A 57671-nucleotide genomic window follows, 5' to 3' on the forward strand; every position below is an offset into this window, starting at 1 on the left:
TAGTTCTGGGAGAGTAGGTTGACGAACTAGGCGTCCCCCCGACATTTTTATTAAAAAGTCCTTAGAGTAATCTAAGGGCTTTTTTGCGTTTAAGGAGTCTAGTTAGACGGACTAGGCGTTCCCCCCACATTTTTATTAAACCTCAATCTAACATGTTGGTTTTTTTAGGACCTATATACTGATTTAACTCCCAAATTGAGATAGGAATTAAGGACCAAGAGCAATCGATAAGAAGGAAGACCCAAGTGTTTTACGCATATATCTAACCGAAAAAGGAGATACTCCCAAAGAACTATTACACCTAAAATTACATTCAAAAGGCTTCTTTGATGAGATAACTATCAGAGACTTTCCGATTCGTAATTACAAAGTTTTCCTTCTTATTAAGCGTCGTAAATGGAAGGATTTAGAGAGGAATTAGAACGTAGCAAGGAATTGGGAATAGTGGCTAGCGGCACTCGAATGACAACAGAGTTTGCCGTTTTTTTAAAAGAATTCAATAAATACACAGGCCATTGACCTAGAAACCGTGGACAAACTTTTCGGTTTAAATGGGAAGGGAACTACGGTTTAAAAGTGTATCGTTTATTTGGGACTTGACAATGGAAACAACAAGTCTATACAAATATTTTAAATAATGATGCTATAGTATTATGTAAAATAATAAAGGAGAAAAGCTATTCAATCAACCCGAAAAACCTTGGTAACCAAAGTGATATTGCAGGCACATAAGTAATGATTAGAAGTACAAGCGTCATGGCTCCTAAAACAGGCATGAGTTTTTTTATTACTTTGGTAACTGGCACTTTTGCTACACCACTACCAACAAATAGAAGTGTACCAACTGGTGGGGTACAAACGCCAATGCAAAGGTTAAGGACCATCACCATTCCAAACTGAACGGGGTGCATTCCCAAAGCCATAACTACAGGTAAGAAGATAGGAGTAAATATAAGTACAGCAGGTGTCATGTCCATAAAAGTACCTACTAAGAGTAATGTGATATTGATAACTAAAAGTACCAGAAATGGATTTTTGACGGAGTCAATAAGAAAGTCGGTAAACATTTGTGGAATACTTTCAAATGAGAACAACCAGGACATTGCCATGGATGTGCAAATTAAAAACATCACAATAGCTGTTGTTTTCGCACTTTTAAGTAGAATACTTTTAAAGTCTTTTATTTTTAATTCTTTGTTTACAAACCCTAATAGAACCGCATAAACTACCGCGATGGCAGCAGCTTCTGTTGCAGTGAAAATTCCTCCTACAATACCGCCAACCACTATAAAAAGCAATGAAAGACTAAGGATGGAGTTTTTAAAGTCTATGAATAATTGTTTAAAACTAACACGCTCACCCATAGGTAAGCCTTTACGTTTACCATAAAGGTATATCATAAACATTATGACTGCACCTACAAATAAACCAGGAATATAGCCAGCAATAAAAAGGGCCGCTACAGAAGCGGTACCGCCACTGGCCAAAGCAAAAATTATGAAGACATTACTAGGTGGAATTAGCAAACCAGTGGTAGAAGAAGTAATGTTTACCGCAGCACTAAAATCTCGTGGATATCCGTCTTTTGCCATTTTGTCTGTAAGTGTACTTCCAATGGCTGATGCGGCCGCTATCGCCGAACCAGAAATAGCTCCAAAGAGCATAGCTGCAAGTGTGTTTACATAAAGCATTCCACCTGGTAGGCTTCCTATCAATGATTTTGCAAAAGCAATAAGCCTATTAGCAATACCGCCCCTATTCATCACTTCTCCGGCAAGGATAAAAAAGGGAATGGCTAGTAAAGCAAAATTATCAATACCTGTGGTCATGCGTTGGCAGGCCGTGGTAATGGCCGGCATAAATGCTATGTTTAACAGAAGTGTTAGTGTTGTAGAGATTCCAATTGAATACGCTACAGGAACGCCATAGGCTAGTAGTCCAAAAAACGTAAGAAATAATAAAATAATGCTAATAGCTTCAATACTCATAGTTTTGTTTCTTTTCAGTAAACTGTAATGGTGGGTCGTGGTGATTTGTGGAGTTTTACTCTTTAGTTTCTAATATTCTATGAATACAAAAGAATATAATTAGTAAACCACTGATAGGAACAATGGCATACACATAACCTAAAGGCACATGTAATGCTGGTGATGTTTGCCCCAGTTTTAAAGTAATATACACTAGATTTCCTCCACCGATAACCATAACAATTATGGCAAATAATATCATGAAGAGTTGGATGTTTTTCTTTCGTACCAATTGTTTTTTTGGAGGTAACTTAGTAACAAGAAAATCCATGGATAAATGTCCCTCTTTTTGGCCATTTATGTAGGCGGCTCCTAAAACAGCAAGCCATATCAGAGAAAAACGGGCAAATTCTTCCGTAAAAGAGCTTGACTGTCCTATGATATAGCGAGAGGCAACCTGCCAGACTACATCTATAACAAGTAAACCGAAAATTGCGGCTAGCATATTTTCGATAGATTTATTGAGAAAATTATAGGTTTTTTGCATTTTGAATGGTGAAATGTTTTTGATTATTGCTCGTCTGAACCAACAGCTCTTATACGCTCAATCATTTTCTTCTTATTAGGGTCTTGCATTAAGGTTTCCGTAAGTGCAGCTGCTTGATTGGAAAACAGAGTTTTATCAGGATAGATAAATTCAACATTAGCTTCTTTAAGCACTTTCATGTTTTCTTCTACTGTTTCTTTCCAGTATTGTTTTTCTTTAGCAACACTTTCATTCGCAGCTTCTTGTACCCATTTTTTTTCGGTTTCATCTAACGAATCCCAAAAAGTAGAACTCATTACTACTACGTCAGGTATCATACTGTGTTCATCAAATGTATAGTACTTACAGATTTCATAGTGGTTTGAAGTCACAAACGAAGGGATATTGTTTTCTGCTCCATCAACAACTTTTTGTTGGAGTGCTGTATATAACTCTCCGTAGGCCATTGGTGTGGCTGAGCCACCTAAGGTTTTCACCATATCCACTGACATTTTATCGTTCATTACCCTAATCTTCATACCATCCAGGTCTGCTGGTGTTTGAATGGGCTTTTCTTTCGCATAAAAGCTACGACTTCCTGCGTCATAAAAACATAAGCCCCTAAGAAGGTATTCACTTCCGGCAGCTAGCAGTTCTTTTCCTATTTCTCCTTCTAATACATTGAATAAATGTTCGGAGCTTTTGAATAAATATGGTATTCCTAAAACTTCATATTCCGGAGCGAAACTAGACATTGATGCCGCACTCACTTTGGTCATAGCTACACTACCAATTTGTAGTAGTTCTAGTGTTTCACGTTCGCTACCTAACTGGGCATCTGGGAATATCTTTAATTGGAGTTTACCTGCTGATTTTTCGTTCAATGATTCCTGAAAGGCAAGAATTCCTTTATGTACAGGATGCGTAATAGGTAATGAATGAGCAAAGTAAAGTACTTTTTTGTCCTTAATTTCAGAACAAGATGAGGTTCCAATCAGTAAGAGAATTGTTAGGAATGGTAATAATGCAGATCGGCGAAATTTGTATTTCGTCATAAATTTATTCTTAGGTATCATTTCAATAGATGCGAATTTATTCGGAAAGTATGAGCATTGCAAGCCTTATAACAAGCTACTTATTAAAATAGTCAAATAAGTACGCACTGACTATTAGCATAATATCAGAAATAGATTCTTCTGCATCCGTTTGAGTGTAGAAATTCAAAGGAGTATTAGTTTTTCCTTAGCTAAACCTAGTCTTTTTTGTTAAGAAAGAGGTGTAGAATCTGATGAAATTAGCCTATTATAATATCTACGATTGATGATGAGACAATCCCTGAGTGTGGTTTTCTTGATTCCTAATCGTCCTATTTTTTTGCACTAAAGTTTTTCCAAGAATTTAATAATGGCTCCCAATTTCAGTGCTTGAGTCCTTCAAACTTCTTCTAGAGCTTTCTGGTCTATGTTTTAAATGTGTTTTCTAAAAAGTGTACCTAGGGTCTTGTATGTAAGAGATGCGATACATCTGTGTAATTTCTATACTTAAAAAACCAAACTCATCTATTACCTTACCTTTTAATCTATAAATCCCTTGTCCACGGAAAGGGTATTTTGCTGCTACCGGCGGAAAGTGTACCGTGTCTATCCACTGACCATCTTTGTCTAGAAAGGTGCCAAAAAACATATTTTGTCCATTGGCTGTTGTTGTTCTTTTACGGGTGACTAAGTAACCATAAAGTGTCATTTCTGTATTTAGAAATGATTCCATGTGAGTGGCTAAATTGTCATTTGATGTTTTTTCAGCTAAAAGGAATGGATTACAAAGTGGATATCCTAATATTTCCATTTGGTCAAAGACGTCTTCTAGTTCGGTAGAGCTTAATTTAGGTATGGTAATTTCTTTTGGTTTGAGTTTGAACAATTGGTTTTGAGGCCTTCTTTGAGGTTCTTTGTTTAGCTTGTATAAAGCTTTCCACAGTAGTTCTCTCCTATTTATTCCTGTGAAATTGAACGCTCCAATTCTTAGTAGTATTTCTATTTGTTCTGTTCCTGTTTCTATTCGCTCTAAGAAATCCTCTAGGCTTTTGTAAGAACCATTTTTCTTCCTTTCTGAGAGTATGTTCTCAATGAAATTTGTGTCTAAATTGTGTAAAAAACCTAGACCAAGGAATATATGATTCCCTTTAATATGTGTTTGTTTCTGGCTTTGGTTTATATCAGGACTATGAATATGGGCTCCATGAAGCCTAGCTTCGTGCACATAGGTTTCAATTCTATAAAAACCTCCGCCATTATTAAGTACTGCCACCATGTATTCTAACGGATAATATGTTTTAAGGAAAAGGCTTTGATAACTTTCTACAGCATAAGAGGCTGAGTGCCCTTTGGCAAAGGCGTAACCAGCAAAACTCTCTGTTTGATGCCATACTTCTTTTATGGTGTCTTGAGGAATACCCTTTTCTCTACAGTTATTTATAAATTTCTTTTTGACTTTGACAAATTCATCTCTTGAGCGAAACTTCCCACTCATACCGCGTCTTAGTTGGTCAGCTTCTCCTAAATCAAGGCCGGCAAAATAGTGTGCTACCTTAATTACGTCTTCTTGATATACCATAATGCCATAAGTTTCTGGCATTATTTCTAACATAACAGGGTGGGCTAGTTTGATTCTTTCTGGGTCACGATGGCGTAATATATATTCTCTCATCATGCCACTTTTAGCAACGCCAGGACGAATGATAGAACTGGCGGCTACTAGCCCAAGATAAGTATTGACTCCTAACTTTTTTAAAAGCATTCGCATCGCTGGTGATTCCACATAGAAACAGCCAATGCATTTAGCTTCACTAATGTTTTTGTTAATCTTAGGGTCATGCATAAAGCGTTTTACGTCATGAATGTCTATGGCGGCTAGTTCGGGACGATTATCTTTAATAATGGAAAGAGTATCTTTTATTTTTCCTAGGCCTCGTTGACCTAGAATGTCATATTTAAAAAGTCCAACATCTTCAGCAATTTCCATATCAAACTGTACGGTGGGGAAGCCTTTTGGAGGAAGATTAGTAGCAGAAAAGTAGTGGATTGGTTTCTCTGAGATTATTATACCACTAGAATGGACGCTAAGGTGATTTGGAATACCGATTAGTAATTGAGAATATTTTACTACGAGTAATTGAAGTTCGTCAAGTTTATCAATCTCAAACTTGCCATCGCTTAGTATATCGAGTTCTGGTTTGGGTAGACCAAAGACTTTTCCTAATTCTCTTACTGCTCCGCTGTGTTGAAAGCAATTGTAGGTGGCTAATAGAGCTACTTGGTTATTTCCTTTAAAGTATTCAAAAATGAAGTTTGTGACATCATTTCTATCTTTTGAAGAAAAATCTATATCAAAGTCGGGTGGATTGGCTCGATAAAGATTCATAAAGCGTTCAAAATATAGATCTAGCTCTATGGGATCAACATCGGTAATGCCAAGGAGATAAGCTACTATACTATTGGCTCCGCTACCTCTACCTACGTGATAGTATCCCCTACTTTTTGCGTAGCGTATGATTTTCCAGTTGGATAGGAAAAAGGCTACGTAATCCATCTCTTTTATAGTTTTTAGCTCTTTCTCTACTCTGTTTTTGATGATTGGCGTTATTACATCATATCTTTTTTTTAATCCTTTCTGACATAAGAATTCAAGGAATTTATTATCACTGTCTCGATTGCCTAGAAAGCTTAGTAAGTTTTGATGTTTTCTGCTTGAACTAAAATCGAAATGAATGTTACACTTACTTAAAAGAGTTTTGGTGTTTTCTAAAATATCAGGATACTGTTCTTCAATTTTGTTTAATTCTTCTTGACTTAAGAAGCTGTCGGAAGGAAGGCCCTCTTCTGTTTTTGGAAGTTTACTGAGAAGAATATTGTTATCAATAGCTCGTAAAAGGCGATGTATATTAAAATCTCTTTTGTTTCTAAATGTTATTGGATGAAATAGGACCATCTTCTCTTGGTATTGGAAATATGGAGAGCGGTGTAAATATGGAAGGTCGTTTGGCCCTACACCTATATATTCATTTTTCTGAAAACTGACTTTTTCTAGAGCTATTACTTGAGATAATGGATAGATAATTTTGGCTGATATGAATTGTGGAGCTTCTTCAGGAATGGATGATTTAGAATGTGTATAGTATGATAGATAGCTATTGAGTTCTTGGAAGCCTTTATTGTTTTCGGCTAAGGCTACAAACAGCTGTTTAGCTCCATTTCTAAAGTCGATACCGATAACGGGTTTGATGTTAAATTCTGCCGCTTGTCTTACAAAAGACATGCAGGCGGAAGTGTTATTGATGTCTGTTAAGGCTAGTACATTTTGTCTGTGTTTTTGACCAAGCTCTAATAATTCTTTTTCAGAGAAAGTACCATAGCGGAGACTAAAATAGGAATGGCAGTTTAAATACATGGTTTAAGCGGTTCTATGTGCTAAAACAGTAGGGGGTTCGCCATTAAAAGGATTAGCTATTCCGCCAATAGAACGTGCTCCGAAAGTAGAAGCTCGCATAACACTTCTAGCTCCATAACGGTCTCTGATTTTATCCATGCCAGCATATAGATTGGCTGTTTTTCTGGCATCTTCAAAAATGCTTAACTGATAACTTCCACTGGTGATGTCGCTGTACTTAACACCAACAAGACGAACAAGGAGCCTTTTGTTATATAGACTTTCAAAAAGCTCCATTACTTTTGGAATCATAATATGGTCGGCAGAAGAATAGGCTATTCTACATTGCTTAGAATAGGTGTTGAAATCTGAATACCGGATTTTGACAGAAATACAGCCTGCTATTTTTCCGCCGGAGCGTAATTGATAAGTAAGCTGCTCTGCCATAGCTTCAATAGTTGTTTTAAGCTTAGATATGTCGGTAGTGTCTTTGCCGAACGTTCGCTCATTTGAGATTGATTTTCTCTCGTGGTATTCTACCACAGGACTGTTATCTAAAGCATTGGCTTTTTGCCAAAGAGAAAGACCGTTTTTACCCAGAACGGAGCTTATTACATCCATAGGTAATTCTTGTACATTTTTTACAATCTTAACTCCCAGGTTACAGAGGGTGTGAAATGTATTTTCGCCTACCATTGGTATTTTCCTAACAGAAAGAGGGGCTAGAAAACCTTTCTCGGTACCTGGCTGAATCCTTAGTTTATTATTAGGTTTGATTTCGTTGGTCGCTACTTTTGATACGGTTTTGTTTATTGACATACCTAGGGAGATGGGTAAGCCGGTTTCATTGATGATAGTATTTCTTAACTCAGATGCGTATTGGAAACAACCGTAATGTTTGTCCATGCCTGTTAAATCTGCATAAAATTCATCGACACTCGCTTTTTCTAAGACGGGAACGCGTTCTTTTAATATTTCTGTGACCATTCTAGAGTAGTCAGAATAAACGGATGCATTACCTTTAATAATGATGGCTTCTGGGCAGTAAAGGCGAGCCACTTTCATAGACATTCCTGAATGGACATTGAATTTTCTGGCTTCATAGCTTGCAGCAGAAACTACTCCTCTGTCTCCTGTACCGCCCACTAAAATGGGCAAATCATTAAGCCGGCTATCTAGTTTGCGTTCCACAGACACAAAAAAGGTATCTAGATCCATGTGTAGGATTGTTCTTTGCATTATTGTTATTGATTCGACCGCAGGTCACGGTTATAATCAAAGATAATGGGAAGTTAAATCTGGCTACAAATATTTGCTTTTATTGCTAAATATATTAGAGTTTGATTATTGTTAGTCCTGAAACGCAGCCAGCATAAATCAGCTAATGCTTAGGCTCAGTACGGCATCTTCCATCAGGAAGCCATTGCCAATGTCTATATTTTCATTTTTCACGAACTCAAAGCCCTGTTTAAGATAGAACTCATATGCCTTGTTGAACTTGTTGACATTTAGTGTAATGTCTGTTTGAAAATTTTCAATAGCTACCTTTTTTGCATGGCCAATTAATTGTTTTCCATAGCCTTTGCCCTGCGTAGTGGGTAGAAGATAGATTTTATGGATTTTGGTTTCTGACTTGTTTTTTGAATTGATTTCATAACTAAGGTAACCCACATCTATGTCAGCTTCAGAGGCGATAATAAAAACATGATTTAGTTCTGTTAACTGTTTCTCTAAAGAAGTCAGTGAATACATCATGTCTAACATATATTCTATTTGCTCTTGTGACAGGATTTGGCCGAAGGTAGCTGGCCAAATTTCCTTGGCTAAGGATTGGATAATTGGAAGCTCATTAATAGTGGCTTTGCGAAGTGAAATCATGCTGTAAAACTAAGAAAGCCAAACCAGAGTTTTTGTTCGCTGATTTGGCTTTTATATAGAAAATATGATGATAAATTATAGTTTGACTTTGGTCATTTTTGGTGCTAAGAAGTGCATACAGAGCCATGCTACCAAATAGGCCAGTCCACAGATAATAAAGATGATATTATAACCAGCTCCAATGTTGCCAGCTAATTCAAATTTATCAAGTATAAAACCTACTAACCAAGGAAACAAAACACCACCGATAGAACCAGCTAAGCCACCAATTCCTACTACAGAACTTACGGCTTTTTTAGGGAACATATCTGAAGCAGTGGTAAACATATTAGCACTCCATGCTTGATGTGCCGCACAGGCAATACTAATTAATGTAACTGCCCACCAGATACTTGGAGCGTATTTGGCAGCCATAATAGGCATTACGGCAAAGGCAACTAGGAGCATGGTTGCTTTTCTGGCTTTATATATTGGCCAGCCTTTCTTTATGAAATAGCCTGATAAATAACCACCACCAACAGACCCTATGGTAGCTATTACATATAAAACCGCGATATGGATAGAAGGTTTTTTTAAATCTAGGTCAAAAATGTCTGAGAAATAAGAAGGTATCCAGAATAAGAAAAACCACCAAATAGGGTCAGAGAAAAACTTGCCCAATATATAAGCCCAAGTTTGCCTTAAGCTAAATAGTTTGGCCCAGCTAACTCCTTCATCCGATTCTCCAGTATCATCTGATTCAACATCACTGTTTATATAAGCTAACTCTTCTTGACTAATACCTTTCTTCCTTTCCGGTCTTTCGTACATGATCCACCAGAAGACGAGCCACACAAAACCAACTGCACCTGTTAAAATAAAGGCCATTTCCCAGCCATAGACACCCAAAATCCAAGGAACACAAAGTGGGGCTACAACTGCCCCTATATTTGTTCCGGCATTGAATATTCCAGTAGCAAGAGCTCTATCTTTTTTAGGAAACCACTCTGCCACAGTTTTAATGGAGGCGGGAAAATTACCAGCTTCTCCAGCTCCTAAAATAACCCTCCAAAATGCAAAGCCGAATGTTGAGCTTGCTAGAGCATGTCCCATAGCTGCAATAGACCAAATAGAAATGGAAACGGCTAGGCCAATCTTAGTGCCTATCTTATCAATAATACGCCCGAATACTAAATAACCTAAGGCATAAGCGGCAGTAAAAGCCATTACTATATAGCTGTAGTCTTTTTCGGACCAACTGAAAGTTCTTTCTAAGGTAGGTTTAAGCAGTCCAATAACTTGCCTGTCGAGATAGTTAATAGTGGTGGCAGTGAATAAAAGTATCACCACGGTCCACCTAAATATTTTAGGCTTGCTGTTCATTATAGGGTCGATTAAGCGGTTGAATGCTTTATTAGAAATGAAATAGAATTAAAGGGGGAATATGATTATCCCCCCTTTTTTTGATTAACGAAGTGTTTTTATCAAAGCTAAAGCATCTTTTACTTTAGTTTTTAAACCTTCAAAATCTTTGTTATTTAGTATTTCTTTTGAAATAAGCTGAGAACCCATTCCAACGCAAGTTACACCTGCATCAAACCAACCTTTAAGGTTAGCTTCGTCTGGAGAAACACCGCCTGTAGGCATAATGCTAGTCCATGGCTGAGGTCCTTTAATTCCTTTTACGAATTTAGGTCCATATAAGTCACCAGGGAATAGTTTTACAATTTCGCAGCCTAGTTCTTCTGCTCTGCAAATCTCTGTTAGACTACCGCAACCAGGAGACCAAAGTACTTTGCGACGGTTACAAACCATGGCAATGTCTTCTCTAAGCACTGGCGTAACTATGAAGTTAGCTCCAAGTGCCATGTATAAAGAAGCCGATGCGGCATCTGTAACAGAGCCTACACCTAAAATCATACCTGGAAGTTCCTTTAGGGCGTATTTGTTCAATTCGCCAAATACTTCATGAGCGAAATCTCCTCTTGAAGTAAATTCCATCAATCTAGAACCTCCGTCATAACAAGCTTTTAAAACGTCTTTGCAAAGCTCAATGTCAGAATGGAAAAATAAGGGAACCATCCCATTATCTTTCATTACTGCTGCTACTTCTAATCTTGTATATTTTGCCATCTTATTTTTATAATTTATCTAGCTACACGACCCGATGCGTCGCCACTCATTAATTTTTCTACTTCTGGTACTGTTACCAAGTTGGCGTCTCCTTTGATAGTATGCTTAAGACAAGATGCCGCTACCGCAAAATTCAATGCGTTTTGGTCGTCTTCTGGGTATTTTAACAAACCATAAATTAAACCTCCCATAAATGAATCTCCACCACCTACACGATCCACAATGTCAGTGATTTGATACTGAGGCGATTCAAACATGTTTTTGCCATCATACATAACTCCAGCCCATGTATTATGGGATGCTGATATAGAACCTCTAAGCGTGGTAATTACTTTTTTCGCTTTAGGGAATTTTTCCATCATTTGCTTACAAACAGAAAGGAAAGCTGTAGCAGTAACATCGTGCCCCTGGGTAGTGATATCAAGACCTTCTGGCTTAATTCCGAAGTGCTTTTCTGCATCTTCTTCGTTTCCAAGAATAATGTCGCAATGCGATGTTAGCTCAGTCATGATAGCTTCTCTGTCTCCACCATAATTCCAAAGTTTAGCTCTGTAGTTAAGGTCTGTAGAGATAGTAATACCTTTAGCACTTGCAGCTTTTACGGCTTCTAAACAAGCGTCGGCAGCACTTTGAGAAATAGCAGGAGTAATACCTGTCCAGTGAAACCACTCTACTCCGTCAAAAACTTTATCCCAATCAACCATTCCTGGCTCAATCTCACTTACAGAAGAACCGGCTCTATCATAAACCACTTTACTTCCTCTTGAAACAGCTCCAGTTTCTAAGAAGTAGATTCCTAATCTATCTCCACCAAAAACTATGTTGTCAGTGTTGACACCACGTTTTCTCATTTCCATAAGAGCACACTCACCAATATCGTTTTTAGGTAAACGTGTTACAAAACTTACAGGAACTCCGTAATTAGCCAATGATACAGCCACGTTAGACTCACCACCACCATAAACCACATCAAAGCTGTTTGCTTGAGAAAATCTTAAAAAACCAGGAGGTGAAAGACGTAACATGATTTCACCGAAAGTGACTACTTTTTTCATTTTGTTATATTTTGACTTACTAAATGTCTTTTATTTTTTAAAAATTAAGAACGCTAAAGTTCCGATGTTTTTGACTTAAAACCCAAAGTATTCTTTGGTGTTATTATAACAGATGTCTTGAATGATTTTACCGGTCCAAGGAATATCGTTTGGAAGTTCACCATTTTCAATGTCCTTACCAAAAAGGTTACACAAAATTCTTCTGAAGTATTCGTGTCTTGGAAAAGAAAGGAAACTTCTAGAATCTGTTAGCATACCAATAAACTTACTAATCAATCCCATGTTAGATAAGATATTCATTTGATCAATCATGGCATCTTTTTGATCTAAAAACCACCACCCTGAGCCAAATTGAACTTTACCAGCTACTGAGCCATCGTTAAAGTTACCAATCATGGTGGCTATCATGGCATTGTCAGCAGGGTTAAGGTTATATAAAACCGTTTTGGCCAATTGGTTAGTATTGTCCAACTTATTTAAATAGCGTGAAATAGCTGCAGCTTGTGGCCAGTCTCCCATACTATCCCAACCTGTATCTGGTCCTAACTCTCTTAAACCTCTTTCATTGTTGTTTCTTAAGGCACCTAAGTGAAACTGCTGTACCCATCCTAAATCAGAATACATCACCCCTAAATAATGGAGAATGGCAGATTTAAATTCTAATGCTTCAGCTTCAGAAACGGTTTTACCGTTAAGAGCTTTTTTGAGAACCTTGTCGGCTCCTTCTTCTGTGAAGTCGGCAGAATAAATTTGCTCAAGGCCATGGTCAGAGATTCTACAACCGTTCTTCTTAAAGAAATCGGCTCTACTTCTTAAGGCTTTTTGAAGCCCATCAAGGTCTGAAATAGGAGCATTTACGATAGCACCTAGTCTTTCTATAAAAGAAGCGAAACCATCGTTTTCAATAAGAATGAACTTATCTGGTCTGAAAGCTGGGTACATATTTACACCAGAGTTGTCATATGCAATATGATGCTCTAGGGTATCAAGTGGGTCGTCTGTGGTACAAACCGTCTCAACTTTCATTTTACTTAATAGCCCTTGAACAGAGTATTCTTTAGTTTGTAATTTGGCAGAGGTGTCAGCATAAATGCTCTTTGCAGAGTCTCCATTTAAAATATCATGAATACCGAAGTACCTCTGTAGCTCTAAATGAGTCCAGTGATAAAGTGGGTTTCTTAAGGTGTAAGGAACTGTTTCTGCCCATTTTTGAAATTTTTCTTCGTCGGTCTTATTTCCAGTACAGTAGGCTTCATTTATGCCGTTTGAACGCATGGCTCTCCATTTGTAATGGTCTCCAGCTAGCCAAGCATGACTTATGTTATTGAAATTTATATCGTTCAATATTTGGTCAGGGGGCAAATGATTATGGTAATCTATAATGGGCATGTTTTTAGCATACTCATGATAAAGTTTCTCTGCAGTTTTTGTTTGAAGCAGGAAATTGTCGTCTAAGAAATTTTTCATTTTTATTCTATAGGTCACAGGGTTAATGACTCTTGAGGTTTTATTTCAAACTATTTAGTCAAATTTAGCATTGAAAAGGGCTGTTTGAACTTAATAAACTCAAGTCTTTAATTATTGTACTCTTTATTATTATAAACTCACACCTCTTTTCCAAGGAATGAAATCATCTTGCTGATTAATGACTGCTTTACATTGAATATCTCCACTGGCTACCGCAATTATATAATCTAGAATTCGTCTTCCAGTATCTTCAATGTTTTCTTCGCCTTCTATTATGGGGCCTGTATTTATGTCAATTATGTCAGGCATTTTTTCTGAAAGCTTGGTATTACTTGATACTTTAATAACTGGAGCAATTGGGTTACCAGTAGGTGTACCAAGACCTGTAGTAAATAGAACTACATTAGCTCCTGAGCCTACCATTCCTGTGGTAGATTCTACGTCATTTCCTGGTGTACAAAGTAGGTTTAAGCCTTTTTTGTTAACCATTTCTGGATAATCTAGTACATCAGTTACTGGAGATGTTCCTCCCTTTTTTGCTGCACCAGCAGATTTTATGGCGTCTGTAATTAAACCGTCTTTTATGTTTCCTGGAGAAGGGTTCATATCAAAACCAGAACCTGCTTTTACAGCACTAGCGGCATAGGCCGTCATGAGTGAGTTAAATTTCAGAGCTGTTTCTTCGTCTACACAGCGGTCGCTAAGTTCTTGCTCTACGCCACATAGTTCGGGAAATTCGGAAAGAATAGTGGTACCACCTAAGCTTACTAATAAATCACTTACATAACCTAATGAAGGATTGGCCGAAATGCCAGAGAAACCATCAGAACCACCACACTCAAGACCCAATACCAATTTTGATAGAGGAGCTGGTTGACGGCTTTTTTTATTGGCATCCATTAATCCTGCAAAGGTTTTCTTTATAGCTTCGGTAATTAATTTTTCTTCTGTGCCTTCTTCTTGCTGTTCAAGAAATACAAGGGGCTTATCTGTACATTCTCTTTTAAGTAATTCTTCCTGTAAAATGCTGTACTGAGCATTTTGACACCCTAAACTTAAAACGGTAGCTCCAGCTACATTAGGATGAGCAATATAGCCTGCTAATAATCCACAAAGACTTTGAGCATCTTGGCGGGTTCCGCCGCAGCCCATATCATGATTTAGGAATTTTACTCCGTCTATATTTTCAAATATACGTTTAGGATTTGATTTTTCTGCAACCGATTGCAATTCGCTTCCTAAGATATCTTGAACTTCGTCTCCTTTTTGATACTTTGAGATAAGTTCTTTAGCGAAATCTTTGTACTTATCGCTTTTTCCGTAACCTAGCTGAGTTACCAAAGCTTCTTTCATTACGTCAAGGTTTCTGTTTTCACAAAAAACCAATGGTAAAACTATCCAATAATTTGCTGTACCTACAGAGCCATTAGCTCTATGAAACCCTTGAAAGGTTTTGTCTTTGAAATTACCTTGTTCTGGTTTGTCCCAGTGTAGCTTTCTTTCTCCTAATTTAAATGGAGCCGCGGCGTGTTTCACGTTAAATGTGGTTATCATGCTGCCAGCAGGAATATCATATTCAGCTTTGCCTACCAAAACACCATACATGAAAAGCTCTTCACCTTTTTTTAAATCGCTTTCTGTAAACTTATGCTTGGGAGCAATGGCTTCAAGTAAGGTTACTTCTTTATTATTGTAGACTATGACTTCACCTTTTTCAAGGTGGTCAAGAGCTACTATAAGATTGTCTTGGGATTGTACTTTTAGTACACGCTTCTTCATGCGTTCTCTAATTTAGAAATTGTTTCTGATAGGGTTTTGCCTGTTCCTTGTTCCATGATTGTAGAAAAAGTATTATAAACTTGCTCTGCAAATCTATTCAGATTATTTAAATTTTCGCCCCAAAGTTCCTCGTTTTCAAGGATTTTTTTGATTTTTAATTCATTGGAACCCTCAGAAGACCAGATTTTATAGAAATAGTCGGCATTTGGATCATTAATAAGGTATTGCTCTCCATTTGCTTCACCGTAATATTTATCTTCAATAATAGAGACTGGTTTTAAAAAGGCAAGATGAGCAGTAAAGCCTAAGAGCATAAGTTCGGGTACTTCTTTTCCTTGCTCATAATATGATTTTATTAGTGGCAAGCACCTTGTGGTCATTTTGTAACTGTAGTTCATACAGATAGAAAGCCACTGATGTTCTAAGAAAGGGTTTCTAAACCTGTCTAGTACTTTTTGGGCAAAGTCGTTTTTTTCTAAGTCTGATACTTCGGAAGTCATAGCTTCTGAGATTTCGTTTGCCATGAGTATTTTCATGAAGGCGTAAAAATCTTCATCTCGCATGGCATCTTTCACCAGTTTATATTCAGAAAGAAAGGCTAAGCCCGAAGAGAAAGTATGGGCGGCATTTAGTATTCTGAGTTTTATCTCTTTATACTTTTCTATGCTTGGAGCTACAAAAGCACCATTTTCGGGCAAGCAGAAAGTTAGTTTGTCTTTTATAGAATCATCTCCTTCAATAGCCCATAGTGCGTATGGTTCCACTACAATGGCGTTCTTATCTTTATAAGGTAGTTTATCGTCCAGCGTGTCGTTTGCTTCTCCTGGTACTATTCGGTCTACCAGGGTGTTGCAAAATGTGTTTGCAGATTTTAACCAAGAAAGAAAAGCCAAGTCGTTATAGTTTTCTTCGGCCAATTGGAATACAATCCTTTTGAGTTCATCACCATTGTTTGAAATAAGCTCAGCAGGCAGGAATATTAATCCTTTTGAAAGGTCGCCGTTAAAATATTCAAATCTACTTTTTAAGAAGGCTACTACTTTTCCTGGAAATGAATTTGGGCATTCACCGGGTGTTATTTTTTCTGGTTCGTAGGTTATTCCTACTTCTGTGGTGTTAGAAAATACAAATTCAATTTCCTCTTTTTTAGATAAAGACAAGATGGATGCCCACTGCGTTTTGGCTATTAGAATACGGCTTACTGAGGCACATATGTCTTGTTTGTCAATTAGTCTTTTATCTTGAATACCTCTAGTAGCCACAGTATAAAGACAATCTTGACTATGCAAAGACTCTATGGATCCTCTAGTGTCTGTAGACTTAATCATTACTATTTTTCCTTCAAAGGCTCCGTTTTTATTAGCATGGTCAATTATGAAATCAGGAAGACCTTTGAGAAGAACCCCTGTGCCAAATTGGATGATTTTTTCAGGATAATATAATATCCTTCTTTCAAATCCTAAATCAGATTTTCGAGTGAGATAGTCTAAGGATAAGTTGTCCATTCGAGTTTTTTACGCGTTTTATATTGAATAGTGATTCTAAGCAATGACCATATTACCATTTTTTGCCAAATATCTTTTTGAATTTGAAGTCTTTTTCTGTCAAGTCGGTATTATCTTGATGCCAAGCGTAATCTCCTTGGTCTTTATGACAGTTTTTGTAGTAAATTCTATGCCCCCATTTTAATTCAGTTTTTGTGCTTTGATATATTTCAGCATCAGCCATTTCTTCACTGAAAGAGCAGTTTATAAGATACATTTGAGCCTCTTTATGATATCTCCCAAGTTTGAATCCTGGGTCTCCTTCAAATCGACAGTTTATTAATACCGATTTATCAGATTCGTTTCCTGAGCCATCATGCCAAATACCAGCAGTCATGTTATGACAAATGATTAGCGAATTTTCTATCAAAGCATTTCCTCTTGGACAGTATAAGTCTACGTGCCCTTCAATGATGCAGTCATTGAAATAAAACATACCACCGCCTACATCCCAAGGGCTTACAGTATCTCCACCACCAGACCTGAAAACACAGCTAAGAAATTTTATTCTGGTAGCTCCATTGAGTGACCTGAATGAAAACTGATGTCCATCTTTTCTAACTATCTTTTGACCGATAGGCTCTCCTTTCTCTCTTGGCAAGTAGTTCTTTTTAGCACTGTTTGCTTTTCCAGACTCATTCAAACAGTCAATGCTTACACTTCCTTCTACATCAAAACCGTAGGTATTTAGTACGGTGAGGTTTTCGAAAATAAGGTCATGTCCTAAAACATTGATGGTGGCGGCTCCAAAATCATCATCATTTTCGCATCGCCAGTAATCTCTAGACTGGCTATAGGTTACAATTACACCTTTAGTGCTTTCTCCTAATAATCTTAAATGATGCTTGGTGCTATCTATTAAAAGCTTCTCCTTATATGTTCCATTTTTGATGAAAATAGTTTGCATTTTGGAAGAGGACACCACAGCGTCAATAGCTTCTTGAATGCTTACATAATCACCAGTACCATCTTGTGCTACAATTATTTTCTTTGCGAAACTTTGAAAACAGAGGATAAAGAGTATTGAAAAAAGTAAGGTTACTTTAGAAGCCATTTTGCTAAATCTTTAGAGGCTTCAAAGTTTTGATATTTGGCAGGAAGTTTCCTTCCATCTACATATTCGTTATAAAGCCATGGGTCGCCTATTACCATTACACGTCCTTTTTTATAAGAAGTGGATACCATTACTTTATCACTGCCTTTTGAAAGAATAGTTTTGGCATTACTATCTGTGTTTAGCGTAACTAGCTCTTTAATGTAAACTTCAGAAGAGTTTTTAAAAATCTCATTTCTGGGAGCAATTTTTACGCTACCCATATCAAACTGTAGGCCTTTGACCATATTAATGTTTTTGTCAGAAAATGAAATGCCAAAAGCACTTGTCAGATCATTTACCTGAACCAAGTTACAGTGTTCTGCATCATTGGTCATGATTAATAATGTACCTCCTTTTTTTACCCATTTTTTGATATTTTTAATATCTGATGGAGCTATGTAATTTGGAGTGTCGGTTTCTTTTTTATCATCTGGGTCCACAATAATATAGACGTCTAAACCTTTCAAAGCCTCTTTTGACGCTTGCGACTTTACAGCTGTGATTTCTGCACCCATGTTAGTGAAGGCTTCGCCAAACCAGTTAAAACCTGAGTGAAGTTTATCTTCCCAGATGTAGTGGAATTGCTCTTGTTCACCATTATAACCTTCTCTGAATTCTTTATTGAAGTGATAATCTAAACCTACTTTTTTGCCTTTTCCAATAGAACCATCTTCCAGTAATTCCATTTCAATAGCAGCAAAAATAAATGGACCAACTCCTTTCAAATCGTTTAGTCTTATAGGCTCGCTTAAATAGTATTCGTAGGTACCATCTCTGTATGGGTTTCCGCCTAGGCCACCTACACTTACTGCTTTTTCTACATTAATGGTACCATCTGGATTGTTGCTAATAAATTCTTTGATAATGCCATTGAAAGCTTTTACACCAGCATTTTTAAAAGAATGGTCAATGTATCCCATTCTAGCCCCTTTTAGTAAAGTGTAGGCAAACATACAAGAGGAAGAAGATTCAAGATAATTCCCTTCTTTACCTGCTAAAGCGGTCATTTGATACCAAACACCACTTTCCGTATCTTGATATTTGGTTAGAACTGGAGCTAGCCTTTTTAAGTTGTTTATTAAAGTGATTCTTTCTGGATGATTTTCTGGGAAATAATCTAAAACATCAACTAACGCCATGGCGTACCAACCAATGGCTCTTCCCCAAAAGTGAGGTGAAAGTCCTGTTTTTTTATCAGCCCAGTCTTGCTCTCTACTTTCATCATAACCATGATATATTAAGCCAGTAGCAGGGTCAACGGCATATTTTTCAATTAGTGCAAATTGCTTTGCAATATGATCGAAATGTTCTGGGTGATTGAATACTTTGCTGTATTCTGCAGAAAAAGGTTCGGCCATAAAAAGACCGTCTAACCACATTTGATATGGGTAGCGTTTTTTGTGCCAATAGCCGCCTTCCTCTGTAAGTGGCTGGCCTTCTAACTGCTCCCAAAGGTGGTCGGCAGCTTTTCTATATTTTTCTTTATTTGGCAATGATTGCTGATAAAGAAGCATTAAAGCTCTCCCAGTAGCTATATTATCTAAGTTATAGTCTTTTAAAGGATATGTTCTAATAGAGCCATCTTCCCCTACGTATCTGTCAATATCATTTCGGATATAATTGAAATATTTAGGGTCGGCAGTACGTCGCCATACTTTTTCAATAGCCTTTAGCATCAGCCCTTGCTCATAATCCCATCTGGCGGGTTTGCCCTCTTTTACAGCAATGGAGTCTGCATGAACTTTCATAAAAGAAAGTGCCATTTTTTCAGACCAATTTTCTTGAGCAAAAGCGGCAAAGTTAATACCGCATAAGGTTAGTAGTAAGATTAATTTTTGTTTCATATTATTTCAAATAAAGTCTTCACGTTTAGGATTGAAAATGTCTACAAGTTCCCCTTCTTCTAAGCATAAAACACCATGCACAAGGTCAGGGTTAACAAAAAAGACATCACCAGCATTTAAAACTTTTTTTTCATCAGCTATGCTTACCTCGAATTTACCACGGCTCACGTAACTAGCCTGCGTATGTGGGTGATGGTGTAGGTCGCCAATACCGCCTTTTTCGAATCCAACTTTTAGTATCATTAAACCATCATTATAAGCCATGACTTTTCTTTTGATGCCTTTTCCAAGGTCTTCCCAAGGTATGTCTTGGTCTTCTACGAGTGCTTTGCTTTGTACTGTCATTATTGGTTGAATATTTTTATTAAAAATGTGTCTATAAGTTCTACGGTATCTTCAAACCACCTATCCATCATTGGAAATACATGTGGGGCTTTGAAAGTATGAATTTCAGAATAGATATCGTGTTTATCAAGTAATTTTATATAGTCCTCTCTTCCAGCATGCATTCTATTTACTGAACTGTTAATGAATAGGATAGGGGGCGAAAATTCATTGACATGCTTTAATGCACTGCCTTCAATCCATAGGTCTGGATTTTCTTCTTTACTATATCCAAAGTAGCTTGTAGCGGCTGATTTAGACCTTCTATCGTCACCTTCTCCAGATTCAGGATGTATGTAAGCTAGTATGCCGTCTACATCAATAACCGCATTTACTTCAGTGTCTTGGTTTATTTTGCATGCACCATTTTCGTATCTATCTAGACCTGAGGTGGTACCTATAAAAGCTGCCATTTGGCCTCCGGCTGAATAACCACCTAAGGCTATTCTTTCGGTATTTATTCCGAACTCTTTAGGATGCTCTTTAATCCATCTTATGGAGGTTTTGACATCTATGACTGCAGCTGGAAATAGTGCGAAGGTGGATAATCTATATGCCGGCGTAAATACGACATAGCCTTTTGAAGCTAATTCTTTTGCTAATTCGTGATGCTGTGATTTGTCGCCAGTACGCCAGCCTCCTCCATGAATGAAAATTATAGCAGGCAAACTGGCCTCTAACCTTTTTTTAGGGCTAAAAATGTCCACAGTCAGCGTATATTCATCTGTTTGACAATAAATTTTGTCAAATTCACTTTTTACTAAATGAGCATTTTTAGATTTGGCTATTTTAACATCATATCCATCTCTTTGTGCCGATTTTAAGGCACTGAGATTTGTGAAAGAGGTATCTTTTTTGTTTGTAATACCAGAAAAGTCCTGAGCTTTTGAACTGAGGATGGTTACAAGAAATAATAAGATGTTAAGTGTTTTTTTCATTGTTCTAAAACGAGTTTTTTTGGCCAAGTACCCAAGTAGGCATAACCTGTTCTTCGCTCAATTTCAAGGTCACTTAAGTTAGCTTTTCTTTCTTTATCTCTTCCCATAAATATGGGTTCATTGGTTTCTAAGTCATAAAAGCGAGCCCAAAGTGATTTGCCTTCCTCGTCAATAACCTCAATATCTCGGCCTTTAGGAGCATTTACATTTTTAAAATATCTGACAGCCTTATCTTTTATTTCAACACTTTTAAACCAGGCTATTCCAGCATTAATAGAATTTTGGATACGTTGGTCTGGGTTTTCAATAGCCATTAAGAATTTTAAAATACCGACAGATTCGTTGCCACTTAATGAAGCAGGCTCAAAGGCTCTGGCAGAGGCAGGTAAAAGGGTTTCTGAATCATGCTGAGCACACCAGGCTGTTAATTTGCCATTTTGAATATATTGGGTGTTTAAAATACATTCAATTCCTTTTTCTAAGCTTTTCTTGGCTCGTTCTTTCGTTTTTTGGCTGAGCAAAGTATAGGGCTCCTCCTTGTCTGAAATTCTTTTCATAATCCATAACACAGAAATCATAGCCTGATCATTATATGTGATATGCTTATGATATCCAGAAATGTCTGGATATTTCTGTGGCCATCCACCAGCCGAGTTTTGAGCCTCAAACAGGTACTGCATGCCTTTTTCTGCAGCGTCTAAATAGACTTCATTTTTTGTCTTGGCAGCTTGTTGAAGTAAATAGACTATTTCAAAAGTGGTAGACTTGTCGTCTATTGTAGCGTCTTTTTCTAATTTATCACCAATTAGTTTAGACTTGAATTCTTTTGACAAAGGCTTCTTATAATCTGTTGGGTCTCCACTATATTGAGGCCAGCCACCATTATCTCTTTGGTATAGTACTATTTTTTCCGCAATGTCATCTTTAACCTGAGAAATAGCCAAAGAATTTACCCCAATCATCAGTGAAAAAAGCAGTACTAAAGTCTGCTTCAGGTTAAAGTTCAAACTGTGTAAAATCGACAAAATTTTTATCATAGGATTCAAGGGACTAATGCTTAGGGCTCTTGGTGTTTCAAAGGAATATAATATTTAGAAAATAAAGGTGTGTTGTCTAGAATAAATTAATGGCATCGTTCCCGATAACGATTGCGTAAATAAAGTCCTGATAAATGTAGGTTAAGTACAATTTCAAGCCTTAAAATTGTACTTCTCTAAGACGATATATTACAAAAAATACGAAGCGGAGATTCGAACCTAAATTTTAATTAAACAAAAATCTATTCTGGAATTCTTCTAACTAAACTTAAAAAAATATGAGCTCAAAAATTTACAAGATGTGTAGGAAAGTATTTGGTGTAACGGCCATGCTGTTCTTTACACTTTTAGGTGTTGCGAGTTTTGCTCAAAGTAATGTTGCCGTAAGTGGGACGGTCTTTGAAGGCGAAACAGATTTAACCCTGCCGGGGGTCAATGTAGTTGAAAAAGGAACTACCAATGGTGCGGTGACTAACTCAGACGGGAAATTTAGTTTGAAAGTATCAGGTTCTAATTCGATTTTGGTACTAAGCTATATTGGATTTGAACCTCAAGAAATAACTGTAGGTCAAAAGACGCAGTTTGAAGTGAGGCTAAATAGTGATGAGAAATCGCTTCAAGAAGTAGTGGTAATTGGTTATGCTCAAATGAAGAAGTCTGATTTAACGGGTTCTGTAGGGAGCATTAGTAGTAAATCTATCACTGAACGTAATTTTACCAATGCCTTAGAAGCGGTTCAAGGTAATGTGGCCGGAGTTCAAATTTCTCCTTCTACAGGTCGAATAGGTGATGGCTTTAATATTACTATTAGAGGTAATAACTCATTAAATGATGATTCTAATCCGCTTTATGTGGTTGATGGAGTTCCTATTGATAACATAGATTTCTTAAACCCTCAAGATATTGCGAGAATCGATATTCTTAAAGATGCTTCTTCTACGGCTATTTATGGTTCTAGAGGTTCTAATGGTGTAGTGCTGGTTTCTACAAAAAATGGAGCAACGGCAAAATCAGGTTTAAATGTTTCTTTAGATACTTATTATGGCGTGAAAAAGGTAGCAAGATTGCCTCAAATGATGGATGGTGAAAAATGGTGGGAATATCATCAATCAGCTTACTTGGCTACCACAAATTTAGAAGATCCAATGGCTATTACTCCTGAGGCTCTTGCAAGAAACGTAGTAGGTACGGCAAACTCGGTTTTGAAAGCTAGAGCTGATGCAAATGAAACTTACGACTGGTATGACTTAGTACTTCAAGATGGGTTTCAGCAAAATACTTACTTGAATTTCTCTGGAAGAGGTGACGGTGGAGTTGGGTATAACCTTGGTCTTGGAGTTCAGAACGAAACTGGAAATATTCAAAATGAGGCTTTAGATAAGTATTCTATGAAAATAGGTATTAATCATAAGCTAAACCGTCAAATCTCTTATGGTTTAAATACTACCATCGCTTTTAAAGAAGATCAATATGGTAGTGGTGTAGCTATGCAAGAGGCTTTTAGACTAAATCCTTTCTTATCTCCTTATGGTGAAGATGGTGTTACGCTTTATCCGCAGCCGGGGAAATTGCAAGATGCAAACGGGAACTATTTAGTAAACAAAACGAGTACTTATAATCCATTATTGGAGATTGCAAATTCTTCTGATATTGCAAGAAGCTTTACAGGACTAGGTAATGTATTTTTACAATACGAACCTTTGGATTGGTTATCATTCAAAACTACTTTTTCTCCTAGTATCAGAAATAGAAGAAGGGGTAAGTCTTGGGGAGCACTTACTAATACGGGTGTAGGTAATAAGAATTTGCCATCAGCAGAAATGGACAATTTTCAGAACTTAACCTATACATGGGATAATCAATTCAATATTGAGAAAACGCTAAAGGAAGACCATAGAGTTAATTTCTTAGGTTTACAAAGTCTTTACTCATCACAGTCTGAGGGTTCTTCTTTGGCTGCAAGGTATTTACCATTTGATACGGATTTCTACAATCTAGGTTCAGGAGACCAGTCTACTTACAATATAGGGTCTTACTTCAGAAAGCAAACGCTAGCTTCTTTTGCGGGTCGTTTAAATTACTCTTACAAGGGTAAATATTTGCTGACAATATCTAACAGGTGGGATGGTTCTTCGTTATTATCTAAAGAGAATCGTTGGGATAGTTTCCCATCAGCAGCTCTAGCTTGGAATCTTTCTGAAGAAAGTTTTATAAAAGATGTAGCAGCTATTTCTTTCTTAAAGTTGCGTGCTAGTTATGGTTTTACGGGGAATAACATTATTGACCCATATTCTACTACAAACCTTTTAGATATTCAGACGTATTATGATTTCTTAGGTACTACAGCCAATGGTTGGAGAGCTGGCTCATTAGCTAATAATGCTTTAGGATGGGAAAAAACTAGGGAGAGTAACTTTGGTCTTGACTTTGGTTTATTTAACGATCGTATTTCTGGTACTATTGACGTTTATGATAGACTTTCTGATGATTTACTTCTTCAGCAAGACCTTCCTAAGGAGTCCGGTTTCTCCTCTATTAGTTCTAATATAGGCTCTGTAAGTAATAAGGGAGTAGAGTTAGGCTTAACTACTCGTAACATTCAGAAAAATAAATTGTCTTGGCAAACGAGCTTTACGTTTACTACCAACAAGAATCAGATAGTATCTATTTATGGACAAGACGAAATAGATGATGTAGGTAATGGGTGGTTTATAGGCGAGTCTATAAATTCTAGCTATAACTATGAGTTTGACGGTATTTGGCAAGCAAATGAAAGAGAAGAAGCCGCATCTTATAATCAGTTAGAAGGTCAGGCTAAAGTTGTTGACCAAAATAACGATGGTAAAATTACACCAAACGAAGACCGAATCATTCTTGGTTCGTCAGACCCTAAGTTTACAGGAAGCGTTTTCTCTACCTTGAGATATGGTAACCTTGATTTCTCTTTTTCTTTAATAGGAAGCCAAGGAGTCTTTTTAACAAGCCCTTTCCATGCAAACTTTACTGATACTAGAGATAGAGGACGTCAAAAACTAGATATAGGGTGGTATGTTCCTGAGAACGGAGCAGGTGTTCCAGCCCAGTTCTCTAATGAGTATCCTCAAGCTAGGAATCAGGGTACTTTCTGGAGAAATAGCAAGGTTGGATATTATAGAGACGCTTCTTTTATGAAAGTGAAGAACATCACACTTGGCTATAAATTACAAGAGTCTGTGTCAAATAGACTTGGGATTAAGTCTGTAAGAATTTACGGAAACGTACTTAATCCTTTTGTTTTCTCAGAGTATGATGGATATGACCCAGAATGGGCTGGAGCTAGCTTTGCTGTAGGTCGTGTGAGTTCTGTGACTTATCAATTAGGTCTTAATGTTAAATTTTAATCTTTCTGAAAAATGAAAATAAATTATATAAGTAAAATATTCGTATTGTCATTGGCCTGTTTTTCTCTCACCTCATGTGAGGATTTTTTGACCGAGGAGAATAAATCAAACGTAACGGCAGAGAGCTATTACATTACTAGTGCAGGTTTCGAATCTTTATTGAATGCCAATTATTCTCAATTGAGAGAAATTTATGGTGGAGATCCATGGTTATTTGCTGCCGGAACAGACCTATACGCAGAAGGTCGTTCTCAGGAACCTGTAGGTTTAAGTCAGTATCGTGATCTTAATCCCTCTTCTTCTGGCGTTGATCAGCTTTATAACACGTGTTACAGGGCTATTCAACTTGCCAACCAAGCAATACACTATTCAGGAATTACAGAGCAGTCTAGTTCAATATCTACCTCAGTGGGTGAGGTTAAATTTTTGAGAGCTCTTGCCTATTTCAATTTAGTACAAACATATGGTGGAGTAGCACTAGTGAAAGATTACATCAATGAGCCAGTTTTAGAGTTTGACAGAAATAGTGCGGAGGAGGTTTATTCTTTTATCATTAGCGATTTAGAAGAGGCTCTTAATTTAGTAAGTAGTGGTGCTTATAATGGACGTGTCAATAAGAGAGCAGTTCAGCATCTTTTAGGCAAAGTATACTTAACTAGAGGGTATGAAGACTATGGCTCTTCCTCTGATTTTAGTACTGCAGCGGCTATGTTAGACCAAGCCATAGGAGGCCAAGGTTTGGATATCCCTTACAGTGAATTATGGAGACCAGAGAATGATGGAAACGCCGAAACTATCTTTTCTGTACAGTATTCTGCAGGGTCAATTAGTGCAGACCCACTGAGACTAGGTAATAGCCAAGCTCGTTATTTTGGACCATATTTAGGAGGTTCGGAAGTGGCTGGTGATGCACCTCAGAGGTCATATAATTTATGTCCTACAGATTATGCCCTGGGACTATTTACACAGGATGACGCCCGTTGGGATGCGTCGTTTATGGTGACTGTGTATAATCGTTACTTTGACGAGTTTGATGTAGACGATAAAAGTGGCTTAGGGGTGTTTCATTACTATGCTCCAGCTTGGATTACTGAGGCAGACTCTATTGCTTTTGTAACAAAGTACCCAAATGCTACATACCACCCTTATGGAACTTATAGCTCTCAAACCGTGAGTTTAGATTATGAGACTATTCCTCTTAAGAAATTTGATGACCCAAAGGCATCTTTTGGAGGAAGATCAAGTACAAGAGATGTTGTATTAGCAAGATTAGGCGATACTTATCTATTGGCGGCAGAAGCATATCTTAAAAGTGGTGATGCAAGTACAGGATTGGCAAGATTAAATGTAGTAAGAAACCGTGCTGGAGTTAGCGATGCCACTCCGGGAGAGTTTGACATAGATTACATATTAGACGAAAGAGGGCGTGAGCTTTTAGGCGAGTACCATAGATGGTTTGACTTAAAAAGAACCGGTAAATTGGTAGAGCGAGCATCTGCTTATCATAGACTTGTTTCAGAGGCTGACTTTGCTGGAGCCAATGGAGAATTAAAAATCCTTAGACCAATTCCACAGTCGGCTATCGATTTAAATCAAAATAGGAGTTTCCAACAAAATCCCGCTTACGAATAGAACTAAGTATAATTGAATAATAGGTTGAATTTTAAAAGGTATGGTCATTGACCGTACCTTTTTTTGTTTCAAATATAAGAGCATGAATTGCGTCAAATATTACCGTCTCTTTTTTGACTCATTTAGTAGCGTTTGAACCTAGCTAAAATCCATTCATCTATTTCTACTGAAATCACACTATTCTTTAACGGCTTTTTACTTAGAACTGGCTTCCTAGCTATGGAAGTATGCAAAGGATTAAGCTTGTCGGATATTTAAGAATTTAGTGAATAAGCTAGCTTTCATCATCATTTGACATTTGACAGAACTTGTGGGAACGTTCCCGATAACGATTGCGTAAATAAAATCCAGTATTTTATTAGTTAAGTACCAAGACGACCTTAAACTTGCAATTAAAAATACTTTAACTATAACCTTCTTACAAAACATTTCTATGTGGCATTCTGCCACTACTCCCTATTTGAAACTTACACTAAACATGAAAAAATATGATTAAAAAACTACAGTTTAGGCTGCTTGGTATTTTTGGCTTTATGGCCATTTTATCCCCGGCTTATTCACAGAATCAAGTAAGCGGTAAAGTGACCGGTTCTGATGGAGAATCTCTACCTGGTGTTTCTGTTGTGGTATTAGGAACTACCACGGGTGTGTCTTCTGACGTAAATGGAAATTATAAACTAAGTGCATCTCCAAAGGGAACATTGGTTTTTACTTTTATTGGAATGGAAAAACAAGAAATTTCCATTGACGGGCAATCTATCATAAATGTAGAGATGAAAGACGATGCAAACGTCTTGAATGAAGTGGTGGTGGTAGATTACGGTTATGGAACTGTAAAGAAAACTGACATGACAGGTTCTGTAGCTTCTATTTCAGGAAGAGAACTGTCAAAAATTCCTTTGACCAGTGCAGCTCAAGCTATCACAGGTAGGCTGCCAGGTGTTAATGTATTGACTACAGATGGTTCTCCGGATGCAGAAGTAGTAATCAGAATACGAGGGGGAGGTTCTATTACGCAAGATAACTCTCCACTCTTTGTGGTAGATGGCTTTATAGTGAGTAGTATTAGAGATGTACCGCCTACAGATATTGAAAGCATCAATGTTTTAAAAGATGCTGCCGCTACAGCTATTTATGGTGCACAAGCTTCTAATGGTGTAGTGGTAATTACTACTAAAAAGGCTAAAGCAGGAAAGGCCAAGGTTTCTTATAATGCTTTCTATCAATTAAAGCAGATGCCGAAAGATAGAAAGTATGAGGTACTAGACCCTTATGAATTTGTACTTGCGAATTATGAGTTTGCAAAACTAAACTCCGACGCTGCTGTAAGAAATTTTGAACGTTTTTATGGTGTTTATGATGACTTAGAGCTTTATAAACAAAAAGCTCCAAGCGACTGGCAAGAAATTCTTTTTGGTGCACCGAGACCTTCACAATATCATAATGTTAGCTTGTCTGGAGGAACAGAAATGACCAAGTTAAGCTTGAGCTTGACGCACAATAATGATGCAGGTCTTTTGGTGAATAACGGTTTCAAGAGAAATGTTATCAATTTTAAATTAGACCAAACCATTTCTAAAAAGTTAACCTTTAACGCAAGTGCTAGATTGACAAATACAGTGGTAGATGGTGCTGGAACTTCAGGAAGAGCACAGTTAAGCATTAAAGATGCGGTTCAAACAAGACCTGTAAATGGTATTGCAGACGAATTAGATATTGATGTAAATACAGTTGACCCTAATGATGATTTTAATTCTTTCATTAAAAGCTTAGTAAGTCCTTTAGAGCTTACTAAACAAGATTGGCGTGAACGAACTACCAATGATTACATTATTAATGGCTCTCTAACCTATGATGTTTTAGATAATTTAATAGCGAAAACTACCTTTACTACCTCCAGACAGTTTGAGAATAATCTTAGGTATTATGGCCCTTTAACTGGTGAGTCATTTAATAATGGTGGTAGTCTTCCTTTAGGGCAAAAAACTAATTATGAGAGAACTTCGCTTCGTTGGTTAAATACCTTAAACTATAAGGTAGCTAATCTGTCAAATCAAAAATTAGACTTTTTAGTGGGGCATGAAATTTATACCACTGGCGGAAATTCAGCATTCATTCGTTCGGAAGATTTCAGAGCTTCTATTACGCCAGAAGAGCTTTTTGCCAACATGACCTTTGGTAGAACAGACAGACTGGAAACTTCAGTTTTTACAAAGTCAAATAGAGTTTCTGTGTTTGGTAGAGCAGATTATCAATTAAATAATAAATACCTAGCTACACTAACTGTTCGTGGAGATGCGTCTAGCAAGTTTGCAAAAAACAATAGAGTAGGTATTTTCCCTGCCATAGCTTTGGGCTGGAAACTATCTGAAGAAGCTTTTTTAGCAGATGTAAATTGGCTTGATGAATTAAAACTACGTGCCAGTTACGGTGAGACGGGTAATGATAGAATTGACCCAACTGCTACACAGTTTTTATTTGAAGGTTCCACTAATCGTGGTCCTGGTTTTGGGAATTTTGACAATGCCTACTATACACCTACTGGTTCTACACTATATAATCCTGATATCATTTGGGAAACCACAGTTAATAGAAACTTAGGCCTTGATTTTACGTTGTATAAATCTCGTATCACGGGTAGTTTAGATATTTACAAGAACACTACTAGAGATTTATTACTGCGTTCTGCCATTCCTTCTAACACTGGTTTTTCTACACAGTGGAATAATATAGGTAGTACTTCTAATCAAGGAATTGAGTTAGGAATTAATGCCTTCTTGATTGATAACGATGATTTCACCTTAAGTGCGAATTTTAATATTGGTAGGAATAATGCCAAGATTGAAAAACTAGATGGTACTGATTCTAGATTTTTCCAATCTAACTGGGCTAGCACAGACCTAAAAGACAGAGACGATTATTACATAGAAGTAGGTGGCCGCCTAGGTGATATTTACGGTTATGTGACAGACGGATTTTATGCTACTTCTGATTTTGCATCTTATGATGCTGTCTCTGGTTCATATATTCTAAAAGAGGGCGTGCCTAATGCTTCAGGAACAGTAGGTAATACTAATTTAAGACCAGGCTTTTTGAAGCTAAAAGATTTAAACGGTGATGGTATAATTAATAGCGAAGACCGTCAGGTCATCGGAAATGCTTTGCCAGCTGCTCAGGGTGGTTTTGGTTTAAGCAGTAGCTTCAAAGGTTTTGACGCCTCCGTTTTCTTTAACTGGTCTTTTGGTAACGATATCTATAACACTGGTAAAATTCAATACAATCAATTTAGACGTGTGACTTATGGTAACCTTTTAAGCACCATGAGCATTGATAATAGGTTTAGCTATTTAGATGTGGATGGTAGCATAACGGGTGTTGCTGGTGATTTAGTTACAGATTTAGACCAATTAGCTCAGTTAAATGCTGATAAAGAAATTTGGTCTCATGGTAGTTATGGAGTGGCTCAGGCAGTAATTCACTCCTGGGCAGTAGAAGATGGTTCTTTTTTAAGACTTAATAATTTGAATATAGGATACTCGCTTCCGCGAAACCTAATTTCTAAAGTCAAAATGAACCAAGTTAGAATTTATGCTACAGGTAATAACCTTAAACTGTGGACAAAGTATAGCGGCTATGACCCAGAGGTGAGTACTAGCAGAGGAGGAAGCTCTTATTCAGGGCTGACACCTGGTGTAGATTACTCTTCCTTCCCAAGAAGCCGTTCTTATACTTTTGGAGTGAACATAACTTTCTAATTCTGAATAATTTAAATAAAAACAGAAATGAAATTAAGATTATTAATATTGGCCTTTTCTCTCACAATATTTTCTTGTGAAGACTTTTTAGACCCGGTTTCGCCATCCACTTTTGATACAAACTACGTTTTTTCTAACGTTGACGATACCCGAAGAGGTGTAAATGCTATATATGTACAGTTTGGTGTTGATGGTTTTAGATCAAGGCTATCAAACAACATGACCGGTAATACTGATGTAGAGCATCAAAGTGGTTGGACTAGTTCAGGAGATCGTTACCAAATATGGAATTTAGATGCACTTTCTACCAACGGTGATTTACGTCAGTTTTGGAATGCCGCTTATACAGCTATTAGAGATGCAAATATCGCCATTGAGGGAATAGAAGCTAGTGATGCTTTAAATTCCAATGAGCCGCAAGAGGTAAAATTGATGAATCATATGCTTGGGGAAGCTTATACTTTAAGAGCATATTGGTATAGCATGCTGACTTATTATTTTGGCGATGTTCCTAATGTAAGATTGGCTCCCAAAGCGGGTGTTGAATTTTATCTTCCTCGTGAAGATAGAAATGTAATTCTTACTGACGTAATCAATGATATGATAGCGGTAGAAGAAAATATGATGTGGGGAGACGAAACTCCATATGGTATAGAGCAGGTAAATAGAGAGTATACATTAGCTTTAATAGCAAGGTTAGCTCTGCAAAGAGGGGGTTATTATCTAACACCAGATTTAGAAATGAAGCGTGAAGGTGATTACCTAGATTATTACCAAATAGCTAAAGATTATACCTCAAAGTTGATAGCAATGAAAGACAGAGAGTTGCCATCAGACTATCGTCAAGTATTCTTAAATCAAAGCAAGTTTGTTAGTCCTACTAATAGCGAGATACTTTTTGAAGTACCATTTGCTTTAGGTAATGGCGATGTGGCTTGGAATATAGGAATCACAGTACAAGGTGGTGCTACTGCAAATCACGCTTTCGGGTCTGGGAGTAATTATATGGCTATTCCGCCAAGTTATTATTTCTCTTTTGACAAAAAGGACATTCGTCGTGATGTAACATGTGCTTTATACCGTGTCAATACGGCCTTTGAAGAGGAGTTTGTTTCTTCCCCTACAAACATTGCTCAGGGAAAATGGAGTCGTCACTTTTTAGACAATGCTCCAGGTTCTAGTACGGCAAAAGGTACTGGTATTAACTGGCCTATGATGCGTTATGCTGATGTTCTTCTTATGAATGCAGAGGCAGAAAATGAGCTTAATGGTCCTTCTTCGCTAGCACAAACTGCTTTAGCTAGAGTAAGACAGCGAGCTTTCCCAGAGGCAGAATGGGCGTCAAAAGTAGATACTTATATAGCTGGTGTCTCAGGAAGTAAAGATGCCTTTTTTGATGCTATTGTTGATGAAAGAGCTTGGGAGTTTGGTGGTGAAATGATAAGAAAATATGAACTTATTAGATGGGGCATTTACTCAGAAAAAGTAGCAGAGACGGTTCAGACTTTGAAAGAGATGACTGATGCCGCTGTTTCAGGAACGGGGAAATATTCTGACTTACCTGATTACATGTATTGGAAAAGAGATGAGAGCGGAAAGTTCGTAATCTTAAATCCAGATGAAAAAATATTGGCAGCACCAGACGATAGCTGGATAAGACAGCCATTTTTGATTGACATGTATGACGAGATAGAAACTTATGACCCTTGGATTACTAGAGACTGGGCAAACTACATTAATGGTCCTAAACCTGGTGTGGCAAGATATATTTTCCCTGTACCGGAGGAAGCGGTTTCTGCCAGTAGAGGAACTATTTCAAATGATGGGTATCAATTTTAAGCTAACTACTAATTGAAATAAGATGAAGAATACTATAAAAAATACTACAAATTGGATGTTAGCACTTATCGCCGTCATGGCGGTATTTGTAACCGCCTGCGAAAAAGATATTGTGTATGAAAAAACACGACTCTTTAGACCCGTATTGGGAAGTCAGTTGGAAGCAATTGAAAATAAAATTGAAGTAAATCTCGGAAACATAAAGGAAGCTACTTCTTATACTTTAGAAGTAAGTAGAGATTCTTTTAATGTGGTCGATTATCAGTTTGAAATTGATACAAGCTACTTTTTAATTGATGAAAATTTATTAGGAGAAGAACTGCTTTATAATACACTCTATCAAATAAGAGCAACTGCTCATGCAGCCGATCCTCAATATGATAGTCGAGCAGCAGATTTAGGGGCCGTAAGAACAGAGCGTTTTCCTTCTATTCTGAATTTACCTAAAATTAATGACGTCATAGATACCAAGGCAAAAGTGACTTGGGCTATTGCAGGTGCGGCTGTTACGGGTGTTAAAACTTTCTCTTCTGAAGATTTAAGGTTAACCACACCTTTGGCGTCTTATGATGTTTCTCCTAATGACCAAACTGCCGGTGAAACTATTATAGACGGCTTAGAACCAGACTCCAAATATCAAATCGCTATTTATAGTGGAGATAAATTAAGAGGGTGGGTGGATTATGAAACCTTGGTGGCAGGAGTTGACCCTAATGCAGGTAATGTGATTGACCTAAGTGATAATGAAGATCCTGATGCACTAGCATCTGCGGTGCTGGCTGCCGGTGATGGAATGATTGTTCTTTTGAAAAAAGGAGTAACATATAATTTTCCAACGGAGCGTCTAGATAAATCAATCACAATAAAAGGTGCTTATGGTTTTGAAGAAAATAAAGCTGCGATGTTTACTACAGGAAACTGGAATGTAGCGGAGGGTGCCAAGATAGACCATATAGTTTTTGATGATATTGAACTTATGGGTGAAGATATAGGTGGAGACTATGTTTTCAATATTAATAACAGTGGTGACGCTACCATCATTAATGAACTACGTTTTGAGAACTGCATTCTTCATGACTTCCGTGGCGTAATGAGATTGCGAAGTGATGTGTTCGTTAAAAATTATACTATCTCTAATTCAATAGTACGTGATATTGGTGGATACGGTGTGTTTACATGCGATACAGATGGTGATGACAAGGCGGCTATTGACAATGTGATTTTCCAAAACTCTACATTTTATAGAGTCAATACTTTTTTATCTACCCGTCAAAGTGTACAGAGCTTCCTAATAGATGGATGTACGGTTAATCAGGTAGCTGCTACGGGTCAAAGAGTTTTCCGTTTTAGAGGAAAAGAAGGTAAAAGTGATGTGGTAAATGGCCTAACAATTTCTAATACTATATGGGGTCACGGCTGGGACAGCTCAGAATCGGGCGATTTAAGTGTTCAGTTAATAGGCGGAGGTCTGGAAGCTACCAGTTTCAACATTGTAAACACATGGGGTACTTCTGATTTTCAGGCTCGGGAAGGTACCGAAATGGCAGGTTTCCCTGCTCTTAATTATAGTGGTGAGGCTAGTAATTTATGGCTTGACCCATATAATGGAGATTTTAATATTCAAGATAATGGCTTCGGTGGGAGATTTGACGCAGGAGATCCTAGATGGAGAGCAAAACTTTAACAGTAAAGTAATAATGGTTGAATTTAAAAGTATGGTCATTTTGACCATGCTTTTTTTCTTTAAAAAACTATGAAGTATATATTGTTATTAACGGCTTTTTTGCTTTCGAAATGCGAAGAAACTACCATTTACGGTAGTAAAGATTTAGATATAGCACCTGAAAAGCCTTCGAGTATAAAACAAAGTCAGGATGAGCTTCTTGCTTTTCCAAGTGCTGAAGGTTTTGGTCAAGATGCCACGGGTGGCCGTGGAGGTAAGGTGCTTTTTGTGACCAATCTAAATGATAGTGGTACAGGTAGTTTTAGATGGGCTGTGCAGCAATCTGGAGCTCGGTATATACTCTTTAAGGTTTCAGGAACCATTGCCCTCAAATCAAAATTAGTAGTAAGTAATGGTGATTTAACGATAGCTGGTCAATCAGCTCCTGGCGACGGTATTTGTATTAAAGATTACCCAGTCGTTTTAGATGCAGACAATATCATTATTCGCTTTATGCGATTTAGGCTTGGCGATGCTGCTGCTCAGCAAGCCGATGGTTTAGAAGCTAGATTTCATAAAAATATTATGATAGACCACTGTTCCATAAGTTGGTCTTCTGACGAAACTGCCACGTTCTATCAAAATGAAAACACCACCCTGCAGTGGTGCATGATTAGCGAAAGTTTGACTAACTCGGTCCATGAAAAAGGCTCGCATGGCTACGGTGGTATTTGGGGCGGTAAGAAAGCTACTTTTCATCATAACCTTTTTGCCCATCATCAGAGCCGAACACCGCGTTTTGGAGAAAGAGCAAACGAGGCATTCGCTTTGACGGACTTGGTAGATATGAGAAATAATGTCATCTATAATTGGGGTGCGAATGGCTGTTACGGTGGTGAGGCTATGAACGTCAATATGGTGAACAACTATTACAAACCAGGGCCAGCAACACCTAATTCTAAAAAAGAACGAATAGTTTCTATCGACAAAAATCTTAGCCCAGAGGCGGCGGTTTATAATATTTGGGGCAAATATTACATAGCAGGAAATAAGGTAGAGGGGAGTCAAAGAGCTACAGATGATAACTGGACTTATGGCGTCAAAAATCAGTTTCATTCTAAATATGGGGTCATAACAGATGCGATTTTGAATATCATCAAAATCTCACAGCCACATGATATTTTTGATAATGTTACTACTCATTCTGCTGATGAAGCTTATCTGAAAGTACTGGCAGCTTGCGGAGCATCTTATAAACTAGATGCGGTGGATAAACGGATTTTAGAAGAGGTGGCAAATACCACTTTTACCTTTAAAGGAAGTAACGGTTCTGAAAATGGAATAATAGATTCGCAAGAAGATGTAGGTGGTTTTCCTGTACTAAATCAAACAGAAAGCCCAATAGATAGCTCAGAAGATGGTATGCCGGATGAGTGGAAAAAGTTAAAAGGATTAGATATTTCAAAAGACCAGTCTACAGGTCGCCAGCTTTCTACGGCTTATGACAATGTGGAGGTATATTTAAATGAATTAGTAAAAGAAATAGTAGAAAAACAGATATGAAAAAAATACTTTTTTTGATTTTAGTAATGGGAAGTGCTTTCAGATTAAGTGCTCAGGAGGAGGTTTATAACCCGAATTTACCAGATGGGAAGTACAAAAACCCTATCATACATGCGGATTACTCAGACCCTGATGCCATTCGAGTGGGAGATGATTATTTTATGGTGTCGTCTAGTTTTAGTCATTTTCCTGGTTTGCCTATTTTACATTCTAAAGATTTGGTAAACTGGGAAATAATAGGCCATGCGGCTCTTTCTTATCCTGATGCAGTTTTTGAAAATCCACAACATGGAGATGCTATTTGGGCTCCAAGTATTCGTTATCATGATGGCGAGTATTTTATTTATTATGGTGACCCTGATAGAGGAGTTTTCATGACTAAAACCACCGACCCTTTTGGGAAATGGGAGCCTTTAAAATTGATAAAGAAAGTGGTGGGTTGGATAGACTGCTGTCCACTTTGGGATGATGATGGCAAAGCCTACTTGGTACATGCGTATGCTAATAGCCGCTCTGGAATCAAAAGTGTTTTATTGATCAATGAAATGACACCAGATGGTAATGAAATTTTAGGCACTTCTACTTTGGTTTTTAATGGTCAAAAAGGGCATGAAACCATTGAAGGCCCTAAGCTTTATAAGCGTAAAGACTATTACTACATTTTTGCTCCAGCAGGTGGGGTGTCAACGGGTTGGCAAACCATTTTAAGGTCAAAAAAAATATATGGTCCATATGTAGACAAGATAGTTTTAGAGCAAGGAAGTACTAACATAAATGGACCTCACCAAGGTGCATGGCTTGATACCCAAACGGGCGAGGAGTGGTTTATACATTTCCAAGATAAGATGGCTTACGGAAGGGTGGTTTTACTTCAACCAATGTCATGGAAAGATGGCTGGCCTGTAATGGGAGTTGATTATGATGGAAATGGGGTAGGAGAACCTGTGGCGGAGTTTAAGAAGCCAAACATTGGCAAAGTGTTTAGCGATGTTAAAGTACCTCAAACCTCTGACGAGTTTAATGCTACTAAGCTAGGGCTGCAATGGCAATGGCAGGCCAATTCTAAAAAAGAGTGGTATGCTCTCACGGGGAAAAGCTTAAGGTTAAATGCCCAGAAATTTGATTATAATAACCTTTGGCCTGTTAGTAGTATTCTCTTGCAAAAGTTTCCTGCCATGGATTTTGCTGCAAGCACAAAACTTAAACTAAACGCTCTTACTGAAGGTGAAAAGGCAGGTTTAATAGTTTTTGGAATGGATTACGCCTATGTAAGTATAGAAAAGAAAGGGACTAAGTACCTAGTGAAAATGGTAGCGTGCATGGATGCTGAGGGTGGCAAAGATGAAAAGATACTTGATGTTATAGAGATTGATCAAAACGACATTCACTTTAAAGTGGAGGTAACATCTTCTACAAATGCTAAGAACGTACCAGTGGCAAAGTGTCAATTTGCCTATAGTTTGGACGGGAAAAAGTTTACTACCCTAGAAGAAAGCTTTAAGGCCAATAAAGGTAAATGGGTGGGAGCTAAAGTTGGTCTTTTTGCTACCTCTAAGGAGGAGAAAGCAGGATATGTGGAAGCAGACTGGTTTAGAATAAGTAAGTAATTACCAGTCAGCTATTTGCTGTAAGAATTGTACTTTAAGGTGGGATACTTAAACATAAAGTGAAATCAGTTTATATGATTTAGTAATCAAGTATCTTCGCGGCTATGTGGATGTATTTAGGTCTTTTAGCGGCACTTTTCTTAGGATTACATAACTTATGTAAAAAACATGCAGTGCAGGGAAATGAAATTTTCCCTGTGCTCTTAGGTACTGTTTCTGCCGGGTTTTTATTGATTCTTCCCTTTTTCATAGGCTCTATTTTTTATCCAGAAGCTACTAAAGAGATTGGTTTTTATGTAGAAGGTATTCCGTGGTCTACGCACGGATTTATATTTATTAAATCTATGATAATGGCGGCTTCTTGGGTTTTGGCCTATGAGGCTTTGAAACATTTGCCTATTACCATTGTTACACCTATAAGGTCTGCAGGGCCATTTTTTACTTTTATAGGAGCTTTGGTGATTTATCAAGAACGCCCTAACTTTTACCAATGGATTGGCTTTTTTCTCATCATATTTTCAGTTTTTCTTTATTCTAGAATTGGCAAGAAAGAAGGAATAAACTTCAAAAACAATAAATGGATTTACGCCATTATTGGAGCCACATTTTTAGGAGCTACTAGCGGCCTTTATGATAAATATTTGGTACAGAGTCTGAACTTAAATCCGCAAACCTTACAATTTTGGTTTTGCTGGTATACCATTCTTATATTATTAGTCATTCTATCCATCACTTGGTTTCCCTTTAAAGCAAAACGCCAAGCGTTCATCTGGCGATGGAGCATACCAGCAGTGGGGATTTTGCTACAAACAGCCGACTATTTCTACTTCAAAGCCTTACAAGACCCAGATGCATTAATTATGCTGCTTTCGGCGATAAAGCGGAGTCAAATTTTAATAGCGGTCTTGGTAGGCGGATTGATTTTCAAAGAAAAGAACAAGCGTAAAAAGCTTATTCCATTAGTCGGAATTATGATTGGCGTAGCCTTGATTATGTTTTTTAAATAGAAAAAGCCAACCCAAAAAATATGAGTTGGCTTTAGAATATATAAACGTTAAAATCTTTTCGGCTTAATTAAATCCGAATTTTATCAAACCTTTTTTGCTCAATTTTAGGGCTTCCATTGGCTCCATGCCATCAAAAACTTGGTCTTGCTCCACTATATAGTATTCCATACCTGAAAGCTCAGCTTTATCTAAGATTTTCTTGAAATCAATGGTTCCTTGTCCTACTGGGGCAAATCTACCTTGCTCATCCATGTCTTTTACATGCCAGATTTTAAAACGACCAGGGTACTTTTCAAAATAAGCTATTGGGTCAGCACCAGCTTTAGTTACCCAGTAAAGGTCCATCTGGAAGTTTACAAACTCAGGGTCTAAGTGCTCAAGTAAATACTCAATTGGTATTACACCGTTAGCATCTTCTTTAAACTCAAAGTCATGATTGTGATAAAGAAACTCTAAACCAGCCGCTTTTGCTTTACGCGAAATAACGTCTAAAATGTTTGTTAGCTTCTCAATATTATCTTCCATTGACAGTGTTCTAGTTTTTGGGTCAAACTTAAACATGCCCATTGGAGGTACAGGAGCTATGAAATACTTAAAACCCGCAGCTTTAACGTCAGCCACTAATACATCTGCATTGTCTAAAGTCATAGACCCCATGTGAACACTTATTGGCTTTAGTCCTAAGCTTTTCATGTATTTCTTAAACTCCTTAGGAGCCATTCCATAAAATTTGCCATCCTTATAGTCTACCGCCTCAATGTACTTATAACCTAGCTCAGCTACTTCTTTCAAAGTGGCTTTAGCATCTTTGCCCATTTCGTTTCTGACAGTATATAGGGTCATGCCACCCCATTTGTCTTGAGCCATCATGGATGTACTCATAGAGAGCAACAGAATGGCGGTCAATATTTTAGTGAAAAGTGTCTTTTTCATAAATTAAAATTCGAGTTTATTATTAAAGCCCACAATGTACTGAATGTTGGAATATATAAAGATATTTTTAGACATAATGTATTCTTTATTCGATGAATCGCTGGTGCTCTTTACTCTGGAAAAAGCTGTTGAAAAACAGCAAATACGCTCTATCATAAAGGTTTAAACACAAAAAAGCTACCTCGATCTTAACTCGAAGTAGCTTAAATTAATTGATATATTTAAATTACATCACGCTGCTTTCTACTATTTCACCGCAGCCTATTCTTGGCCCTGCCGCTCCAGACGGTTGACTTGAAAAGTCGTCAGGTCCTTCATGAATTATTATTGCTTTCCCTAAAATGTTCTTATTAGCATCTTCACAACCAATACACCATTTATCGGTTTCTAAGCTTAGTGTACCTACGCTGTCTTCTCCTACTTCTAAATTTCCAATATCACCTACATGAAAGGGTGGCATACCCCATTTTCCATGAGCACGGTTTGTTGGATTCCAGTGGCCGCCAGCACTTTTTCCATCATCTGCACTGCAGTCACCATTCTCGTGAATGTGTATGGCATGACTTCCTGGACTTAAGCCTTTTATTTCAGCATCAATTTCTACTTCGCCGTCTTTTTCTTCAAAACTCACCGTTCCTGAAGTCATACTTCCGCTTTTAGCGTCAATAACTGCTACGGCATTTCTTTCTTCCATTAATAGGATGCCTTCATCATCTGTGTCTGACTCTGATGAGCTGCTATCGCAAGAAAAAAGGAAGGGTATTAGAGCTATGGATAAGATTATCTTTTTCATGTTTTTTGGCTTTTAGTTTACATTGGAAAAGAGATAAATTATTGTTCCAAGCTTTTTTTAACTGTTGGCTGTGGAGGTTTTTCAACTTCTTTTGTGGAATTTGTGAATGTATTTGGGCTTTGCCAAAAGGAGATATGTTTGAGTCAAACAACAATTATCTGCTATTTTAGCAAACCACTTTCAATCCCAATATCATATGATACGCCATACCGTTGTTTTTAAATTAAAATACCCGAAAGGCTCTGCCGAGGAACAAAAATTCTTAGCTGCCGCTCAAAAACTATCTGCTTTACCGGGTGTTCAAAAGTTTGAATGTTTAAGACAAATAGGGAAGAAGAATAACTTTGATTTTGGGCTTTCTATGGAGTTTGAAAACATGGAAGCTTATGAGGGCTATAATAGTCACCCTGAGCATACTAATTTTGTCCAAACCTTTTGGTTAAGAGATGTCGCTGACTTTCTTGAAATTGATTACGAGCCTTATTCCTAACGAATTTTTAGAGCCTTTTCTGGATAATTAGTGATAATTCCATCAATGCCTAAATCTACCAGCTCTTTCATTTGAGCTTCATCGTTTACGGTCCATTGCCATACTTCCAAACCTTGTTTGTGAGCTTGGGCTATGTATTCTTTAGTGATTTTTGTTCTGGTTCCTACGCCTATGGCGGTTGCGTCTAATACATTGGCGTAGTCTAGCATATGTTCGTCGGCCGTTCCCTTAAGGTAGAGAATCGGTATTTGACTGTCAAGTTTTCTGAATTTTGCCAACACTGGGTAGTAAAAAGAAAAGATAATTACCTCATCATTTACTTTAAGGTCATCGACGGTTTTCATTACACCTTCTTCTATGCCATAGACTTTGACCTCTATACATACCTTTATTTTGCCTTTTGCCATGGCCAAAGTTTCTCTTAAAGTGGGGATTTTGACATCGGCGTACTGTTTGCCAAACTCTTTGGGAGCACCAACGGTTACTTGACTTATTTCGGCATAAGTCATCTCTTCTATTTTGCCCTGTTTGTTATTGGAGCTTGTTCTTTTAACGTCATAGTCATGAATCACCACTAGTGAGTCGTCTTTTGTTCTATGTACGTCTAGTTCAAAATATTCCGCACCTGCGTCAATCGCTTTTTGAAAAGCAATAAGTGTATTTTCAGGAGCAGCACTAGAGAAACCTCTATGGGCAATGACTTTGGTTTGAGCTTGTGTAGCAAAAACAGAAAGAATGGTTAAGAAGCTGAGAATTACTTTTTTCATGGCTTGAGGTTGAATGAGCGTGCAAATAAATAAAAAAAGGGCGTCAAATGCCTTTTTAAAAATGAAGGTTTTGTTAAGAAAAGGCTCTCTTTAGTCAATAACCTTGATAAATACCCTTTAAGAAGACAAAGAAACAATCCTGGCTTCTTTGTCTTTTTTTGAGCTTTCTACTTCGCAGAAAACTTATACATGGTAGTAGTTTCGTAGGTTTCGCCAGGTCTTAGTGTAGTGCTTGGGTAATCTGGCTTGTTAGGAGCATCTGGATAGTGCTCTGTTTCTAAGCAGAATCCCCATCTCTTTTTGTAGTTCACTCCTTTATGTCCTGTCAGGTTTCCTGTTAAAAAGTTTCCGGTGTAAAATTGAACCGCAGGTTCTGTGGTATAAACCTCCATCACTCTACCGGTGGTAGGCTCATATACAGAGGCTCCCAGTTTCATTTCGTCAGACTTATCAGTAAATACCCAGGCGTGGTCATATCCGCCGCCTCGGCTTATTTGTGTATCAGTAGTGTCATTAATTCTATCACCAATTACATGTGAGGTAGTAAAGTCAAAGGGCGTTCCTGCTACTGACTCAGGCATTCCAAAAGGAATCAAACCTTTATCTACTGGTAAATACGTGTCTGCATGAATTGTAACCTCATGCCCTAAAACATCTCTTTCAAAACCCCCAAGGTTAAAGTAAGAGTGGTTGGTCATATTTACAACCGTTGGTTTATCTGTGGTGGCCTTATAGTCTATTTTAAGAGCATCGTCTGGCATTAAGGTATAAGTGACCGTAGCACTTAAATTTCCGGGGAAACCGCCTGCTCCGTCTGGTGAAACTGTAGTCAGTTTTAAAGTTGGGTTTTCGCTGTCTACTATTTCAGCATCCCAAAGGTTTTTGTCAACTCCAAAACCACCACTGTGGAGGTTATTGACACCGTTATTTGCTACCAATTGAAATTCTTCACCATCTAATGAAAATTTGGCGTTGCCAATTCTGTTTCCAAAACGGCCTACTAGCGTACCAAAGAAAGAAGCACCATCAAAATAGTCTTCCAATTTGGTCATGCCTAAGTTCACATTTTCATAATTACCATCTCTATCTGGGGCTGTCCAAGTAATAATTTTTCCACCATAGTTAGTAATGGTGACTTCCATGCCTTTGGCATTTTTTAGGGTGAATATGCTGGTTTCTCTGCCATCGGCTAGTTTGCCATAAACTGCTTCAGAAATGCTAGCGAGTTTGTTTTCGTTTGATGATTCTTCTGAATTTGAATTACAGGATGTTGTCATAAGTATTGTTAAAAAGAAAAGAGTGAGTTGTTTCATGATTAAAATCTTAATTAGGGTTGTAAAAGTAATTTCTTCGAGAGTGGAGGTTTATTACTTGAGGTTAAATTTAGCATAAAAAACCCTCTTCCTAATAAGACTAAGAAGAGGGTTTAGATAAATATTCTAAATGCCTAGCTGAAATAAATCATAACCCAGACTACAATAGAAATTACAAATAAACTGGCTCCGATGTCAATCCAGTTGAAACTTGCTTTGTTTTTAGCCTTGTCTTCATCACTAACCGTACTAAGCGTAAGTCCAGCGATATCTTTTTTGTCTTGCTCTTTTGTAAACATAGATACTATTACGGCTATGGCCACACAGTATAAAAAGAAGAAAGAAGAGAACTTCAAGAAGTTCATATCGGCAAAGTTGTATATCATGCTACCTTCTGTCATGGAGTCTTTAGTGACCTCTAAACCAAGACGAATGGCCGCAATTATTATCCCGGAGAAAAGGGTAGCCAATGCTCCTTTGTTGTTGATTCTACTAGAGAAAATTCCTAATAAGAATACAGCAGTAATAGGTGGAGCTATATAAGACTGCACATTTTGTAGGTACTCATAAAGTGTACCACCTGCTAATCTTTCAATAATTGGTACCCAAAGAATACCTAGTAAAACCACCACGCCAGTGGCTATTCTACCTACTTGCACCATTTTCTGCTCAGAAGCTTCTGGCTTAAGTTTTTTGTAAATGTCAATAGTGAAAAGGGTAGAGCAACTGTTAAATACAGATGCCAAAGATGACATCAATGCTGCCATAAGGCCGGCTGCTACTAAACCTCTCAAACCTGCAGGTAAAACGTGCATCATTAAGGCTGGGAAAGCTCTATCTGGCGTAGCCCATTCTAGTTCACCTCTCATTTTTAATACAAGAGCAATTACCCCAGGAATTAGGAATAAGAATACTGGCATTAACTTTAAGAATGCTCCAAATATACTTCCTCGTCTTCCTTCTTTAATATTTTTGGCAGTAAGCACACGCTGTACAATTACTTGGTCAGTACACCAATACCAAATACCTACAATGGATGAAGAAAGTACCAACCAGTGCCATGGATAATCTTTGTCGTCCATAGAACGCCACATATTCATATATTCAGGGCCTACGGTGTCTACCACACTATTCCAGCCACCTGCAGCATCTAAACCTAAGAATGTTAACATGGCCGCACCTACCACTAATATAATGGCCTGAAGGGTTTCTGTGTAAACCACAGCTCTCATACCGCCCAATACGGTATAAATACCTGTTAAAATTACAGTAGCTAATGCACCTTGCATAAATGTTACACCCAAAAGCGTAGAGATTACAATTCCCCCAGCGTATAGCGTTACAGATACTTTTGTCAATACATAAGCCGCTAAACTGAAAAGAGACAAGAACCATCTGGCTTCAGAACCAAACCTTTTTTCAAGAAACTCGGGCATGGTGAAGACATTGCTTCTTACATAGAATGGTAAAAACAACCATCCTAAAAGAACCACTACCCAAGCGTGTAGCTCATAAATTAATAAAGGGAACTTGTCTGCAGCTCCAGAGCCAGCAAGACCTACCACGTGTTCGGAGCCAATATTGGAGGCGAAGATAGACGCACCTACAACAAACCAGCCCATGTTTCTTCCAGCTAAAAAATAGTCTTCGCTATTCTCCTGTTTTTTAGAGACCACCCACCAGGCAACAGCTAGTAGTAAGGCGAAATACGCCGCTATAACTACCCAGTCAAGGGTTACTAAAGTATTCATATATTTTTAAGGTTTAGATTAAATAAGTGTAAGATTGACAATTATAAATATTCTATTTGTTTTGCACTAATTTTTCGAAGAAAAAATATGATTTAACTCAGTATAAACTTACAAATATAATTCTAGCAGATAACCTAAAATCATTAAGTTTCAGTTAAAGGCATTAGAAGTTCAGAACTTTAAAGAAAGAACTTGGATGCAGAAATAGCTACCACCACTATAAGTACGCGGTATATCCAGACATTGGCATTAGGGATTTTGGCAATGAACCGTACACCAAGCCACGCTCCAATAGACTGAAAAATGCCCATTAGGATTCCATAACCAAAATGAACCTTGCCGTAATAAATAAATAGAGCTAAGGCAGGAACCGTAAATATGAAGGTTATTAAAAGTTTGATTCCATTGGCTTGTTTAAGGCTGTATTTAGAAACTAGTACCATGCCTGCAAGAAGAAAGACACCCACACCTGCTTGAAGAAAACCACCATAAATGCCAATGAAGAAAAAGGCGAGTAAGGAGGTCCAATGCTTTTTCTTTTCCCCGCTGTCTAAAGTTTCTTGAAGCCATTTTTGAGGTTTAAAAAGTAAAACTATGAGCATAACTATCATTAAGATACCTATGCTATAGTTCATGGTTTTTTCGTCTAAATCTACCGCTATTTTAGAACCAATAATAGACCCAATTACGGCAGGAATAGCAAGCCACTCTACACCTTTATATAAACCGGGGAAAGTTTTATTATACCTAAGAGATGCTACGCCAGATTGCATAAAAACGCCGATTCTATTGGTGGCATTTGCTACAGAAGGTGGTAAGCCACACATGAAAATGAATATTGGAAGTGTAATTAAAGAACCACTTCCGGCCAATGTATTTATAACACCCGTGAATAATCCAGCAAAAGCAAATAACAGAAAATCAACCAGCGATAAGTCTATGTCCATTTAAATAGTAGTTTTAGACAAATGTAAACATGCTGGTTTAACTTTTAGCGAATCTGTTAATCAAATCAATCAGCTTGGTTTAGTCGGTAGTTAAATGTCAATACTGCCGAACGTCTGGTACGTTGTGATTTCCCCACGGTTGTGAAGTTTGGTCCAAAACCCTCGAATCGGTTTACTCTAGAATTTAGTATGTCTAAAATACTAAGGCTTAATGTTCCTTTGTTTTCAAATAGTCCTTTACTAGCTGAGAAGTCAAAGAAATAGATGGCCTTTCTTAAATCTTGAGCACCTCTTTGCGGAGCATTATAATTTGCTCTAAACTGGATTTTGATGTCGTTAGACAGCGTAAATCTTGACGTTTGACGGGCAAACCATGAATTAGTTTCGGTCAAATAGGTTTCATTAATATTGGTTCCGTCTGTTTCGCCATGAAATGCATTTACATTAAGGTCCAACTTCCACCATTTGGTAGGCTCAAATGTGGAGGTAAATTCTATACCGTAAGCCTGAGCAGAGTTAAGGTTTTCAGGGAAAGTAGTGGCTAAACCATCAGAATCAACCGTTCTAATTCTTTCAATAACGTCATCAGTTTGACGTAAGTAAATGGAAGAGGTGAAAGAACCTTTGTCAAAGTATTTGACATGGCCTAATTCAAACACGTCAGAGTATTCTGGGTTTAGGTCTGGGTTTCCACTAAAGAAGTTTCTGCTATCAGAAACGGTATAAAAAGGACTTAGGTCATTATACTGGGGTCTTCTGATACGGCGACTATAGCTCAGCTGAATGGCGTGGTCTTTCGGCAAATCATAAGTAAGGTGAGCACTAGGAAAGAGGTTGACGTACTTTCGAGGGTTTCTTTCGTTTGTTTTCTCTAGAATGGTTGCAATGTTTGTCCACTCCGAACGTAAACCAGCTTGGTATGAAATCTTGTTCTGTTTGTTACCAAAAATAGCGTAGGCAGCATGAATTTGCTCATTGTACCTAAAAAGGTTGTCCAGTTCTGGAATAGAGGCATTCTCAGAGGAGCCACTTACCGTGTTTACAAAATAGTCGTTCACCATTTTACGGAAATTACTTCTTGCCCCAAATTCAAATTTCCCTTCAGCACTGATTGGCTGAATATAATCTAGTTGATAAAGAAACTGCTTTTCAAACTCGTCATTGAGTGATTTTTGAACAAAAGTATTTGTAGGGTCTACCTGGCCATTAGCCAAGTTTCCTGTCTGGGTAAATAATTGGTCAGAGGTTTCAGAATGGTCTAAAAATCTAAATGAAGCAGTTAATTCATGTCCTTTCTTCTCAAAAAGCCTTTTATAACTTACCACAGTTTCACCTATTGGTTCTATCTCATCTTCTTCCTGAATTCTTAAGCTATTCGCTATTGGGTTATTTACTGAGTTTATAAAGTCTTGATAGGCATTTTCTGTGTATCGCTGACCATTTGCTCTACTTAAAAGATATGATGCGGTCAATATACTTTTCTCGCTAAAGAAGTAATCTAAACCTGCTCTTACATTGGTATTAAAACCTGTTACCTCGCCTTCGCCGTCTTGCTGCAAAATTCTTGTTTGGTCGCCATCTTCCACTTCCTGATAAAGCTCAGATAAATAAGGAGAAACGTTATAAGAAAGACCATAATTAACAAAGAAATTCAGTTTGTCTTTTCGGTAATTAAGGTTTGCGGCTACGCCATATCTAGTAGGAAGTCCCGTGCTTAATTCAAAAGAGCCATTAAAGCCTTGCTTTCTGTCTTTTTTAAGAATGATGTTTATGATACCCGCCATTCCTTCGGCTTCATATCTGGCACTTGGGTTCGTGATTATTTCTACACGCTCCACCATGCTGGCTTGTAATTGTTGTAAACCCGCCCCGCCTTTAAATGTTACTAAGCCAGAAGGTCTTCCGTCAATTAAAATTCTGACATTAGAGCTTCCTCTTAGGCTTACGGTACCATCCACGGCTACATTTACTGATGGTATATTTATCAAAACCTCAGCAGCTGAGCCACCAGCATTGGCTAAATCTTTTCCAACATTAAAAACCCTTTTGTCTAAAGAAAGCTCCATGCTACTCTTTTCTGCTCTTACCGTTACTTCGTCCAAACTGTTGGTAGAAGAAACTAATTCTAAAGCCCCTAGGTCAATATTTTTATTAGCAGCGTTTACTGAGATTGATGGTGTATTTAGGCTTTCGTAACCCATAAATTCTACATTGACATGGTATTGACCGAAGGGTAAACTAAAAGTGAATTTTCCTTCTTCGTTAGAAATATTACCATCAATAAGGCTGCTGTCTTTGGCAGAGAAAACTCTCACACTAGAAAAACCTAATGCAGTATTAGTTTCAGCGTCAGTTATTTTTCCGGTAATTTTTCCTTGCTGGGCAAAACCAAAAGAAGAGATAAGTAGGAGTAGAACGGTTTTAAATAGGGTATACTTTTTATGCATTTGAATAGGGTGAACCAATTATAGGTTCTAGGTTTGAATCAATAGTTCTTCTAATTAGGTAAAATTATCCTCTTAATTCTTAATGCACGCAAAAGGCATCAAAATGAATCAATGAATATCGACAAGGCGTAAATTTAAAGAGATTTATAGCTTAAGTACGTCCTTAATTCTCATCTAAAAGGATATTTGTCAATCTTTCTGTCACTTCTTCAGAATTAAGTCCTGAAGTGATTTTTGGATGATAAAGGAGTCTAATAAGTTCTTTATCAATGGGTGTGTAGTGGTTAGTTAAAGTCCAAGATTGTCTAAAGATGCTTTCTGCATATAGATTAGAGTCTTTGCCAAGTCCTAGAGATTGGGTCAATTCTTCACGAAGTAGATGTTTTTGAGCGGTTTCTTCTGCTCTGTAAATGTCAACATACATTCTACCTTTATAAAGTTCGTTTTGGTCATTCCAGTTTATATTGAAAAGGCCCCAATTATTATTTATTAGGTCTTGAGAGCTTGGAAATTGGTTTCCGTATTCATTTCCAGAACCGAGGAAAATATAAAAGTTTGACTTTAGCGTATCAGCGGTTATGGAAACAGAGAAACCATCAGTACTCAATTGGTTAATTTCTGCTATGATGCTGTTAAGTTCACTCATGAGGTAGTCTTCCTTTTCGCCACCTACATAAATTAACATGTCGGTATTCCACTTCCGGGTTATTTCAGTGCTTGAGCTAAACTCAAAACCTAGGGCTATTTCTTTGAAGTAGGCGATGGTTTCTTTTTGAAAAGTGTTTAGGCTTTTGGGCGTGATATCCTCATCAAAACGAGAGCAAGAGGTTATGATTAGAGCTAAAACTATGATGTAAACCTTGCTTTTCTTCATTCTATAATCGAAAATTATTATAGTTTTTATCTGTTATAACCGAAGATTATTATGTTTTTATTCGATTATAATCGAAAATTATTATAGTTTTGATACATGATAGATAGGTTGAATATCAAAAATATTGACAATAGGCTCTTTAAAGGTAAGGCAATTTTACTTTTTGGGGCACGGCAAGTGGGTAAAACTACACTGTTGGCCTATCTTATCAATGAAAGACCTGAGTCTGTATTGCACCTTGATGGCGACGAGCCTGACATTAGAAGTTTACTTTCAAATATTACTTCAACGCAGTTAAGGAATTATATAGGGGAGCATCGTATAGTATTTATTGACGAAGCCCAAAGAATCCCAAATATTGGTTTAACCTTAAAGCTCATAACCGATAAACTTAAAGATATTCAAGTGATAGCTACGGGTTCTTCTTCCTTTGAAATGGCGAATCAGATGAACGAACCATTGACGGGAAGGAAATTTGAGTTTCAACTTTTTCCATTGTCTTTTCAAGAAATGGTAAATCATCATGGCTTACTAGAAGAGAAAAGAGAGCTAGAACAAAGGTTAATTTATGGTTCATATCCTGAAGTGGTGACAAACCCATATGACGCTGAAAACTTATTAAACCTAATAGCCGATAGTTACTTATATAAAGACCTTTTAATGCTCGACTATATAAAAAAACCAAAGCTTTTAGAAAAGATTCTAAGGGCATTGGCATTGCAAATTGGGAGCGAAGTTTCTTACAATGAGTTGGCACAGCTAGTAGGGGCAGATAAAGAAACAGTAGAAAAGTATATCAACTTGTTTGAGCAAACTTTCGTGCTTTTTACTATGCCTTCTTATAGTAGAAATGTCAGGAACGAGCTAAAGAAAAGCAAGAAGATATATTTTTACGATTGCGGAATTCGGAATGCCATTTTGAATAACTATAACCCAATTCATAGGAGAACGGATGTGGGAGCCTTATGGGAGAATTATTTGATTTCGGAAAGGATTAAGAGAAATTCTTATGCGGCCAAAAGGCTTAATACTTTTTTCTGGAGGACAACCCAGCAGCAAGAGCTTGATTTTTTGGAAGAAGAGGGGGACGCTTTACGGGCATTTGAATTCAAATGGAATCAAAAGGCTAAGGCTAAAATATCAAAGACGTTTTTGAATGCTTATCCGGATACTGAAGTAAAGGTTATTTCAAAGGCTAATTATGAGGAGTTTTTGTTATCCTAGTCACAAAACCTCTGGATTTACACAATGAATCATCTTTCCCTTTTCAAAGTATTGAATAATATTTTCAGCCGAAAGTCTGGCCATTTCATCCCTAGCTTCTACCGTGGCAGAGCCAATATGAGGCAGTACACAAACATTTGGCATGTTTAAGAGCGGGTTATCTATTTCCATAGGTTCTGGGTCAGAAACATCTAATCCCGCACCCCAAATTTCGCCGTTTTGAAGAGCTTGTATTAAGGCTTTTTCGTCATGTACTTTTCCTCTTGAGGTATTTATGAAAATACTTGATGTTTTCATTTTAGAGAAAGCCTCTTTATTGAAAATTTGATGCGTTTGTTCGGACAAATTACTGTGAACAGAGATGACATCAGAAGACGCCAGTAAATCCTCAAAACTCACTAAAGTAGCGTTAAGCTCAGTGTTTGCTTTTTGATTTTCAGACCTATTGCAGTAAATGATGTTCATGTCGTAGGCCAGTTTACATTTTCTTGCCATTTCGAAACCGATGGCTCCTAAGCCAAAAATACCTAAGGTTTTACCATACATTTCTTGACCCAAATTTGCTCTAGGTTTAAATCCTGAAATCTCTCCTCTTTCTAGCTTCTTATGCATGAAGAAAAAGTTTCGGGCTGTAGCCACCATTAAACCAAAGGCAATATCCGATGTAGCCCTATTCATGGCTTGAGGGGTATGTCCTAGTGGTAGCTTTCTTTTATTACAAGCTTCCACATCCACATTGTCGTATCCTGCAGAGTATTGTGAAAGCATGAGTAATTGCGGATTAGCAGCTAAATAGTCTTCCGTAATTTTTTCTTTACTGCTCGCTAAAACCACATCGGCCCATTGTGAAGCTATTTTGAACTCTTCTACTGAAAATGGATTGTCGGAAGACTGAACCTTCAGTTCACATCCTTTTTGACGGAGTAAATTCAAACCAAGTTCTGGTATGTCTCGAGTGACTAGGATTTTTAGTTTGGATAGTTCTTTTTTCATTTTATTGGGCTTTGATGTAAATGTAAAGGGCTTTGATTAAATAACGAAAAATTTAAAACGAACAATATTGCCTTATTTTATACTTTTATCTACTGATAATAAAATTAGAGGCATGTTAAAAAAGTTAGGTCCTGGTCTTTTAGTTGCTGCTGCTGGAATAGGAGCGGGCGATATGATAATTGGTATTCAAATTGGGCTTGATTTTCAATGGGTCTTTGTGGCAGCGGTCTTATTGGCCACAGTATTGAAATACATTATTACGGTAGGTATAGCCAAATTTCAGATAGAAACTGGAACCTCTATTATTCAGTTTTGGAATACGAAAATTCCATTTTGGCTCAGATTAATTTTCATTCTGTTTTTCCTGATTTGGTCTTTTATGGTTGGGGCTGCTTTACTGTCTGCAAGTGGGCTGGCAGCTAATTCTTTACTTCCATTTTGGTCAAAGGAGACTTGGGCAGTTGTTCATTCTTTGTTAGCATTTTTGATGATTTACTTTGGTAAATATCAGTCTATCGAAAATCTCACTAAAGTTTTGATTTTACTTCTTTTTGTGATTTTAATACCGACAGCATTAGTTTTACTTTTCAAATCAGAAACATCTTCTGAAATAGTGAGTGCGGCCTATGACACACCTACCTTAATAATGAGCATCATCGGTGGTGTGGGTGGAAGTGTTACCATGCTCAGTTATACCTATTGGCTAGAGGAAAAAAACTGGAACAAAGAAAACTTGATGCCTGAAGTTAGGTTTGACTTGCGTTTTTCTTATTTCATCACAGCCTTATTTATTTTTGCTTTGATGATAATAGCGAGCAGGCTTGACATGCAAAGTGGGGAGCTAAATGGTTCAAAATTGATTTTTTCGCTAGGCGAAGTTATCGGAAATGTTTTAGGTAGTTCTTTAAAATTGCTTTTTAAAATATGCTTTTGGGGTGTTGCATTTTCCTCCGTAATTACGGTTTGGAGTGGTGTCCCATATTTATTTCAAGATTTTTATCAGGGTATTTTTAAAAGTAAGAGCAGGAGTAATGTTTCTCCAGCAGCGTCTAAACAATACAGAGCTTTTTTATTGTTTATTAGCATAGCCCCATTGATATTGACTTTTCTTCAGAATACCATCAAGAATGTGATTAATTACACGCTAATTTCTTCGATTTTTGTAGTGGGAATTAGTGTTACTTTGCTTTTGCTCTCAGGGAAAAAAGGTAAAATATCAAACGACGTGTTCTCAAAGTTTATCCTTGCAATAAGTGTTCTTGTTTTTGCGAGTCTCTTACTCTGGCAGGTATTTCATTAATTATCAGAAGATGTTACTAAAAAATACGTTAAGCTTCTTTAAAATTAAGCCGGTGGCGGCATTGGGTTTCCTTTTTGCTACTTCTAGTTTAATGATTGGGGTATGGGCGGGAGCCTTACCTTTTATGAAAGTACGTATGGGTTTAAGTGACGCAGATTTAGGTTTAATACTACTTTTTGCACCTATAGGTTCTTTGACTGCGGTTTTTCTATCAACTAAAGTATTCAGAAATATTAAAGTAGGAACATGGCTGGGAGTTGGAAATGCTGTTCAAGCACTTTTATTCTGTGTGGAGGTTTTTGCACCTTATCCTTGGGTTTTTGGTATTGCGTTATTCTTTAGAGGAGGATTAGGTTTTTTAAACGGAGTAGCGACTAATGCGGTAGCGGTCAGGTTTGAAAAACAATACAATAAGAAGTTTCTTAATACTTTTCATGCCATATATAGCATTGGAGGAGCGGTAGGTGCTGGTTTAGCAGCCTTCATGTTTAAGTTTGATTTGGGAAGCAACTCACAGATTCTTTTGGCTTTAGCTATAATTTTAATTGGCATAGCTTTATTAAAGAGGAACTATGTTCTCCATGATTATTTTATTCATTCAGGTTCTGGCTTCAGCTTGCCCACTAAAAGTATTTTGGGCTTGTCTTTTATATGCTTGGTGATTTTTATGGCAGAGGGCTCGGTAGTAGATTGGAGCTCTATATACCTTAAAAGAGACATTTTGGCACCATTGTCAATAATTAGCCTAGGTTATGGTGGTTTTTTTGTTGCCATGACCTTAGGTAGGTTAAATGGAGATGCATTGGTACCTATAATTGGAGAGAAAAAGATAGTTCTATTGGGGACATTGCTGGCCGCCCTCGGGCTCCTTTTAGTTAGTCAAAGTACTACGGCATACATAGTGATTTTGGGTTTCATTTTAACAGGAGCGGGCTGCTGCTTTATAGTACCTGTTTTGTTTGGGTCAGCCTCAAAAATCCCAAATGTGAGTCAAGTAGAGGGTTTCGGAATGATTACTTCGGGTGGTTTAATCGGCTTTCTGGCAGGGCCATCGCTCATTGGGTTAATATCTGAGCAGTGGAGCCTTTCGGCAGGTTTTATGTTTGTGGTGTTTATGCTTTGTTTGGCTGCTTTTGTGGGAGGAAGAAGTGGACTTTTGAAGTAATTTTAATTCTTTTAGTGAGAAATGAGCGGTTGGATATTATTGTAAATAATATCACAAGCTTGTTCTGCTGAAATTAATTCAGTGTCAATTTTTAAGAATGGATTTGAAGGAACTTCATAAGGAGAATCAATACCAGTGAAATTTCTGATTAAACCCTTTCTTGCTTTTTTATAAAGGCCTTTTACATCTCGAGTTTCACATACTTCTAGCGAAGTACTGATATGTATTTCTAAAAAATCTTGTTCACCAATAATATTGCTGGCAAGTTGCCTACTCGCTATTGTAGGGCTAATTAGTGCATTTATGGTAATGATTCCTGACTCTAGGAATAGCTTTGAGATTTCAGCTACTCGTCTTATATTTTCTTGTCTATCTTCTAAGGTAAAACTTAGGTTTGCATTAATTCCATTCCGAATTCTATCGCCATCTAAAATCTCACAAGTGAAGCCATTGACAGTGAGTTTAGATTCTAAAAGGGTTGAAATTGTAGTTTTTCCTGCTCCAGACAGCCCTGTTAGCCAAATAGCCTTACTTTTTTGACATAACTTCTTCTCTTTGTCGCTTCGGTTCATTGGATTCCTTAGTTTGTGTATATTCTTTCAATATTAATTAGGAAAAAGCTATTTTTCAATGATTTGTAGATTCAAGTCTAAAATAGTTGAGTTGGTATGTAGAATATCTCAAATAGTACCTCTCATACTTTTTTTTGTCATACATAGGTGACTTTTAAGTTGTTAGTCAGAGCGTTTAAGTTTTTTGATTGAATTACCACTCGATCAGTTTATTTGTATTTTTCTTAGGTTTTATTGTTTAATTTAAAAGTTGCGTATTAGCTTCATAATGTAAATGACTTCTCTTTTATGAAAAGTCAACATGAGAACTAATAAATAATAGAAGCCCTGAAAACTACAGAAATGTCACTTTGGTGGCAAAGCCTCAGTCCTTTGTGGAAAAGTGCCTTTAACTTAACTGTTTTAGTTAAAGATGAAAGCTATGTTCCTTCTCAAACAGAATTGAAAGAGATTCTTTCGCTCAAAGTTTTGAGAATTGTGGGTCCCAAAGGAGTTCATCCAAATTTTGATTACCATCTAGAAGATCTTACAGGCTTAAAAGAATTGAAAGAGTTAGAAATATTGGTAGTAACATATCATAAGATAAAGAAGTTAGATGGTATAAGAGAAAGCAAGAATCTTCGAACGCTGTTTATTCATGATAATGAGATAGAAGACTTAAGTCCTTTGAAAGATTTGAAGCTACTAAATGAGCTTTATTGTCATTCTAATATGATAGCCACTTTAAAGCCATTAAGAGCTTTGAGTAGGCTGAGGGTATTGTTCTGTAGTAATAATCAAATATCGGACTTCAATGGTATTTCTGAAAAACATTCTGAATTGAAAAGTGTAACGGCAATGCCAAATGAGAAAATTGGGCCGAAACAGATAAGGGAACTTGAAGACCTAAATATATTTTGTAAATAATTTTTAAACTAACTTTATATAATCATGGGAACGGATACTTATTTAGGAGCAATCGGAATGTTTGGAGGCAATTTTGCTCCAAGGGGTTGGTCAACTTGCGAAGGGCAATTAATAGCTATATCTTCCAATACAGCTTTGTTTTCACTTTTGGGAACCACCTTTGGAGGTGATGGACGTACAACATTTGGTCTTCCTGACTTAAGAGGTAGAGCACCTATTGGCGTAGGGCATGGGCCGGGTCTTTCAACTAGAACTTGGGGGCAGAAAGGAGGTGTAGAAGATGTTACTTTAAATATAACTCAAATGCCTAACCATACTCACTTAGCAGGATTGACAGGTAAAGCCAAAATAAGACTTGGGGATCAAGTGGCAGATAGTTTTGTGGGAATTGGTAGAGCGTTAGGGCAATCAACTTTAAAACAATCTACAAGTCCTAATGCGGTAGGTCCAGTAATATATGACTCTAATCCAACTTATAATGATGGCGATCATATGCATGACGATGTGATGGATTTGACTGGAGTACAAGTACAAGTTGGGAATAGTGGAGGAAACCAGTATCATACTAATATGCAGCCTTTTTTGGCCATTTATTTTTGTATCGCTACAGTTGGAGTTTTTCCATCGAGAAATTAGTATTTTTAATAAAAAACTAAATATAAAAAGGATGAAAAATTTGAAAATTGCTACACCCAATAAGGATGAGAAAAAAGAGTGGATTGAACCAGAATTATCTGTTTTAACGGTTGAAGCAACTTCTGGTGGTGGAGTGGATGCTGGATTTGGAGGAACACTTCCAACCTAATACTCCATCGTGGATTTAAAAGCGTACATATTTATTACAATATGTACGCCTTTTTATGTATTCACTTTAAATAAGTCATATTTAATGGAATTGTTTTCATGAAAATAATTGATGAATTATAAAATCAAATTTCAATCGAATGAGGGCTTATTTATAGAAGACGATCATTTAAAACTTGTGGGGAGAAAGAAGCGAGATGCCTCTTTTCTGAAGGTAGTTGTGAAGGGGTTCTATGAAAAATCTAGTAATAATAACCTTGACTTTACAGGTTCTTGGTGGTTTTGTTTATTAGATAAATCTTCAAACAAACTATGGTTGAAAAGGGACAAGCATAGTTACACTTCAGTATTTTATACTAGAATAGAAGACACCTTGTTTGTTTCTGAGGATTTAGATTATTTGTTAAAATTAAAGGAGGTAAAGATTAACTGCAGAAAGATAGCGAGCCTTATGGTTTCCTTTGATTATGATTTCGGAAGAGAGACGGTTTTTAATGGTATTTATAGTTTACCTGCAGGTAATGAATTGATTATTGATAATGGAGTATCTAAAGTTTCAAGGTATTGGTTTCCTGAAAATATTGCTCAACTTAAATTTAAAAGAAGCGAAAATTATAGCGAAAAACTTAGAGATATTTTAATTACTAGTGTAAACCAGCATATTGGGGATTATACTAATGTTGCTTCTATGCTAAGTGGAGGGTTAGACTCCAGTTCCGTAACTTGTTTGGCCGCAGAGCATTTGGCTAAAAAAGGGAAAATACTAAATACATTTACACACTTCCCTAAATATGTTTCAGGTTTTAGAAATAGACCCAATAGTTTTGGAGATGAGTCAGCTCATGCCAAGTTAGTTATTGAGAAGTATAATAATATTAAAGGTGATTTTCTGAATTCAAGTAGTATTACTCCAATAGCTGCTCTTAAAAAATGGGTAGATTTGACTAATGGGATTGTTCATGGAGCATGTAATGTTTTTTGGATGTATGATCTTTTTAAGACCGTTGGTGACTCTAAATTTGACCTTTTGCTTACCGGTGAAAATGGTAATGGTACAGTCTCTTTTTCAGGGATTAGAGCAAAACTTCCTTGGAGTCATAAATATTATAGACAGAATATTTTAATAGGAGTCAAGGATAAAATTTACCAGCCATCTAAGATTATTATAAAACGGTTTTTAGGGACTTCAGACAATGGCTCTTGGAATATTAATTCAAATTTCCTGAATTCAAATGTAATTCACGACCTAGACTTGAAGGAGGCATTTTTATTCGACAGGGTCTCCATTGGAACAGTTCTGGATACTCCAAAAAATCTTATGAATTTGATAATTGAACAAGCTAGGAATGGCAGAATGCCATTAGGAGGTCTTGTTTCAAAAAAGTTTGGATTTGAAATGGCAGACCCAACTGGAAGTCCTGAGCTGATAGAATATTGTTATTCGTTACCTAATGAGGTTTTTTTTGGAAAGGTAGGTTTATCCAGGAATCTAATTCGAGAAATCATGAAAGGGATTCTACCAGATAGCGTAAGATTAGAAACCAAAAAAGGCCATCAATCCGCAGATATTGGTGCTCGTTTAAAAGACACCAGTATAGAGGTTGAAGAAGCTCTCAGCACCTTAAGCAAGAACAAGACATTTGAATATCTTTTTGACATTAATGCCCTAAAAAATTTCTGGGAAATGCTAAAACATAAGGACTCAAATTCTGCTGACCAAGTAACGATTAACGCTTTCTTAAAAACAATAATGGCAGGTTTTTTAATTGAGAAATTTAGTTAAAATTGGTTTGATTTCAGATTTATCAAAATATGATTTATAGAGCTTTTATTTTTTGATTATTAAACAATACATTTTGTATCGTACTAAATGAATTTTTATCTAGCATACGGC

At 37.2% G+C, this 57671-nt stretch carries 45 protein-coding genes (1 of these 45 running past the window's edge); 18 read left to right on the forward strand and 27 right to left on the reverse strand.

Annotated elements, in window-relative coordinates; translation table 11 throughout:
- Window positions 1-396: 396 nt before the first annotated feature.
- Window positions 397-519, forward strand: a complete 123-nt coding sequence (locus tag AADJ06_RS19025; protein ID WP_341228080.1) for a hypothetical protein — start codon at window positions 397-399, stop codon at window positions 517-519.
- Between the two features lie 158 nt (window positions 520-677).
- Here AADJ06_RS19025 and AADJ06_RS19030 read toward each other — a convergent pair whose 3' ends face one another.
- From AADJ06_RS19030 to pelA, 17 genes are all read right to left on the reverse strand, one after another.
- Window positions 678-1982 (reverse strand): TRAP transporter large permease, encoded by a 1305-nt coding sequence (locus tag AADJ06_RS19030; protein ID WP_341228288.1) that lies wholly within the window; start codon window positions 1980-1982, stop codon window positions 678-680.
- 61 nt (window positions 1983-2043) lie between these two features.
- On the reverse strand, window positions 2044-2514 hold the full coding sequence (locus AADJ06_RS19035) for a TRAP transporter small permease (RefSeq protein WP_341228081.1): 471 nt from the start codon (window positions 2512-2514) through the stop codon (window positions 2044-2046).
- Between the two features lie 23 nt (window positions 2515-2537).
- Entirely contained in the window at window positions 2538-3548 is a 1011-nt protein-coding gene (locus tag AADJ06_RS19040; RefSeq protein ID WP_341228082.1) for a TRAP transporter substrate-binding protein, read from the reverse strand.
- Between the two features lie 424 nt (window positions 3549-3972).
- Window positions 3973-6939 carry a DNA polymerase III subunit alpha gene (dnaE, locus tag AADJ06_RS19045; RefSeq protein WP_341228083.1) on the reverse strand — a complete coding sequence of 989 codons (2967 nt, stop codon included), beginning with the start codon at window positions 6937-6939 and terminating at the stop codon, window positions 3973-3975.
- Between the two features lie 3 nt (window positions 6940-6942).
- Window positions 6943-8157 carry a DNA polymerase IV gene (gene dinB / locus AADJ06_RS19050; protein ID WP_341228084.1) on the reverse strand — a complete coding sequence of 405 codons (1215 nt, stop codon included), beginning with the start codon at window positions 8155-8157 and terminating at the stop codon, window positions 6943-6945.
- 138 nt (window positions 8158-8295) lie between these two features.
- Window positions 8296-8796, reverse strand: a complete 501-nt coding sequence (locus AADJ06_RS19055; protein WP_341228085.1) for a GNAT family N-acetyltransferase — start codon at window positions 8794-8796, stop codon at window positions 8296-8298.
- Window positions 8797-8871: 75 nt separating this feature from the next.
- Window positions 8872-10158: an MFS transporter gene (locus AADJ06_RS19060; RefSeq protein WP_341228086.1), complete on the reverse strand. Its 1287-nt coding sequence runs from the start codon at window positions 10156-10158 to the stop codon at window positions 8872-8874.
- Between the two features lie 84 nt (window positions 10159-10242).
- Window positions 10243-10908: a bifunctional 4-hydroxy-2-oxoglutarate aldolase/2-dehydro-3-deoxy-phosphogluconate aldolase gene (locus AADJ06_RS19065; RefSeq protein ID WP_341228087.1), complete on the reverse strand. Its 666-nt coding sequence runs from the start codon at window positions 10906-10908 to the stop codon at window positions 10243-10245.
- A gap of 14 nt (window positions 10909-10922) precedes the next feature.
- A complete protein-coding gene (locus tag AADJ06_RS19070) occupies window positions 10923-11963 on the reverse strand; it encodes a sugar kinase (protein ID WP_341228088.1) in 1041 nt (346 codons plus the stop codon).
- Window positions 11964-12038: 75 nt separating this feature from the next.
- Entirely contained in the window at window positions 12039-13430 is a 1392-nt protein-coding gene (gene uxaC / locus AADJ06_RS19075; RefSeq protein WP_341228089.1) for a glucuronate isomerase, read from the reverse strand.
- 129 nt (window positions 13431-13559) lie between these two features.
- Complete coding sequence (locus tag AADJ06_RS19080; RefSeq protein ID WP_341228090.1) at window positions 13560-15209, reverse strand: altronate dehydratase family protein; 1650 nt, start codon at window positions 15207-15209, stop codon at window positions 13560-13562.
- The gene (locus AADJ06_RS19085; RefSeq protein WP_341228091.1) at window positions 15206-16714 is read right to left on the reverse strand and encodes a tagaturonate reductase; all 1509 of its coding nucleotides are present in this window, start codon (window positions 16712-16714) and stop codon (window positions 15206-15208) included. Before AADJ06_RS19085 ends, AADJ06_RS19080 begins: the two co-directional genes overlap by 4 nt.
- 52 nt (window positions 16715-16766) lie before the next feature.
- Window positions 16767-17807: a pectinesterase family protein gene (locus AADJ06_RS19090; protein ID WP_341228092.1), complete on the reverse strand. Its 1041-nt coding sequence runs from the start codon at window positions 17805-17807 to the stop codon at window positions 16767-16769.
- The gene (locus tag AADJ06_RS19095) at window positions 17792-19693 is read right to left on the reverse strand and encodes a glycoside hydrolase family 88 protein (protein ID WP_341228093.1); all 1902 of its coding nucleotides are present in this window, start codon (window positions 19691-19693) and stop codon (window positions 17792-17794) included. Before AADJ06_RS19095 ends, AADJ06_RS19090 begins: the two co-directional genes overlap by 16 nt.
- Window positions 19694-19699: 6 nt before the next feature.
- Window positions 19700-20038 carry a cupin domain-containing protein gene (locus AADJ06_RS19100; RefSeq protein WP_341228094.1) on the reverse strand — a complete coding sequence of 113 codons (339 nt, stop codon included), beginning with the start codon at window positions 20036-20038 and terminating at the stop codon, window positions 19700-19702.
- Window positions 20038-21015, reverse strand: coding sequence for an alpha/beta hydrolase (locus AADJ06_RS19105; protein ID WP_341228095.1), 978 nt, complete (start codon window positions 21013-21015; stop codon window positions 20038-20040). The genes AADJ06_RS19100 and AADJ06_RS19105 overlap by 1 nt, the downstream gene beginning before the upstream one ends.
- Window positions 21012-22052: a pectate lyase gene (gene pelA / locus AADJ06_RS19110; RefSeq protein WP_341228096.1), complete on the reverse strand. Its 1041-nt coding sequence runs from the start codon at window positions 22050-22052 to the stop codon at window positions 21012-21014. The genes AADJ06_RS19105 and pelA overlap by 4 nt, the downstream gene beginning before the upstream one ends.
- Window positions 22053-22330: 278 nt before the next feature.
- Here pelA and AADJ06_RS19115 point away from each other — a divergent pair, with 278 nt between their 5' ends.
- From AADJ06_RS19115 to AADJ06_RS19150, 8 genes are all read left to right on the forward strand, one after another.
- Entirely contained in the window at window positions 22331-25432 is a 3102-nt protein-coding gene (locus AADJ06_RS19115) for a TonB-dependent receptor (RefSeq protein ID WP_341228097.1), read from the forward strand.
- A 12-nt stretch (window positions 25433-25444) separates the two neighbouring features.
- Complete coding sequence (locus AADJ06_RS19120) at window positions 25445-27064, forward strand: RagB/SusD family nutrient uptake outer membrane protein (protein WP_341228098.1); 1620 nt, start codon at window positions 25445-25447, stop codon at window positions 27062-27064.
- Window positions 27065-27552: 488 nt separating this feature from the next.
- Window positions 27553-30819 carry a TonB-dependent receptor gene (locus tag AADJ06_RS19125; RefSeq protein WP_341228099.1) on the forward strand — a complete coding sequence of 1089 codons (3267 nt, stop codon included), beginning with the start codon at window positions 27553-27555 and terminating at the stop codon, window positions 30817-30819.
- Window positions 30820-30846: 27 nt separating this feature from the next.
- On the forward strand, window positions 30847-32658 hold the full coding sequence (locus AADJ06_RS19130; protein WP_341228100.1) for a RagB/SusD family nutrient uptake outer membrane protein: 1812 nt from the start codon (window positions 30847-30849) through the stop codon (window positions 32656-32658).
- A 22-nt stretch (window positions 32659-32680) separates the two neighbouring features.
- Entirely contained in the window at window positions 32681-34342 is a 1662-nt protein-coding gene (locus AADJ06_RS19135) for a DUF4957 domain-containing protein (protein ID WP_341228101.1), read from the forward strand.
- Window positions 34343-34411: 69 nt separating this feature from the next.
- Window positions 34412-35884, forward strand: coding sequence for a pectate lyase (locus AADJ06_RS19140; protein ID WP_341228102.1), 1473 nt, complete (start codon window positions 34412-34414; stop codon window positions 35882-35884).
- Window positions 35881-37491: a glycoside hydrolase 43 family protein gene (locus AADJ06_RS19145; RefSeq protein ID WP_341228103.1), complete on the forward strand. Its 1611-nt coding sequence runs from the start codon at window positions 35881-35883 to the stop codon at window positions 37489-37491. The genes AADJ06_RS19140 and AADJ06_RS19145 overlap by 4 nt, the downstream gene beginning before the upstream one ends.
- A 104-nt stretch (window positions 37492-37595) precedes the next feature.
- Complete coding sequence (locus tag AADJ06_RS19150) at window positions 37596-38498, forward strand: EamA family transporter (protein WP_341228104.1); 903 nt, start codon at window positions 37596-37598, stop codon at window positions 38496-38498.
- A gap of 63 nt (window positions 38499-38561) precedes the next feature.
- Here the strand turns inward: AADJ06_RS19150 and AADJ06_RS19155 are convergent, their stop codons facing one another.
- Window positions 38562-39431: a sugar phosphate isomerase/epimerase gene (locus AADJ06_RS19155; RefSeq protein ID WP_341228105.1), complete on the reverse strand. Its 870-nt coding sequence runs from the start codon at window positions 39429-39431 to the stop codon at window positions 38562-38564.
- 226 nt (window positions 39432-39657) lie between these two features.
- On the reverse strand, window positions 39658-40224 hold the full coding sequence (locus AADJ06_RS19160; RefSeq protein ID WP_341228106.1) for a superoxide dismutase family protein: 567 nt from the start codon (window positions 40222-40224) through the stop codon (window positions 39658-39660).
- A gap of 196 nt (window positions 40225-40420) precedes the next feature.
- Between AADJ06_RS19160 and AADJ06_RS19165 the strand changes: the two genes are divergently transcribed.
- Window positions 40421-40714: a Dabb family protein gene (locus AADJ06_RS19165; RefSeq protein ID WP_341228107.1), complete on the forward strand. Its 294-nt coding sequence runs from the start codon at window positions 40421-40423 to the stop codon at window positions 40712-40714.
- Here AADJ06_RS19165 and AADJ06_RS19170 read toward each other — a convergent pair.
- The 6 genes from AADJ06_RS19170 to AADJ06_RS19195 all read right to left on the reverse strand — a co-directional run bounded on the left by AADJ06_RS19170 (window position 40711) and on the right by AADJ06_RS19195 (window position 48813).
- The gene (locus AADJ06_RS19170; RefSeq protein WP_341228108.1) at window positions 40711-41481 is read right to left on the reverse strand and encodes a glycerophosphodiester phosphodiesterase family protein; all 771 of its coding nucleotides are present in this window, start codon (window positions 41479-41481) and stop codon (window positions 40711-40713) included. The genes AADJ06_RS19165 and AADJ06_RS19170 overlap by 4 nt on opposite strands.
- A 167-nt stretch (window positions 41482-41648) precedes the next feature.
- The gene (locus AADJ06_RS19175) at window positions 41649-42794 is read right to left on the reverse strand and encodes an aldose epimerase family protein (RefSeq protein ID WP_341228109.1); all 1146 of its coding nucleotides are present in this window, start codon (window positions 42792-42794) and stop codon (window positions 41649-41651) included.
- Window positions 42795-42928: 134 nt separating this feature from the next.
- Window positions 42929-44545, reverse strand: coding sequence for a sodium:solute symporter (locus tag AADJ06_RS19180; RefSeq protein ID WP_341228110.1), 1617 nt, complete (start codon window positions 44543-44545; stop codon window positions 42929-42931).
- A gap of 179 nt (window positions 44546-44724) precedes the next feature.
- Complete coding sequence (locus AADJ06_RS19185) at window positions 44725-45492, reverse strand: sulfite exporter TauE/SafE family protein (protein ID WP_341228111.1); 768 nt, start codon at window positions 45490-45492, stop codon at window positions 44725-44727.
- 65 nt (window positions 45493-45557) lie between these two features.
- Window positions 45558-47939, reverse strand: a complete 2382-nt coding sequence (locus tag AADJ06_RS19190) for a TonB-dependent receptor (protein ID WP_341228112.1) — start codon at window positions 47937-47939, stop codon at window positions 45558-45560.
- Window positions 47940-48102: 163 nt separating this feature from the next.
- The gene (locus AADJ06_RS19195) at window positions 48103-48813 is read right to left on the reverse strand and encodes a DUF2927 domain-containing protein (protein WP_341228113.1); all 711 of its coding nucleotides are present in this window, start codon (window positions 48811-48813) and stop codon (window positions 48103-48105) included.
- A 96-nt stretch (window positions 48814-48909) separates the two neighbouring features.
- Between AADJ06_RS19195 and AADJ06_RS19200 the strand changes: the two genes are divergently transcribed.
- Complete coding sequence (locus AADJ06_RS19200; RefSeq protein ID WP_341228114.1) at window positions 48910-50037, forward strand: ATP-binding protein; 1128 nt, start codon at window positions 48910-48912, stop codon at window positions 50035-50037.
- On the opposite strand, the gene AADJ06_RS19205 is transcribed toward AADJ06_RS19200, so the two are convergent.
- Window positions 50038-51030 (reverse strand): D-glycerate dehydrogenase, encoded by a 993-nt coding sequence (locus AADJ06_RS19205; protein WP_341228115.1) that lies wholly within the window; start codon window positions 51028-51030, stop codon window positions 50038-50040. It abuts the gene before it with no gap.
- Window positions 51031-51142: 112 nt separating this feature from the next.
- Here AADJ06_RS19205 and AADJ06_RS19210 point away from each other — a divergent pair, with 112 nt between their 5' ends.
- Both AADJ06_RS19210 and AADJ06_RS19215 read left to right on the forward strand, forming a co-directional pair.
- On the forward strand, window positions 51143-52330 hold the full coding sequence (locus AADJ06_RS19210) for an Nramp family divalent metal transporter (protein ID WP_341228116.1): 1188 nt from the start codon (window positions 51143-51145) through the stop codon (window positions 52328-52330).
- A gap of 10 nt (window positions 52331-52340) precedes the next feature.
- Complete coding sequence (locus tag AADJ06_RS19215; protein ID WP_341228117.1) at window positions 52341-53495, forward strand: MFS transporter; 1155 nt, start codon at window positions 52341-52343, stop codon at window positions 53493-53495.
- 11 nt (window positions 53496-53506) lie between these two features.
- Here AADJ06_RS19215 and cysC read toward each other — a convergent pair whose 3' ends face one another.
- On the reverse strand, window positions 53507-54088 hold the full coding sequence (gene cysC, locus AADJ06_RS19220; protein WP_341228289.1) for an adenylyl-sulfate kinase: 582 nt from the start codon (window positions 54086-54088) through the stop codon (window positions 53507-53509).
- A gap of 321 nt (window positions 54089-54409) precedes the next feature.
- On the opposite strand from cysC, the gene AADJ06_RS19225 reads away from it, so the two are divergent.
- From AADJ06_RS19225 to AADJ06_RS19245, 5 genes are all read left to right on the forward strand, one after another.
- The gene (locus AADJ06_RS19225) at window positions 54410-54973 is read left to right on the forward strand and encodes a leucine-rich repeat domain-containing protein (protein ID WP_341228118.1); all 564 of its coding nucleotides are present in this window, start codon (window positions 54410-54412) and stop codon (window positions 54971-54973) included.
- A gap of 24 nt (window positions 54974-54997) precedes the next feature.
- Window positions 54998-55609, forward strand: coding sequence for a tail fiber protein (locus AADJ06_RS19230; RefSeq protein WP_341228119.1), 612 nt, complete (start codon window positions 54998-55000; stop codon window positions 55607-55609).
- A 40-nt stretch (window positions 55610-55649) separates the two neighbouring features.
- Entirely contained in the window at window positions 55650-55778 is a 129-nt protein-coding gene (locus AADJ06_RS19235; RefSeq protein WP_341228120.1) for a hypothetical protein, read from the forward strand.
- Window positions 55779-55889: 111 nt separating this feature from the next.
- On the forward strand, window positions 55890-57560 hold the full coding sequence (locus AADJ06_RS19240; RefSeq protein WP_341228121.1) for an asparagine synthase-related protein: 1671 nt from the start codon (window positions 55890-55892) through the stop codon (window positions 57558-57560).
- Between the two features lie 87 nt (window positions 57561-57647).
- Window positions 57648-57671 carry the 5' end (the start) of a hypothetical protein gene (locus AADJ06_RS19245; RefSeq protein WP_341228122.1) on the forward strand. 897 nt of this gene lie beyond the right edge of the window, so the window shows 24 of its 921 coding nt (coding positions 1-24); it begins with the start codon at window positions 57648-57650; its stop codon lies beyond the right edge, outside the window.

The sequence above is a fragment of the uncultured Arcticibacterium sp. genome (genome assembly GCF_964021845.1).
Lineage (GTDB): Bacteria > Bacteroidota > Bacteroidia > Cytophagales > Spirosomataceae > Arcticibacterium.

What these genes read in the sequence shown, in the direction of transcription:
- AADJ06_RS19070 (WP_341228088.1), bottom strand. Translation starts at nt 11,963, where the DNA reads ATGAAAAAAGTAGTCACTTTCGGTGAAATCATGTTACGTCTTTCACCT.
- AADJ06_RS19140 (WP_341228102.1), top strand. Translation starts at nt 34,412, where the DNA reads ATGAAGTATATATTGTTATTAACGGCTTTTTTGCTTTCGAAATGCGAA.
- AADJ06_RS19205 (WP_341228115.1), bottom strand. Translation starts at nt 51,030, where the DNA reads ATGAAAAAAGAACTATCCAAACTAAAAATCCTAGTCACTCGAGACATA.
- AADJ06_RS19195 (WP_341228113.1), bottom strand. Translation starts at nt 48,813, where the DNA reads ATGAAGAAAAGCAAGGTTTACATCATAGTTTTAGCTCTAATCATAACC.
- AADJ06_RS19160 (WP_341228106.1), bottom strand. Translation starts at nt 40,224, where the DNA reads ATGAAAAAGATAATCTTATCCATAGCTCTAATACCCTTCCTTTTTTCT.
- AADJ06_RS19130 (WP_341228100.1), top strand. Translation starts at nt 30,847, where the DNA reads ATGAAATTAAGATTATTAATATTGGCCTTTTCTCTCACAATATTTTCT.
- AADJ06_RS19170 (WP_341228108.1), bottom strand. Translation starts at nt 41,481, where the DNA reads ATGAAAAAAGTAATTCTCAGCTTCTTAACCATTCTTTCTGTTTTTGCT.
- AADJ06_RS19185 (WP_341228111.1), bottom strand. Translation starts at nt 45,492, where the DNA reads ATGGACATAGACTTATCGCTGGTTGATTTTCTGTTATTTGCTTTTGCT.
- AADJ06_RS19065 (WP_341228087.1), bottom strand. Translation starts at nt 10,908, where the DNA reads ATGGCAAAATATACAAGATTAGAAGTAGCAGCAGTAATGAAAGATAAT.
- AADJ06_RS19115 (WP_341228097.1), top strand. Translation starts at nt 22,331, where the DNA reads ATGAGCTCAAAAATTTACAAGATGTGTAGGAAAGTATTTGGTGTAACG.
- AADJ06_RS19095 (WP_341228093.1), bottom strand. Translation starts at nt 19,693, where the DNA reads ATGAAACAAAAATTAATCTTACTACTAACCTTATGCGGTATTAACTTT.
- AADJ06_RS19215 (WP_341228117.1), top strand. Translation starts at nt 52,341, where the DNA reads ATGTTACTAAAAAATACGTTAAGCTTCTTTAAAATTAAGCCGGTGGCG.
- AADJ06_RS19230 (WP_341228119.1), top strand. Translation starts at nt 54,998, where the DNA reads ATGGGAACGGATACTTATTTAGGAGCAATCGGAATGTTTGGAGGCAAT.
- AADJ06_RS19040 (WP_341228082.1), bottom strand. Translation starts at nt 3,548, where the DNA reads ATGACGAAATACAAATTTCGCCGATCTGCATTATTACCATTCCTAACA.
- uxaC (WP_341228089.1), bottom strand. Translation starts at nt 13,430, where the DNA reads ATGAAAAATTTCTTAGACGACAATTTCCTGCTTCAAACAAAAACTGCA.
- AADJ06_RS19180 (WP_341228110.1), bottom strand. Translation starts at nt 44,545, where the DNA reads ATGAATACTTTAGTAACCCTTGACTGGGTAGTTATAGCGGCGTATTTC.
- AADJ06_RS19125 (WP_341228099.1), top strand. Translation starts at nt 27,553, where the DNA reads ATGATTAAAAAACTACAGTTTAGGCTGCTTGGTATTTTTGGCTTTATG.
- AADJ06_RS19155 (WP_341228105.1), bottom strand. Translation starts at nt 39,431, where the DNA reads ATGAAAAAGACACTTTTCACTAAAATATTGACCGCCATTCTGTTGCTC.
- AADJ06_RS19175 (WP_341228109.1), bottom strand. Translation starts at nt 42,794, where the DNA reads ATGAAACAACTCACTCTTTTCTTTTTAACAATACTTATGACAACATCC.
- AADJ06_RS19080 (WP_341228090.1), bottom strand. Translation starts at nt 15,209, where the DNA reads ATGAAGAAGCGTGTACTAAAAGTACAATCCCAAGACAATCTTATAGTA.
- AADJ06_RS19210 (WP_341228116.1), top strand. Translation starts at nt 51,143, where the DNA reads ATGTTAAAAAAGTTAGGTCCTGGTCTTTTAGTTGCTGCTGCTGGAATA.
- AADJ06_RS19120 (WP_341228098.1), top strand. Translation starts at nt 25,445, where the DNA reads ATGAAAATAAATTATATAAGTAAAATATTCGTATTGTCATTGGCCTGT.
- AADJ06_RS19150 (WP_341228104.1), top strand. Translation starts at nt 37,596, where the DNA reads ATGTGGATGTATTTAGGTCTTTTAGCGGCACTTTTCTTAGGATTACAT.
- AADJ06_RS19035 (WP_341228081.1), bottom strand. Translation starts at nt 2,514, where the DNA reads ATGCAAAAAACCTATAATTTTCTCAATAAATCTATCGAAAATATGCTA.
- dinB (WP_341228084.1), bottom strand. Translation starts at nt 8,157, where the DNA reads ATGCAAAGAACAATCCTACACATGGATCTAGATACCTTTTTTGTGTCT.
- AADJ06_RS19145 (WP_341228103.1), top strand. Translation starts at nt 35,881, where the DNA reads ATGAAAAAAATACTTTTTTTGATTTTAGTAATGGGAAGTGCTTTCAGA.
- AADJ06_RS19165 (WP_341228107.1), top strand. Translation starts at nt 40,421, where the DNA reads ATGATACGCCATACCGTTGTTTTTAAATTAAAATACCCGAAAGGCTCT.
- AADJ06_RS19225 (WP_341228118.1), top strand. Translation starts at nt 54,410, where the DNA reads ATGTCACTTTGGTGGCAAAGCCTCAGTCCTTTGTGGAAAAGTGCCTTT.
- AADJ06_RS19025 (WP_341228080.1), top strand. Translation starts at nt 397, where the DNA reads ATGGAAGGATTTAGAGAGGAATTAGAACGTAGCAAGGAATTGGGAATA.
- AADJ06_RS19135 (WP_341228101.1), top strand. Translation starts at nt 32,681, where the DNA reads ATGAAGAATACTATAAAAAATACTACAAATTGGATGTTAGCACTTATC.
- AADJ06_RS19240 (WP_341228121.1), top strand. Translation starts at nt 55,890, where the DNA reads ATGAATTATAAAATCAAATTTCAATCGAATGAGGGCTTATTTATAGAA.
- AADJ06_RS19055 (WP_341228085.1), bottom strand. Translation starts at nt 8,796, where the DNA reads ATGATTTCACTTCGCAAAGCCACTATTAATGAGCTTCCAATTATCCAA.
- AADJ06_RS19085 (WP_341228091.1), bottom strand. Translation starts at nt 16,714, where the DNA reads ATGGACAACTTATCCTTAGACTATCTCACTCGAAAATCTGATTTAGGA.
- AADJ06_RS19100 (WP_341228094.1), bottom strand. Translation starts at nt 20,038, where the DNA reads ATGACAGTACAAAGCAAAGCACTCGTAGAAGACCAAGACATACCTTGG.
- dnaE (WP_341228083.1), bottom strand. Translation starts at nt 6,939, where the DNA reads ATGTATTTAAACTGCCATTCCTATTTTAGTCTCCGCTATGGTACTTTC.
- AADJ06_RS19060 (WP_341228086.1), bottom strand. Translation starts at nt 10,158, where the DNA reads ATGAACAGCAAGCCTAAAATATTTAGGTGGACCGTGGTGATACTTTTA.
- AADJ06_RS19105 (WP_341228095.1), bottom strand. Translation starts at nt 21,015, where the DNA reads ATGAAAAAAACACTTAACATCTTATTATTTCTTGTAACCATCCTCAGT.
- AADJ06_RS19190 (WP_341228112.1), bottom strand. Translation starts at nt 47,939, where the DNA reads ATGCATAAAAAGTATACCCTATTTAAAACCGTTCTACTCCTACTTATC.
- AADJ06_RS19090 (WP_341228092.1), bottom strand. Translation starts at nt 17,807, where the DNA reads ATGGCTTCTAAAGTAACCTTACTTTTTTCAATACTCTTTATCCTCTGT.
- AADJ06_RS19200 (WP_341228114.1), top strand. Translation starts at nt 48,910, where the DNA reads ATGATAGATAGGTTGAATATCAAAAATATTGACAATAGGCTCTTTAAA.
- pelA (WP_341228096.1), bottom strand. Translation starts at nt 22,052, where the DNA reads ATGATAAAAATTTTGTCGATTTTACACAGTTTGAACTTTAACCTGAAG.